53 protein-coding genes, 6 tRNA genes and 1 pseudogene (1 of these 60 only partly in view) are annotated in these 54297 nt (G+C 74.8%); 32 read left to right on the top strand and 28 right to left on the bottom strand.

Annotated elements, in window-relative coordinates:
• Positions 1 to 219, top strand: the 3' portion of a protein-coding gene (locus ACGFIZ_RS09125) for a GNAT family N-acetyltransferase (RefSeq protein WP_393417365.1). 918 nt of this gene lie to the left of the window's left edge; 219 of the gene's 1137 nt are visible here — the last part of the coding sequence; the start codon falls outside the window, past its left edge; it ends in the stop codon at positions 217 to 219.
• Positions 220 to 236: 17 nt separating this feature from the next.
• On the opposite strand, the gene ACGFIZ_RS09120 is transcribed toward ACGFIZ_RS09125, so the two are convergent.
• Both ACGFIZ_RS09120 and ACGFIZ_RS09115 read right to left on the bottom strand, forming a co-directional pair.
• Positions 237 to 1802 carry an aldehyde dehydrogenase family protein gene (locus tag ACGFIZ_RS09120; protein WP_393417363.1) on the bottom strand — a complete coding sequence of 522 codons (1566 nt, stop codon included), beginning with the start codon at positions 1800 to 1802 and terminating at the stop codon, positions 237 to 239.
• A 797-nt stretch (positions 1803 to 2599) separates the two neighbouring features.
• Positions 2600 to 3364, bottom strand: coding sequence for an LPXTG cell wall anchor domain-containing protein (locus tag ACGFIZ_RS09115; RefSeq protein ID WP_393417361.1), 765 nt, complete (start codon positions 3362 to 3364; stop codon positions 2600 to 2602).
• 438 nt (positions 3365 to 3802) lie between these two features.
• Between ACGFIZ_RS09115 and ACGFIZ_RS09110 the strand changes: the two genes are divergently transcribed.
• On the top strand, positions 3803 to 4390 hold the full coding sequence (locus tag ACGFIZ_RS09110; RefSeq protein ID WP_393417359.1) for a hypothetical protein: 588 nt from the start codon (positions 3803 to 3805) through the stop codon (positions 4388 to 4390).
• A 54-nt stretch (positions 4391 to 4444) separates the two neighbouring features.
• On the opposite strand, the gene ACGFIZ_RS09105 is transcribed toward ACGFIZ_RS09110, so the two are convergent.
• Complete coding sequence (locus ACGFIZ_RS09105) at positions 4445 to 4687, bottom strand: hypothetical protein (RefSeq protein WP_393417357.1); 243 nt, start codon at positions 4685 to 4687, stop codon at positions 4445 to 4447.
• Between the two features lie 17 nt (positions 4688 to 4704).
• On the bottom strand, positions 4705 to 5700 hold the full coding sequence (gene bioB, locus ACGFIZ_RS09100; protein ID WP_393417355.1) for a biotin synthase BioB: 996 nt from the start codon (positions 5698 to 5700) through the stop codon (positions 4705 to 4707).
• A 180-nt stretch (positions 5701 to 5880) separates the two neighbouring features.
• Between bioB and ACGFIZ_RS09095 the strand changes: the two genes are divergently transcribed.
• From ACGFIZ_RS09095 to ACGFIZ_RS09080, 4 genes are all read left to right on the top strand, one after another.
• The gene (locus ACGFIZ_RS09095; RefSeq protein ID WP_393417617.1) at positions 5881 to 7017 is read left to right on the top strand and encodes an 8-amino-7-oxononanoate synthase; all 1137 of its coding nucleotides are present in this window, start codon (positions 5881 to 5883) and stop codon (positions 7015 to 7017) included.
• 136 nt (positions 7018 to 7153) lie between these two features.
• On the top strand, positions 7154 to 7858 hold the full coding sequence (bioD, locus tag ACGFIZ_RS09090; RefSeq protein ID WP_393417615.1) for a dethiobiotin synthase: 705 nt from the start codon (positions 7154 to 7156) through the stop codon (positions 7856 to 7858).
• Between the two features lie 199 nt (positions 7859 to 8057).
• Positions 8058 to 8237, top strand: coding sequence for a hypothetical protein (locus tag ACGFIZ_RS09085; RefSeq protein WP_393417353.1), 180 nt, complete (start codon positions 8058 to 8060; stop codon positions 8235 to 8237).
• A complete protein-coding gene (locus ACGFIZ_RS09080; protein WP_393417351.1) occupies positions 8234 to 8965 on the top strand; it encodes a response regulator in 732 nt (243 codons plus the stop codon). The genes ACGFIZ_RS09085 and ACGFIZ_RS09080 overlap by 4 nt, the downstream gene beginning before the upstream one ends.
• Before the next feature lie 71 nt (positions 8966 to 9036).
• On the opposite strand, the gene ACGFIZ_RS09075 is transcribed toward ACGFIZ_RS09080, so the two are convergent.
• Together ACGFIZ_RS09075 and ACGFIZ_RS09070 are read right to left on the bottom strand one after the other, a co-directional pair.
• On the bottom strand, positions 9037 to 10215 hold the full coding sequence (locus ACGFIZ_RS09075) for a cytochrome P450 (protein WP_393417349.1): 1179 nt from the start codon (positions 10213 to 10215) through the stop codon (positions 9037 to 9039).
• Positions 10216 to 10224: 9 nt separating this feature from the next.
• Positions 10225 to 10893: a class I SAM-dependent methyltransferase gene (locus ACGFIZ_RS09070; RefSeq protein ID WP_393417347.1), complete on the bottom strand. Its 669-nt coding sequence runs from the start codon at positions 10891 to 10893 to the stop codon at positions 10225 to 10227.
• A gap of 208 nt (positions 10894 to 11101) precedes the next feature.
• Between ACGFIZ_RS09070 and ACGFIZ_RS09065 the strand changes: the two are divergent.
• A pseudogene (locus ACGFIZ_RS09065) lies at positions 11102 to 11560 on the top strand (fatty acid desaturase); the annotation flags it as partial.
• A 185-nt stretch (positions 11561 to 11745) separates the two neighbouring features.
• On the opposite strand, the gene ACGFIZ_RS09060 reads toward ACGFIZ_RS09065, so the two are convergent.
• Positions 11746 to 12348, bottom strand: coding sequence for a TetR/AcrR family transcriptional regulator (locus ACGFIZ_RS09060; protein WP_393417345.1), 603 nt, complete (start codon positions 12346 to 12348; stop codon positions 11746 to 11748).
• A 658-nt stretch (positions 12349 to 13006) separates the two neighbouring features.
• Here ACGFIZ_RS09060 and ACGFIZ_RS09055 point away from each other — a divergent pair.
• The 3 genes from ACGFIZ_RS09055 to ACGFIZ_RS09045 all read left to right on the top strand — a co-directional run bounded on the left by ACGFIZ_RS09055 (position 13007) and on the right by ACGFIZ_RS09045 (position 13272).
• Positions 13007 to 13079: transfer RNA gene (locus ACGFIZ_RS09055), tRNA-Gly, on the top strand.
• A 34-nt stretch (positions 13080 to 13113) separates the two neighbouring features.
• Positions 13114 to 13184, top strand: a tRNA-Cys gene (locus tag ACGFIZ_RS09050).
• 13 nt (positions 13185 to 13197) lie between these two features.
• Positions 13198 to 13272, top strand: a tRNA-Val gene (locus ACGFIZ_RS09045).
• A 154-nt stretch (positions 13273 to 13426) separates the two neighbouring features.
• Here the strand turns inward: ACGFIZ_RS09045 and ACGFIZ_RS09040 are convergent.
• Entirely contained in the window at positions 13427 to 13666 is a 240-nt protein-coding gene (locus tag ACGFIZ_RS09040) for a DUF6458 family protein (RefSeq protein ID WP_347671346.1), read from the bottom strand.
• A 172-nt stretch (positions 13667 to 13838) separates the two neighbouring features.
• On the opposite strand from ACGFIZ_RS09040, the gene ACGFIZ_RS09035 reads away from it, so the two are divergent.
• A complete protein-coding gene (locus tag ACGFIZ_RS09035; protein WP_393417342.1) occupies positions 13839 to 14000 on the top strand; it encodes a lasso RiPP family leader peptide-containing protein in 162 nt (53 codons plus the stop codon).
• Between the two features lie 17 nt (positions 14001 to 14017).
• Positions 14018 to 14485, top strand: a complete 468-nt coding sequence (locus tag ACGFIZ_RS09030) for an ATP-binding cassette domain-containing protein (RefSeq protein WP_393417340.1) — start codon at positions 14018 to 14020, stop codon at positions 14483 to 14485.
• Between the two features lie 204 nt (positions 14486 to 14689).
• On the opposite strand, the gene ACGFIZ_RS09025 is transcribed toward ACGFIZ_RS09030, so the two are convergent.
• Positions 14690 to 14938, bottom strand: a complete 249-nt coding sequence (locus ACGFIZ_RS09025; protein WP_393417338.1) for a hypothetical protein — start codon at positions 14936 to 14938, stop codon at positions 14690 to 14692.
• Here ACGFIZ_RS09025 and ACGFIZ_RS09020 point away from each other — a divergent pair.
• The 4 genes from ACGFIZ_RS09020 (at position 14909) to ACGFIZ_RS09005 (ending at position 18196) form a co-directional block, all read left to right on the top strand.
• Positions 14909 to 14981: transfer RNA gene (locus tag ACGFIZ_RS09020), tRNA-Gly, on the top strand. The genes ACGFIZ_RS09025 and ACGFIZ_RS09020 overlap by 30 nt on opposite strands.
• Positions 14982 to 15050: 69 nt before the next feature.
• Positions 15051 to 15125: transfer RNA gene (locus ACGFIZ_RS09015), tRNA-Val, on the top strand.
• A 71-nt stretch (positions 15126 to 15196) separates the two neighbouring features.
• The gene (gene recQ / locus ACGFIZ_RS09010; RefSeq protein WP_393417336.1) at positions 15197 to 17119 is read left to right on the top strand and encodes a DNA helicase RecQ; all 1923 of its coding nucleotides are present in this window, start codon (positions 15197 to 15199) and stop codon (positions 17117 to 17119) included.
• A 75-nt stretch (positions 17120 to 17194) separates the two neighbouring features.
• A complete protein-coding gene (locus tag ACGFIZ_RS09005; protein ID WP_393417334.1) occupies positions 17195 to 18196 on the top strand; it encodes a reductase in 1002 nt (333 codons plus the stop codon).
• 60 nt (positions 18197 to 18256) lie between these two features.
• On the opposite strand, the gene ACGFIZ_RS09000 is transcribed toward ACGFIZ_RS09005, so the two are convergent.
• Complete coding sequence (locus tag ACGFIZ_RS09000) at positions 18257 to 19231, bottom strand: Acg family FMN-binding oxidoreductase (RefSeq protein WP_393417332.1); 975 nt, start codon at positions 19229 to 19231, stop codon at positions 18257 to 18259.
• Positions 19232 to 19391: 160 nt separating this feature from the next.
• Between ACGFIZ_RS09000 and ACGFIZ_RS08995 the strand changes: the two genes are divergently transcribed.
• Positions 19392 to 20030 carry a response regulator transcription factor gene (locus ACGFIZ_RS08995; RefSeq protein ID WP_347670185.1) on the top strand — a complete coding sequence of 213 codons (639 nt, stop codon included), beginning with the start codon at positions 19392 to 19394 and terminating at the stop codon, positions 20028 to 20030.
• A gap of 12 nt (positions 20031 to 20042) precedes the next feature.
• Here ACGFIZ_RS08995 and ACGFIZ_RS08990 read toward each other — a convergent pair whose 3' ends face one another.
• From ACGFIZ_RS08990 to ACGFIZ_RS08980, 3 genes are all read right to left on the bottom strand, one after another.
• Positions 20043 to 20594 (bottom strand): RNA-guided endonuclease TnpB family protein, encoded by a 552-nt coding sequence (locus tag ACGFIZ_RS08990; RefSeq protein ID WP_393417330.1) that lies wholly within the window; start codon positions 20592 to 20594, stop codon positions 20043 to 20045.
• 502 nt (positions 20595 to 21096) lie between these two features.
• A complete protein-coding gene (locus tag ACGFIZ_RS08985) occupies positions 21097 to 22734 on the bottom strand; it encodes a GAF domain-containing sensor histidine kinase (RefSeq protein WP_393417613.1) in 1638 nt (545 codons plus the stop codon).
• Positions 22735 to 22888: 154 nt separating this feature from the next.
• A complete protein-coding gene (locus ACGFIZ_RS08980) occupies positions 22889 to 23899 on the bottom strand; it encodes an Acg family FMN-binding oxidoreductase (protein WP_393417328.1) in 1011 nt (336 codons plus the stop codon).
• Between the two features lie 309 nt (positions 23900 to 24208).
• Between ACGFIZ_RS08980 and ACGFIZ_RS08975 the strand changes: the two genes are divergently transcribed.
• A complete protein-coding gene (locus ACGFIZ_RS08975; RefSeq protein WP_393417326.1) occupies positions 24209 to 26527 on the top strand; it encodes a heavy metal translocating P-type ATPase in 2319 nt (772 codons plus the stop codon).
• On the opposite strand, the gene ACGFIZ_RS08970 is transcribed toward ACGFIZ_RS08975, so the two are convergent.
• The 3 genes from ACGFIZ_RS08970 to ACGFIZ_RS08960 form a co-directional block, all read right to left on the bottom strand.
• Positions 26509 to 27387, bottom strand: coding sequence for a universal stress protein (locus tag ACGFIZ_RS08970; protein WP_393417324.1), 879 nt, complete (start codon positions 27385 to 27387; stop codon positions 26509 to 26511). The two genes, ACGFIZ_RS08975 and ACGFIZ_RS08970, sit on opposite strands and share 19 nt — an antisense overlap.
• Positions 27384 to 29783, bottom strand: coding sequence for a phosphoketolase (locus tag ACGFIZ_RS08965; RefSeq protein WP_393417322.1), 2400 nt, complete (start codon positions 29781 to 29783; stop codon positions 27384 to 27386). Before ACGFIZ_RS08965 ends, ACGFIZ_RS08970 begins: the two co-directional genes overlap by 4 nt.
• Positions 29784 to 29907: 124 nt before the next feature.
• On the bottom strand, positions 29908 to 30762 hold the full coding sequence (locus ACGFIZ_RS08960) for a universal stress protein (protein WP_393417320.1): 855 nt from the start codon (positions 30760 to 30762) through the stop codon (positions 29908 to 29910).
• Positions 30763 to 31023: 261 nt separating this feature from the next.
• Between ACGFIZ_RS08960 and ACGFIZ_RS08955 the strand changes: the two genes are divergently transcribed.
• The 4 genes from ACGFIZ_RS08955 (at position 31024) to ACGFIZ_RS08940 (ending at position 35507) form a co-directional block, all read left to right on the top strand.
• A complete protein-coding gene (locus ACGFIZ_RS08955) occupies positions 31024 to 32022 on the top strand; it encodes a diacylglycerol/lipid kinase family protein (RefSeq protein ID WP_393417318.1) in 999 nt (332 codons plus the stop codon).
• Positions 32015 to 32992, top strand: a complete 978-nt coding sequence (locus ACGFIZ_RS08950) for a YihY/virulence factor BrkB family protein (protein ID WP_393417316.1) — start codon at positions 32015 to 32017, stop codon at positions 32990 to 32992. Before ACGFIZ_RS08955 ends, ACGFIZ_RS08950 begins: the two co-directional genes overlap by 8 nt.
• A gap of 80 nt (positions 32993 to 33072) precedes the next feature.
• Positions 33073 to 34563 carry a phosphatase PAP2 family protein gene (locus tag ACGFIZ_RS08945; protein WP_393417314.1) on the top strand — a complete coding sequence of 497 codons (1491 nt, stop codon included), beginning with the start codon at positions 33073 to 33075 and terminating at the stop codon, positions 34561 to 34563.
• A gap of 134 nt (positions 34564 to 34697) precedes the next feature.
• On the top strand, positions 34698 to 35507 hold the full coding sequence (locus tag ACGFIZ_RS08940) for an endonuclease/exonuclease/phosphatase family protein (RefSeq protein ID WP_393417312.1): 810 nt from the start codon (positions 34698 to 34700) through the stop codon (positions 35505 to 35507).
• A gap of 227 nt (positions 35508 to 35734) precedes the next feature.
• On the opposite strand, the gene ACGFIZ_RS08935 is transcribed toward ACGFIZ_RS08940, so the two are convergent.
• The 3 genes from ACGFIZ_RS08935 to ACGFIZ_RS08925 all read right to left on the bottom strand — a co-directional run bounded on the left by ACGFIZ_RS08935 (position 35735) and on the right by ACGFIZ_RS08925 (position 38289).
• On the bottom strand, positions 35735 to 36304 hold the full coding sequence (locus ACGFIZ_RS08935) for a hypothetical protein (RefSeq protein ID WP_393417310.1): 570 nt from the start codon (positions 36302 to 36304) through the stop codon (positions 35735 to 35737).
• Between the two features lie 171 nt (positions 36305 to 36475).
• On the bottom strand, positions 36476 to 37438 hold the full coding sequence (locus ACGFIZ_RS08930; protein WP_393417308.1) for a TIGR03557 family F420-dependent LLM class oxidoreductase: 963 nt from the start codon (positions 37436 to 37438) through the stop codon (positions 36476 to 36478).
• 140 nt (positions 37439 to 37578) lie between these two features.
• Positions 37579 to 38289: a VOC family protein gene (locus ACGFIZ_RS08925; RefSeq protein ID WP_393417306.1), complete on the bottom strand. Its 711-nt coding sequence runs from the start codon at positions 38287 to 38289 to the stop codon at positions 37579 to 37581.
• Positions 38290 to 38449: 160 nt separating this feature from the next.
• Between ACGFIZ_RS08925 and ACGFIZ_RS08920 the strand changes: the two genes are divergently transcribed.
• A complete protein-coding gene (locus tag ACGFIZ_RS08920) occupies positions 38450 to 39418 on the top strand; it encodes a sporulation protein (protein WP_393417304.1) in 969 nt (322 codons plus the stop codon).
• A gap of 78 nt (positions 39419 to 39496) precedes the next feature.
• Here the strand turns inward: ACGFIZ_RS08920 and ACGFIZ_RS08915 are convergent, their stop codons facing one another.
• Positions 39497 to 39874, bottom strand: a complete 378-nt coding sequence (locus tag ACGFIZ_RS08915) for a hypothetical protein (protein WP_393417302.1) — start codon at positions 39872 to 39874, stop codon at positions 39497 to 39499.
• 329 nt (positions 39875 to 40203) lie between these two features.
• Here ACGFIZ_RS08915 and ACGFIZ_RS08910 point away from each other — a divergent pair, with 329 nt between their 5' ends.
• A complete protein-coding gene (locus ACGFIZ_RS08910; RefSeq protein WP_393417300.1) occupies positions 40204 to 40611 on the top strand; it encodes a hypothetical protein in 408 nt (135 codons plus the stop codon).
• A gap of 45 nt (positions 40612 to 40656) precedes the next feature.
• On the opposite strand, the gene ACGFIZ_RS08905 is transcribed toward ACGFIZ_RS08910, so the two are convergent.
• Positions 40657 to 42876, bottom strand: coding sequence for a HelD family protein (locus tag ACGFIZ_RS08905; RefSeq protein ID WP_393417611.1), 2220 nt, complete (start codon positions 42874 to 42876; stop codon positions 40657 to 40659).
• Positions 42877 to 43101: 225 nt separating this feature from the next.
• Between ACGFIZ_RS08905 and ACGFIZ_RS08900 the strand changes: the two genes are divergently transcribed.
• Positions 43102 to 43728: an SGNH/GDSL hydrolase family protein gene (locus ACGFIZ_RS08900; RefSeq protein ID WP_393417298.1), complete on the top strand. Its 627-nt coding sequence runs from the start codon at positions 43102 to 43104 to the stop codon at positions 43726 to 43728.
• Between the two features lie 17 nt (positions 43729 to 43745).
• Here the strand turns inward: ACGFIZ_RS08900 and ACGFIZ_RS08895 are convergent, their stop codons facing one another.
• Positions 43746 to 45638, bottom strand: coding sequence for a tetratricopeptide repeat protein (locus tag ACGFIZ_RS08895; protein ID WP_393417296.1), 1893 nt, complete (start codon positions 45636 to 45638; stop codon positions 43746 to 43748).
• A 60-nt stretch (positions 45639 to 45698) separates the two neighbouring features.
• Complete coding sequence (locus ACGFIZ_RS08890) at positions 45699 to 46157, bottom strand: MarR family winged helix-turn-helix transcriptional regulator (protein WP_393417294.1); 459 nt, start codon at positions 46155 to 46157, stop codon at positions 45699 to 45701.
• 50 nt (positions 46158 to 46207) lie between these two features.
• Between ACGFIZ_RS08890 and ACGFIZ_RS08885 the strand changes: the two genes are divergently transcribed.
• On the top strand, positions 46208 to 46729 hold the full coding sequence (locus tag ACGFIZ_RS08885; protein WP_393417292.1) for a VOC family protein: 522 nt from the start codon (positions 46208 to 46210) through the stop codon (positions 46727 to 46729).
• 88 nt (positions 46730 to 46817) lie between these two features.
• Positions 46818 to 47732, top strand: coding sequence for a hypothetical protein (locus ACGFIZ_RS08880; protein ID WP_393417290.1), 915 nt, complete (start codon positions 46818 to 46820; stop codon positions 47730 to 47732).
• A gap of 112 nt (positions 47733 to 47844) precedes the next feature.
• Here the strand turns inward: ACGFIZ_RS08880 and ACGFIZ_RS08875 are convergent, their stop codons facing one another.
• Positions 47845 to 48024, bottom strand: a complete 180-nt coding sequence (locus tag ACGFIZ_RS08875; RefSeq protein WP_347670164.1) for a DUF4236 domain-containing protein — start codon at positions 48022 to 48024, stop codon at positions 47845 to 47847.
• A 345-nt stretch (positions 48025 to 48369) separates the two neighbouring features.
• On the opposite strand from ACGFIZ_RS08875, the gene ACGFIZ_RS08870 reads away from it, so the two are divergent.
• On the top strand, positions 48370 to 48900 hold the full coding sequence (locus ACGFIZ_RS08870; RefSeq protein ID WP_393417288.1) for a flavin reductase family protein: 531 nt from the start codon (positions 48370 to 48372) through the stop codon (positions 48898 to 48900).
• A gap of 46 nt (positions 48901 to 48946) precedes the next feature.
• Here the strand turns inward: ACGFIZ_RS08870 and ACGFIZ_RS08865 are convergent, their stop codons facing one another.
• Positions 48947 to 49402 (bottom strand): RrF2 family transcriptional regulator, encoded by a 456-nt coding sequence (locus ACGFIZ_RS08865; RefSeq protein WP_393417286.1) that lies wholly within the window; start codon positions 49400 to 49402, stop codon positions 48947 to 48949.
• A 4-nt stretch (positions 49403 to 49406) separates the two neighbouring features.
• A complete protein-coding gene (locus ACGFIZ_RS08860) occupies positions 49407 to 50390 on the bottom strand; it encodes a helix-turn-helix transcriptional regulator (RefSeq protein ID WP_393417284.1) in 984 nt (327 codons plus the stop codon).
• 287 nt (positions 50391 to 50677) lie between these two features.
• On the opposite strand from ACGFIZ_RS08860, the gene ACGFIZ_RS08855 reads away from it, so the two are divergent.
• Positions 50678 to 51454, top strand: a complete 777-nt coding sequence (locus ACGFIZ_RS08855) for an SDR family oxidoreductase (protein WP_393417282.1) — start codon at positions 50678 to 50680, stop codon at positions 51452 to 51454.
• A 75-nt stretch (positions 51455 to 51529) separates the two neighbouring features.
• Here ACGFIZ_RS08855 and ACGFIZ_RS08850 read toward each other — a convergent pair whose 3' ends face one another.
• Complete coding sequence (locus ACGFIZ_RS08850) at positions 51530 to 51961, bottom strand: SsgA family sporulation/cell division regulator (protein WP_007457244.1); 432 nt, start codon at positions 51959 to 51961, stop codon at positions 51530 to 51532.
• A 275-nt stretch (positions 51962 to 52236) separates the two neighbouring features.
• On the opposite strand from ACGFIZ_RS08850, the gene ACGFIZ_RS08845 reads away from it, so the two are divergent.
• Positions 52237 to 52812, top strand: a complete 576-nt coding sequence (locus tag ACGFIZ_RS08845; protein WP_393417280.1) for a TIGR02611 family protein — start codon at positions 52237 to 52239, stop codon at positions 52810 to 52812.
• Between the two features lie 50 nt (positions 52813 to 52862).
• A tRNA-Val gene (locus tag ACGFIZ_RS08840) sits at positions 52863 to 52937 on the top strand.
• A 324-nt stretch (positions 52938 to 53261) separates the two neighbouring features.
• On the opposite strand, the gene ACGFIZ_RS08835 is transcribed toward ACGFIZ_RS08840, so the two are convergent.
• A complete protein-coding gene (locus ACGFIZ_RS08835) occupies positions 53262 to 53618 on the bottom strand; it encodes a 5-carboxymethyl-2-hydroxymuconate Delta-isomerase (protein ID WP_393417278.1) in 357 nt (118 codons plus the stop codon).
• A 258-nt stretch (positions 53619 to 53876) separates the two neighbouring features.
• On the opposite strand from ACGFIZ_RS08835, the gene ACGFIZ_RS08830 reads away from it, so the two are divergent.
• Positions 53877 to 54242 carry a DUF6444 domain-containing protein gene (locus ACGFIZ_RS08830; protein WP_393417276.1) on the top strand — a complete coding sequence of 122 codons (366 nt, stop codon included), beginning with the start codon at positions 53877 to 53879 and terminating at the stop codon, positions 54240 to 54242.
• Positions 54243 to 54297: the final 55 nt, after the last annotated feature.

Genomic DNA, 54297 nt, shown 5'->3' with positions numbered 1-54297 from the left:
GTCCAGGCGGAGAACGGCCCGATGATGCGTACGCTGCGCCGGCTGGGCTGTGCCGCGACGGTGGAGCGGGACGGCTCCCTGGTGACCGTGACGATGCCCGTCACCCCGGATGCCGCCTTCGCCGCCGTGCCGTCTGTCCCTGCCGCGGTGTCGCCCGCCCCTGCCGCCGTGTCGCCCGCCTCCGCCGCCGTGTCGCCCGTCCGGCGCCGCCCCTGCTGAACGGCCACCCGTGGCCCTTACACCGCCGGGTAGCTGTTGTAGTCGGGGAAGTTGCCGTAGAGGCGGCCGTCGCCGCCCACCGTGACGGCCTGCACCAGCAGGTCGCCGCCGACGAAGGCGCCCTTCCAGGAGGCGCCCCGGCCGCCGAACGGCTCCTCCCGGTCGCCCCGGGAGCGGGGCTTGTTGATGCCGACCTTGAACGCCTGGAGATCGACGGCCAGCTTGCCGGCCAACTCCTCGTCGTCGCAGGCCAGCGAGGCGACCAGCGCGCCGTTGGAGGCGTTCATCTGGGCCAGCAGCTCGTCGGTGGTGTCCACCACGACGATGGTGTCGACGGGCCCGAACGGCTCGGCGTGCATGAGCCGGGACCGGCCGGGCGGGGCGAGCAGCACCGACGGCGCCACGTACGCCGAGGTGTCCTGGCCGTCGAGGAACGGCGCGCCGTCGAGCTTGCCCCGGTGCAGCGGCACCGCGCCGCCGCGTACCGCCTCCTCGACCTTGCGGCGCAGCTCGTCGGCCTTGGCCGCGCTGATCAGCGGGCCGAAGTCCAGCTCGGGCAGGGGGTCGCCGGCGGACCAGGTCTCGTCCACCGCAAGTGGATGGCCGAAGCGGATCGAGCGAACCACCGGCAGGTACATGTCGAGGAACTCGTCGACCAGGTCCCGCTGCACCACGAACCGCGGGTACGCGGTGCAGCGCTGCTTGCCGTACTCGAAGCCCTTCTTCAGGTGCCCGGCGAGCAGGTCCCACTGCGAGAAGTTCCAGATGCCCCAGGCGTTGAGGCCCTCCTGCTCGATGAAGTGCCGCTTGTCGGTGTCGAGCAGCGCGGCGGCCACCTTCCCGCCGTTGGACCGGCCGCCGACGAACGCCACCGCGCCGATCTCGGGGGCCCGGACCAGGACCTCGGACAGCTCCTCGCCGCCGCCGGAGACCAGGGTGGCGGGCAGCCCGGCGCGGCGCATCAGCGCGTGCGCGACGGTGAGGCAGACGGCCCCGCCCTGCGAGGGGGTCTTCGCGATGACGGCGTTGCCGGCGAGCAGCTGCACCAGCTCGGCGTGCACCAGCACGCTCATCGGGTAGTTCCAGCTCGCGATGTTGCTGACCGGCCCGGGCAGCGGTTCCCGGCCGTCGGCGAGCATCCGGTCGATCTCCCCGACGTACCAGCGGACGCCGTCGAGGGCCCGGTCCACGTCGGCGCAGGCCAGCCGCCACGGCTTGCCGATCTCCCAGACCAGCAGCAGGGCGAGCAGGTCGCGGTGCGCGGTGAGGGCGTCCAGGGCGTCGGTGACGCGGGCCTTCCGCTCGGCCAGCGGGGTCTGCGCCCACTCGCGGTGGGCCGCGGCGGCGTACGCGACGGCCGCGCGGGCGGCCTCGGCGTCCAGCCTGGGCAGGTTGACCAGGACGGTGTTGTCGACGGGGGTGCGCACCGGGCTGGGCGAGCCGACCGGGCGCCAGTCGCCCTCGACGAGGTTGCGCAGGGTGGTCACGCCGCCGGACTCGGGCCCGAATGCCTCGGGCGTGGCGGCCACGGCGCGGGCGAGGGTGTCGGCCCAGGCGGTGCCGTCGGCGAGTCGTAGTGCCATCGCGGATCTCCTCAGGATCGGCCGGGGAGCGGCGGCGTCGATGGCACCGCTGGTGTGGCGTACTGTCCCGCGGCGGCGCGGCGGGCGGCAACAGTACGTTCGTATGCCAGGACGCGAGGCCGCCTCCGGGGCGCCGTCGCGCGCCCATCGGACCGTGCTCAGAGAGGGCTGACCAGCGGATACGCCGACAATTAGATGATTATTGTCGATTATGTGATCCATGTCGGGGTGGCCAGACGTGCGCGCGGGTGATCCGCCCGGCCCGGCCGACGGACTCCGTCGACGACCTCAGGGGCGGTCGGCCGCGGGCCCGTTCGGACCGGGCGTCGAGGCCGATGTCGGTCACGCACTGGCGCGACCCGTTGACCTCGCTGGTCGACCCGTTGACGACGAGAGCCGACCCGCTGAAACCCCGTGTCGGCGCGCAGCATCGTGACCAGCGGCTTGGCGCCGATCAGGGACTGCTTGTCGTACAGCACGACCGGGCCCTTGACCGGGTGGTCGCCAGGCGCGACGTAGACCGGCCCGGTGGCTGCCGGTGCCCAACGCGGCGTTGATGGCGGCCTGGGCGCCGACCGTCGGGTCGATCTCATGGCAGCCGGCCCGGGATTCGTCTGCCCCGTCACCGTCCCCGGGGCTGGCCAGCAGACCTCGGTGGGCCGGGCCGTCGCCCGGCCAGCCGCGCCGGCCCCGTCGGCAGGTTCCGTCGTCGACCCGGGTCGACAGGGTCCGTCGTGGCCCCGACACGCAACCGGCCGCCGGGCGAGGCCCGGCGGCCGGATCGGGGTGTCGCCGGGTCAGCTCGTGAAGGTGATCCTGTCCCGACGGCGGCGCAGCAGCACCAGGGCGGCACCGCCGCCGATCAGTGCCACGCCGGTCAGCGCCATGCTGGTCGCGGCCACGCCGGTCACCGGCAGGCCGCCCCCGCTGCCGCCGCTCCCGTCGCCGGCGCCCACGCTGGACGACGGCGCCGGCGTGCCGCCGGGCGTCCCCGCGAACGGGTCGGCGGACGGCGACCCCGGCCCGCCGGGCTGTCGGGACTCCGTCGCGGGCTCGCCGGAGGCCGAGCAGGGCTTGAGCCAGAAGACCTTGTGCTTGGCGTCCGAGGACCGGCCGTCGACGAGGTCCACGTCGAGCTTGAGGTGGTAGCCCTGCTTGTCGTGCGCCTTGACGCCCGCCAGGTCGAGGTCGGCGGCGGAGAGCCGGATGACCTCGTCGTGGTCGTTCTCGGCGCCGGCCGCCGGGTCGGTGCTGATGATCTTGTTCTGGACCGACCAGACGACCTTCCTCGGCGTGCTGGGCGGCTGGCTGGTGAGGGTGATGTCCGCCTTCTGGTTCGTGTCGAAGTTGAAGAACTCCAACTCGAACTCGCAGGTGACGTGCGGCTGGTTGTCGACCTTGTCCGTGAACGGCTGGCCGTCGATCTTGACTGTGCCGTTGTCGCCCCTGGGGTTGTGCCCGTTGCCCGGGGCGAGTTGGGCGAGCGGCGCGCTCGCCCACGCCGGGGCGGCGAAGGCGAGGCAGGCCGTGGCGGCGGTCGCGGTCAGAGCCGCGCGCACCACGCGCCGACGTTGTGGCATGAGGAGTCCTCCGGAGAAAGAGATCGAGGAGACGAGACATGATCGCACGCGCTGCGCCCCTGTTTGAACCCTGGGCGACGGCTTGAGCTGGGCCGCCGCCGTGGCGAATCCCACCGCTGCGGGAGGAGAAACCCGCCACTCGGCGGCATGTCGGCGTAACGTTTTCGCCACCGCTGACGCTGGCGCGCCGAAAGAGTGCCTGACGTGCAGCATCTCGACGAGCAGAAACAGGCCAGGGCGTGGGCGCGGCGCCACCTCGTCGCGGCGGGCGCAGGCCCGCGCCCCCTTGTCGTGCCCGTAGCTGTTCGGTGACCATATGTGCAACAGGACGTCACTGTCGCCGCTGCGGCACCGGGGTGCGGCCTGGACGTCCGCCGCCCGCGCCGGTCGGCGCGTGAGCCGTGTCCAGGAGGGACGACCATGCTCGACAGGAAGCGGGTGCCGCGGCGGGCCGTACTGACGGTGGGCCTGGCGGTGGCCGCCACTGCGGCGACCGCCGCGTTCCCGGCCGACCCGGCCATGGCGTGGGTGCTCCACCCGGCCCAGGCTGGGTGGCACTTCTACAACAGGTGCTTCGCCATGGTGCGGCTCGATGGCGTCCGCAACAACGCCTGCCCCGCCGGCGGCGGTCACGTCGAACAGGGCTGGACGTTCCAGCTGCCCTACACCACCAGCAGCGTCCGGCACGCCGGCGAGACGGCCGACCAGCAGAGCGCCTGGGTGCAGTGCAGCGACTGCTCGGGCCTGTACTACCTCGACTTCCCCGGGGTGTGCCCCGCTGGCGGCTTCGTCGGCCACGGCTTCTCGGGCACCTTCTTGCAGTACCTGATGCCACACGACATCGTCCCGCAGCCGCCCAACACCCAGTCGCCCTGGCGGTTCTGCCGCCTGTGCAGCGCCATGTACTACCAGGGCTACTACCCCAACGAGGGGCGCTGTGCCGCCCGGCCCGGGCTGGGGCACGATGCCGCCGGTCACGTTTTCCAGGTCCCGGTCTACTCCTACTGACCTGCCCGCCCGGACGGGGCCGGAACGCGGGAAACCCCGCGCCCCGCGGTGCGCTCAGCCGCGGATCTCGCCGTGCTCGACGCAGACCGCCGACCAGCCGGCCGGCACGACCTGCACCTTCATCCGCCGCCGGCAGTGCGCGCAGAACCGGGGCGGCTCCAGCTCGCGCGCCGCCCGGCAGGCCGCGTGCGCGCCGGCGCCGGCCGGCTCGCCGCAGCGGTCGCACCAGAGCTGCGCCGCCGCGGGCTCGACAAGCTCGGTCACGTCGTCCTCACACCGGGTCGCGGGAGTGCTCATGGGCTCGCGAAAGCTGCTCACAGGCTCGTGGAGAGCGCCTTCACCGGCATCTTCAGGTCTTCCAGCAGCGCCAGGTCGGCCGTCGCCGGCCGCCCGAGGGTGGTCAGGTAGTTGCCGACGATGACGGCGTTGATGCCGCCGAGCAGCCCGTCCCGGGTGCCCAGGTCGCCGAGGGTGATCTCCCGGCCGCCCGCGTACCGGAGGATGGTCCGCGGCATGGCCAGCCGGAACGCGGCGATGGCCCGCAGCGCGTCCCTGCCCTCGACCACGGGGCGGTCGCCGAGCGGGGTGCCGGGGCGGGGATTGAGGAAGTTCAGCGGGACCTCGTGCGGGTCCAGCTCGGCGAGCTGCGCGGCGAACTCGGCCCGCTGCTCCACCGTCTCGCCGAGGCCGAGGATGCCGCCGCAGCAGACCTCCATGCCGGACTCGCGGACCATCCGCAGCGTCTCCCACCGCTCCTCCCAGGAGTGGGTGGTGACGACGTTGGGGAAGTGGGAGCGGCAGGTCTCCAGGTTGTGGTTGTACCGGTGCACACCCATGTCGACCAGCTCGTCGACCTGTTCCTGGGTGAGCATGCCCAGCGAGGCCGCGACCTGGATGTCCACCTCCGCCCGGATGGCGGCGACGCCCTCGCGCATCTGCTTCATCAGCCGGGCGTCCGGGCCGCGCACGGCGGCCACGATGCAGAACTCGGTCGCCCCGGTCGCCGCCGTCTGCTTCGCCGCCTCGACCAGGGAGGGGATGTCCAGCCACACCGAGCGGACCGGCGAGGCGAACAGGCCGGACTGGGAGCAGAAGTGGCAGTCCTCGGGGCAGCCGCCGGTCTTCAGCGAGACGATGCCCTCGACCTCGACCTCGGGGCCGCACCAGCGCATCCGCACCTCGTGGGCGAGCTGGAGGGCGGCGGGAAGGTGCTCGTCGGGCAGGTTCAGCACGGCGAGGACACCGGCCTGATCGAGGCCGACGCCGTTCTCCAGCACCTGGGTACGGGCCTGGTCGAGGATCTCTGGCATGGCTCGTACCCTACAAGCCCGCCCGGCGGCGGGAACGGCTCGCCCCCGGGCGGCAGGCCGCTGACCAGCGGCGTTCCCGGCGGCGGTTGCGGCTACGGCCGGGGTGGATCCGCCGGAACCCCGACGGGGCAGGTGGTAGCTTCGCCCCGCGGGGGCGGGGCCGACGACGAGGGGGTGGCGGTGGCGGACTGGCTGGCGGCGCTGCGCCGCCGCGCCGAGTTGCGGGCCAGGGCGGGGCTGACGCGGCGTCTGCGTCCCCGGGCCGCCGGTGCCGCGATGGTCGACCTGGCCGGCAACGACTACCTCGGTCTGGCCACCCACCCCGAGGTCACGGCCGCGGCCGCGCGGGCGCTGTCGGCGTACGGGCTGGGGGCGACCGGCTCCCGGCTGGTGCGCGGGTCCACCGACGCCCACCACGAGCTGGAGCACGCCCTCGCCGACTGGCTCGGCACCGACGGCGCGCTGGTGTTCTCCTCCGGCTACCTGGCCAACCTCGGCGCGGTCCGGGCGCTGGTCCAGCCCCGTACGCTGCTCGTCTCCGACGCGCACAACCACGCGTCCCTGATCGACGGTTGCCGGATCTCCGGCGCGCAGACCGTGGTCACCCCGCACGCCGACGTGGCCGCGGTGGCGGACGCGCTGGCCGCCGCCCCCGGCCGCCCGGCCGTGGTGGTCACCGAGTCCGTCTTCTCCGTCGACGGCGACCTCGCCCCGCTGGCGGAGCTGCACGCCGTGGCCCGCCGGCACGGCGCGCTGCTGCTGGTCGACGACGCGCACGCGCTCGGCGTCACCGGCCCGACCGGGGCCGGCGGGGTGGCCGCCGCCGGGCTGGCCGGCGAGCCGGACGTGGTGGTCACCGCCACGCTCTCGAAGGCGCTGGGCGGCGCGGGCGGCGTGGTCGCCGGGCCGGCCGAGTTCGTTCGGCACCTCGTGGAGACCGGGCGTACCTTCATCTTCGACACCGCCCTGCCGCCGGCGGTGGCCGCCGGGGTGCGGGCGGCCGTCGACCTGGCCCGCGCGGGCGACGGCCTGCGCGCCGAGCTGGCCGACCGGGCCGCCCTGGCGGTGCGCCGGCTGCGTGCCGCCGGGCTGACCGTCTCCGCGCCGGACGCCGCCGTGGTGTCGGTGACGGCTCCCGGCCCCGAGGCGGCGACCGCCTGGGCCGCCGACTGCGCCGACCGGGGGGTGGCAGTTGGCTGCTTCCGCCCACCGTCGACGCCGGACAGCCGGTCCCGGCTGCGGTTGACCCTCAGCGCCGGGGTGCCCCGGGCGGACTTCGCGCGGGCGCTCGACGTGATCGTGGCGTGCGCGCCGTGAGCCACCTGCGCCGCGGCGGGGCGGGCGGCGTATCGTGCCGCCCCGTGAGTGGGCTGTGGCACGGCGGCGCGGGGCGCGGGCGGGCGGCGCGCGGACGGCGGGAGGTGGCGTGGTGAGTGCGGCGTGGACCGGGCCGGTGTTGGTCACCGGCACCGACACCGAGATCGGCAAGACGGTGGTGACGGCGGCGGTGACGGCCGCCGCGCAGGCCGCCGGGCTGCGGGTCGCCGTGGTCAAGCCCGGCCAGACCGGTACGGCCACCGGCGACCCCGGCGACGTCGACACCGTCACCCGGTTGGCCGCGCCGCTCACCGGCCGCACCCTGGCCAGTTATCCCGATCCGCTCGCCCCGCTGGCCGCGGCCCGGGTGGCGCAGCTGGAGCCGTTGGAGCTCTACACGGCCGTCGACGCGATCCGCGAGGAGATCGACAAGCACGACCTGGTGCTGATCGAGGGGGCGGGCGGGCTGCTCGTACCGATGGGGCTGCGCCCCTCGGGCGAGCCCTGGACGGTGGCCGACCTGGCGGTGGCGCTGGACGCGCGGGCCGTGGTCGTGGCCCGGGCCGGGCTCGGCACCCTCAACCACACCGCCCTGACCCTGGAGGCCCTGGAGCGCCGCGCGGTGCCGGCGGGCGTGGTGATCGGCGCGTGGCCGGCCGAGCCCGAGCTGGTGCACTGGGCCAACCTGACCGAGCTGGTGCCCGACCTGCTCGGCGCGCTGCCGGCGGGGGCCGGGTCGATGGACCCCGGGGTGTTCCGCCGCTCCGCGCCGGGCTGGCTCACGCCCACCCTGTACGGGGTGCTCGACGACTGGCGGGCCTGGGCCGAGGACGCCGGCTGACCACCCGACTTTCGTCGGTGCCCGGCCCCGGCCGGCGTCGGTAGCCTGGCCGCCGTGCGGTGGGTGCGACGGTACGGCGACGGGCGGGGCGGGCTGCTCCGTGACGGGCTGCTCTGGGCGGTGCTGGCCGCCCCGATCGGGTTCGCCCGGCTCACGCCCCCGTGCGACCGGTACGCCCTGCCGCTCGGCGCGGCTGCCGTTGGGTGCTGCCCGGCAGGAGCTGACCGGGCTGCCGCGCCGCCAGGCGGAGCCACCGACGCCCGGGGGTGGGCCCGGCTGCGAGTACTACACCGGTGGCAACTTCCCGTTCGCGCAACCGACCTGGCGGCTCTGCCTCACCGACGGGCGACTGGTCAGCAAGGAGCGGATCGACAGATGACGAACCGGTGGGACGGCGTGCCGGCAGGCGATGCCGACGGCCGCGACCCGGCGGCGCGTGGCGCCCGGCCGGTGCGCGTGGTGCTGGCCGACGACGAGGCGATGATCCGGGCCGGGGTCCGGGCCATCCTCGGCGCCGACCCGGGCATCGAGGTGGTCGGCGAGGCCGGGGACGGGGCCTCGGCCGTCGAGCTGGTCCGGGCGTACCGGCCGGACGTGGCGCTGCTGGACATCCGGATGCCCCGGCTGGACGGGCTGGCCGCGGCCGCCGAGATCCGTCGGCTGGTGCCGGGGACGGCGACGGTCATGCTCACCACGTTCGGCGAGGACGACCACGTGGCCCGGGCGCTGGGGCACGGGGCGAGCGGCTTCCTGCTCAAGGCGGGTGACCCCCGGGAGCTGATCGCCGGCGTACGGGCGGTGGCCGACGGCGGGGCGTACCTGTCGCCGCGGATCGCCCGGCGGGTGATCGAGCTGAACGGCGCCCGGCTGGCCCGGCGCCCCGCGGCGCGGGAGCGCACGGCGGGGCTGACCGAGCGGGAGCGGGAGGTGCTCGCCCTGGTCGGGGCGGGGCTGTCCAACGCGGAGATCGCCCGCCGCCTGCACCTCGTCGAGGGCACCGTGAAGAGCTACCTCACCAGCATCTTCACCCGGCTGGAGGTGCGCAACCGGGTGCAGGCCGCCGTCCTCGCCCACGAGGCCGGCCTCGTCGATGACACCCTCGGGTGAGAGGGGAACGCTTCGCTACCTCAGGTGTCGACAAGGACCCCCTCCTCGTTCCTCAGGCGCGACGACGCTCCTCAGGCGCGACGACGCTCCTCAGGCGCGACAACGAAGGCGTCCGGCATGCGGAAGGTGAGGTTGTCGGGGCACCAGGGCGGCCGGACCACCCGCACCCCGTCGAGCAGCGGGGCGGCCTCGGCGACCACCACCGCCGCCTCCAGCCGGGCCAGTTGGGCGCCGACGCAGCGGTGCGCCCCCGCCCCGAACGCCAGGTGCCGGCGCGAGCCGCGTTGCCCGGGCGCGAACGCGGCGGGCTGCGGCACCACCGCGGGGTCCCGGCCGGCGCGGGCCAGCCAGAGCACGACGCTGGTGCCCGCCGGCACCGCCGTACCGCCCAGCGTGGTGTCGACGGCGGCGACCCGCCGCCAGGTGACGATCGGCGGCTCCAGCCGTAGTCCCTCCTCCACCACGTCGGCGACGGAGACGCTGCCGTCGCGCAGCCCGGCCCGCACCTCCGGCTCGCCGGCGAGCCGGTGCAGCAGCAGGGTGAGGAACTGCGAGGTGGTCTCCTGGCCGGCGACCAGCAGGAAGAACAGCGCGCCGACCACCACGTCGGGGGAGTGCCCGGCCGCCCGCAGCCGGGCGGCGAGGCCCCCGCCGGTGGCGGCGAACGCGCGCAGCACCCGGTGGAACCGCCCCACCTCGGCGGCCAGGGCCCGCTGGCGGTGCTCGTCCAGCGGCGCCCAGAACAGCTCCAGCGCCGCGCGGGCGAACTCCTTCACCGCGCCGACCGGCGCGTCTGGCAGTTCGACGAGCCGGGCCAGCACCAGCAGCGGCAGGTCGGCGGCGAGGCCGGCGTACAGGTCGACCGGTACGCCGGCGTCGAGCGCCGCGCGCAGCCGGGCGACCCGCTCGCGGACGAGGCCGGTCAGCCACGGCCGCTGGGCGGCGACCCGGTCGGGGTGCAGCGCGTCGGCGACGATGCCCCGGATCTCCGGGTGACTGGCGCCGGAGTTGTTGGCCAGGGTCGGCGGCAGGCGGAACCGGTGCCCGGCGAGTACCCGCAGGGCGGCCACCGGGATCGGGGTGACCGCGTCGAGGGCGTTGTCCGGCCGGAACGTGGCCGGGTCGGCGAGCACCTGTCGGACCAGCGCGTGCCGGGTCACCACCAGGTGCCCGACGCCGACGTGGTCGACGACGGTCGCCACGTCCGGCCACGGCCCGTCGGTGGCGTCCCCCCACCCCCGGAACAGCACGCCGACACGCTAACGGGCGGCCCCCGGCCGGGCCGGGTTCAGCTCCCACACCGTGGTGCGCTTCACGCGTACGCTCTCCAGCGCCTCCGGCACCGGCACGTCGTACCTGGCCAGCTCGCGGAACCGCTCGCGGGGCAGGAACGCCCGGCCCGGGTCGCCGACCAGGACCCGGGCGCCCGCGCGGGCGGCCCGGAGCAGGAAACGCAGCATGCGGCGGGCCATCGCCTCGCTGTAGAACACGTCCCCGGCGAGCACCACCTCGGCGTCGCCCGCGTCGCCGTCGAGGATGTCGCCGAGTTCGGCGTCGACGCGTACGTCGTTGGCGGCGGCGTTCAGCGCGACGGCGGCCACGGCGCGCTCGTCGACCTCGACGGCGCGGACCGCCGTGGCCCCGGCGCGGGCGGCGGCGACGGCGACCAGGCCGGAGCCGGAGGCGAGGTCGAGCACCCGGCGGCCGGCGGCGACGTCCGGGTGGTCGAGCACGTAGCGGGCGAGGCCCTGGCCGCCCGCCCACGCGAAGGCCCAGAACGGCGGCGGCTGGGAGCTGTGGAACTCGCCCTCGGTCAGCTCCCACAGGCCGATCGGCTCGTCGGCCTGGTGCAGCCGGACCTCGGGGACGAAGGGCACCGGGGCGAGCCGCGCGTGTAGCCGGACGAAGGCCGTGGAGAGATCGGACACCCGGTGATTCTCCCCGCCGGGCCGGCCGCGGCCACGTGGGCCCCGCCGGGTCGGCCGCGGCCACGTGGGCCCCGCCGGGCCGGCCGCGGCCACGTGGGCCCCGGAGCGAGCCGGATCGGCTTTACAAAACCTGCCTACTTGTAAAACCATGTGGCCCATGTCACAGTAGGGGCCGTACCGAGAGATCAGAGTTCGCCCATGTCTGCCGGTGCCGACGCGACCGTCTCCGCCGCCTGGCGTGACCCGCGCCGGGCGCTCTGGCCGCTCGCCCTGCTCGTGCCGACGCTGCCGTTCCACGGCCGGGGCAGCCTGCGTCGGCGTGGCGGTTGGAGGCGCGCCGGCTGCGGCTGCGGGGCGGCAGCCCCTGGACGTACCGCAACGACGTGCTCAACGCCTGGGCGATGACGGTGGCCCTGTTCGCCGTCCTGGTCGTCGCGTTCGGGCCGGCGGTGCTGCCCTTCCTGCTGCTGCAGGCGGTGGTGGGGTTCTCCTGCTGCAGGCGGTCAACTACGTGGAGCACTACGGCCTGGCCCGGCGGCGCACGCCGGCCGGCCGGTACGAGAGGGTCGACCGGCACAGCTGGAACAGCGACCGGAACGTGACGAACCTCTTCCTGTTCCAGCTCCAGCGGCACAGCGACCACCACGCCGACCCGCTGCGGCGGTACCAGGCGCTGCGCAGCTTCGACGTCTCCCCGCAGCTGCCCGCCGGGTACGCCACGATGGTCGTCGCGGCGCTGCTGCCCCCGCTGTGGCGCCAGATCATGGACCACCGGGTGCTGGCGCACTACGGCGGCGACCTGGAACGGGCCAACGTCCACCCCACCGGCCCGGGCCCGGCTGCGCCGGCGGTTCAGTCCAGCTGGGCCGGCTCCAGCCCCAGCTCGCGGGCGGTGACGAGACGGACCCACTCGACGAACTGCCGGCGGGAGATCACCCGCTCGTGCACCGCGAGCTGCACGGCCAGCCCGTCCATCACCGCGCTGATCCGCCAGGCGGCGCCGGCCGGGTCGGCGCACTCGAAGGTGCCCTCGCGCACCCCCTGCGCGATCACCGCGGCGAGGTCCTCCCGCCAGCGCAGGTCCAGCCGGCGGGAGAGCCGTTCCAGCTCCGGCGTGCGCAACGACTCGGACCAGCCGTCGATCCACATCGACCAGGAGGTGGGGCGGCCCGAGGGGGTGTAGAGCCTGAGCATCCGCCGGAGTTTGGCCAGGGGCGGCGCGGACGAGCGCACCACCATGTCGAGGCGCGCCAGGTCCTGCTCCACGGCGTACGCGAAAGCCTGCGCGAGCAGCCTGTCCTTCGTGGCGAAGTGGTAGAAGACCAGGGCCTGGCTCACCCCGGCGGCCTCGGCCACGTCCGCAGTGCGGGTGTTGGCCAGGCCCCGTTGGGAGATCACGTCACAGGCCGTGCGCAGCAGGGCATCCAGGCGGATCTCGGCGGCACGTCTCGTCACGCGGCTACCGTAACCTATCCGTTCGTTCACAAACAGTTACCGCTCCGGGTCAGGCGGGCGCGCCAGAGTCGGAAGTCCGACACTTTTCGGACTTGTATGGGACGTCCATTCCGGTATCCACCCAGGCTCCTAGGAAGTTCTGCGGGTCGTGCCGCCGCCGCGCCTCGATTCACCCGGGGCGAGGTGGAGGCGGCGCTGCGCGACCGTCCCGGATGTACCAGCGGTCGTGCCGCTGGCCGTGGCCGGCCGGGACGCGCCCGCCCGGCTGGGATGCCGGGGCGCCCGCCCGGCTGGGATGCCGGGGCGCCCGCCCGGCTGGGATGCCGGGGCGCGCCCGCCCGGCGTGCCGGCTCCGGGCGCAGTCAGGCTTGATCCCTGCGCGGGTGCCCCTCGCGATCGACTCCATGACGGCGACCTGGGGGCTGCATCCGCGCTTCAGTCTCCGAGATCTTGGCGCGAAATGGCCCCTGGAGGGGCCGATTTTGACCAAGGTCTCTGGCTGACCCCGCCACGTCGGCGACCTGGAGTGGATCATCCGAACCCGGGCGGGGCGCCGGGCGCGGAGGGTGGCCCGGCGACCCGCCGGAGGCCCCGATTTGGCAACCGTTCCCGGCCTCGGCTAAAGTTCTCATCCGTCACCGGGAAACGCCGGGGGCACGCGGACGTAGCGCAGCTGGTAGCGCATCACCTTGCCAAGGTGAGGGTCGCGGGTTCGAATCCCGTCGTCCGCTCGGAGATGCCGCCACGCATGTCGGGGGCAACCTCGGTGGAGTGGCCGAGAGGCGAGGCAACGGCCTGCAAAGCCGTGTACACGGGTTCAAATCCCGTCTCCACCTCGGCAGTTGACGAGGGCGATTGGCGCAGTGGGAGCGCGCTTCCTTGACACGGAAGAGGTCACTGGTTCAAACCCAGTATCGCCCACCACACAGAGACGGCCCGGCACCTGACAAGGTGCCGGGCCATCTCGCGTTCTCCGGGTGGGGTCCGGACCCCGCCAGGTGGGCGACATTGCGGGGTCGGTGGGTCCGGACCCCGCCAGGTGGGCGACATTGCGGGGTCGCGGTTCCGGCGGGGCCGGTCACAGCGGCGGGGTGACGTCCCGGCGTTCCTCGACCCGCCGGTACTCCACCGGCTCGCTGGTGGTGACCACCTCGCGGCGGCGTCCCCAGACCAGGGTGGTCATGATGAGGCCGAGCACGCCGGCCGCCATCAGGATCCAGCCGACGACGTCGAGGTTGACGCCGCCGATGCTGGCGTCGAGCGCGAAGGTGAGGATCGCGCCGACCGCGATCAGGAAGATACTCGTACCGATACCCACGACAGCCTCCTTCGGGGGTGCGCTGTGCTGTCGGGTGCCTCTGTACCCCAGGTGGCGGTCGGGGTAACCGGCGGCCTCGACGGGAGGCCGGCGGGCTGGCGGTTTCCGCACCTGGCGCGCCGGGCCTCGGGTATCGTGCCCATCACCATCTTAAGGGACATAGGAGATCAAAGTGAAGGAAAGCCGCGTTAGTCAGGAAACGCCGCAGAAGGCTCGGCGGGGCGGCGAGTACCGCGCACCACGCATCCAGCGTCTGGGGACCCTCGCCGAACTGACTCGTGGTGGCACGCTGCCCATCGGCGACGGGGTCGGTGGCAGCGGCGCCTCCGTCTGAGCGCGGCGCGTCGCCTCATGCTGCGCCTCCGTCACGCCTCCCGCTGGTTCGGACGGCACCCGGTGTTCACCGGGCTCGATCTCGACGTGCCGACGGGAACGCGACTGCTCGTGACGGGAGGCAACGGCTCCGGCAAGACGACCCTGCTGCGTTGCCTGTCGGGCGCCCTGTCCCTGACCAGCGGGCAGGCCACCGTCGGCGGGCACCCGGCCGGGTCGCTGGCCGCCCGCCGGTTGCTGGCCGCCTGCCTCAGCCCGGAGCAGGGCCTGTACAACAGGCTCTCGGGGCGCGACAACCTGCTGCTCGCCGCCCGGCGGCGGTGGGCGCCGCGGGGGCGGCCGGCTTGCCCGGTTGGGGCTCGGGCCCGGCGACCGGCGCTGTCAGCTCGGCGGGTTGCGCGAGCGCGACCGGGGCGGCCCGTCCGGACCGGACCGGATCGCGGGCGGAGGCGGGTGCCGTCGCCAGGGCGGACAGCACCAGGCTGAGGGCGACCGCGGGGGCGGCTGCCAGTCGGAGGCGGTGCGACAGGGTCGTGCGTGCTCCTTGCTGAGCACCTGCCGTGGGCGAGCGCGACGGCCCGGTGCTCGACGTCTACCCGAACGTGGAACGGCGCGCGGCGATGGCCCGACCAGTGGTTACGTCGCTGTCGTGCTGATCGGAGGCTCGCGGCCGGAAGCGCCGGTGGACCGTTATCCGAATACGACAAAAGCTCGGATAACATCTATTTCCTGCCATATTTCTATATCACGCCCGGATGGGCTCATGTCCATCTCCGGGGCGAAACCAGAAGCACCGACAAGCGCGAATATGTGCAGGTGGTGGCGTGCGGGAATGGATCGGCGGGTGATGGGGCCCGCGATCTTGGCATCGGGTAGACTCTCCCCGTCGCCGACGAACGCCGGCGACACGCGGACGTAGCGCAGCTGGTAGCGCATCACCTTGCCAAGGTGAGGGTCGCGGGTTCGAATCCCGTCGTCCGCTCGCGATCCGCCCCCGCTCGGGGGTCGACCGTCGCCGGGAGTCGCGGCCGTGCCGCCTCCGGCATCCCGCGGGCGATTGGCGCAGTGGGAGCGCGCTTCCTTGACACGGAAGAGGTCACTGGTTCAAACCCAGTATCGCCCACCATCGACGTCCCGATCGCCGGCTCGGCGGCCGTCGCGCCGGGCGGTGTCGGTGACGCCCCGTAGACTCCGCGGGTGACCTCCGGCACCGACACCCTTGCCTCCGGCACCGACACCCTTGCCTCCGGCACCGACACCCTTGCCTCCGGCACCGACACCCTTGCCTCCGGCACCGACACGATCGTCCAGACCCCGCTCGCCGTGCTGCGGCGGGTCTTCGGCTACGACGACTTCCGGGGCGAGCAGCGGGAGATCATCGACCACGTGGTCGGCGGCGGCGACGCCCTGGTCCTGATGCCGACCGGCGGCGGCAAGTCGCTGTGTTACCAGATCCCGGCGCTGGTGCGCGACGGCGTCGCCGTGGTCGTGTCGCCGCTGATCGCCCTGATGCAGGACCAGGTCGACGCCCTGACCGCCGTCGGGGTGCGGGCCGGCTTCCTCAACTCCACGCTCGACCCGGACGCCCGGCGGCGGGTCGAGGCGGCGTTCCTCGGCGGCGAGCTGGACCTGCTCTACCTGGCCCCCGAGGCGCTGGGCAGCCGGGCCACCGTCGGGCTGCTCGACCGGGGCCGGATCGCCCTGTTCGCCATCGACGAGGCGCACTGCGTGGCGCAGTGGGGCCACGACTTCCGCCCGGACTACCTGGCGCTGTCGATGCTGCACGAGCGCTGGCCGGCCGTGCCGCGGATCGCGCTGACCGCCACCGCGACCGCCGAGACCGCCCGGGAGATCGCGTCCCGGCTCGGCCTCACCGGGGCCCGGCACTTCGTCGCCAGCTTCGACCGGCCCAACATCCAGTACCGCATCGTGTCGAAGCGGGAGCCGCGCCGGCAGCTGCTCGACCTGATCCGCACCGAGCACCCGGGCGACGCCGGCATCGTCTACTGCCTGTCCCGGGCGTCCGTGGACCGCACGGCCGATTTCCTCGTCGCCAACGGCGTCCCCGCGCTGCCCTACCACGCCGGGCTGGACGCGGCCACCCGCGCCGCCCACCAGCAGCGGTTCCTGCGGGAGGACGGCCTCGTCATGGTCGCCACCATCGCGTTCGGGATGGGCATCGACAAGCCGGACGTGCGGTTCGTCGCCCACCTCGACCTGCCCCGCTCGGTCGAGGGCTACTACCAGGAGACCGGGCGCGCCGGCCGGGACGGCCTGCCGTCGACGGCGTGGCTGGCGTACGGGCTGCAGGACGTGGTGCAGCAGCGCAAGATGATCGACTCGAGTGAGGGGGACGCGGCGCACCGGCGGGTGCTCGCCGCCCACCTCGACGCCATGCTGGCCCTCTGCGAGACCGTGGAGTGCCGCCGGGTGCGCCTGCTGAGCTACTTCGGGCAGGCCAGCGAGCCCTGCGGCAACTGCGACACCTGCCTGGAGCCGCCGGAGTCGTGGGACGGCACGATCGCCGCGCAGAAGCTGCTGTCGACCGTGCTGCGGCTGCACCGGGAGCGCAACCAGAAGTTCGGCGCGGGGCAGTGCGTCGACATCCTGCTCGGCCGCCGTACGGAAAAGGTCGCCCAGCACCGCCACGACTCGCTGAGCGTGTTCGGGGTGGGCACCGAGCTGAGCGAGGCCGAGTGGCGGGGCGTGGTCCGGCAGTTGCTGGCCCAGGGCCTGCTCGCGGTCGAGGGCGACTACGGCACCCTGGTGCTGACCGAGACCAGCGGCGAGGTGCTGGGCCGCCGCCGGTCGGTGCCCATGCGCCGGGAGACGGCCCGGCCGGCGAGGGCGAAGGCGGCGAAGGCGGCGCGCCCGTCCGCCGGCGGCGCCGTGGAGCTGCCTCCGTCGGCCGAGCCGGTGTTCGAGCGGCTGCGCGCCTGGCGGGCCGCCACCGCCCGGGAGCAGGGGGTGCCCGCGTACGTGGTGTTCCACGACGCGACGCTGCGCCAGATCGCCGCCGACCCGCCGTCGTCGTTGGACGAGCTGTCCCGGATCAGCGGGGTGGGCGAGGCCAAGCTGGCCCGGTACGGCGAGCAGATCCTCGCGGCCCTGGCGGAGTGAGCTTCTGCCGTCGGCAGATCCGCTGCCCGTGAACACGGTCGTCCCCGGGGCGGCCGGGGCGGCACAGTGGGGCGCGTGAGACTCCTGGTGCTGGGCGGTACGGGCTTCGTGGGCGGGGCCACGGTCGGCGAGGCGGTGCGCCGCGGCTGGTCGGTGACGGTGTTCAACCGGGGGCTGCACGGCGGCCTGCCCGAGGGCGTACGGCGGCTGCGGGGCGACCGGACGGCGCCCGGCGGCCTCGCGGCGCTGGCCGGCGGCGAGTGGGACCTGGTGGTCGACACCTGGGACGGTGCGCCGCGCGCGGTGCGGGACGCGGCGCGGGCCCTGGCCGGCTCGGCCGGGTGGTACGGGTACGTCTCCAGCGGCTCGGTCTACGCCCCGCCGGTGCCCCTCGGGGTGAGCGAGGACGACCCCACCGTGGCGGCCGTCCCGGACGCCGACGACGGCGGGTACCCGGAGAACAAGGCCGGGGGAGAGCGGGCCGCGGCGGAGGCGTTCGGCGACCGGGCGCTGCTGGCCCGGGCCGGGTTGATCCTCGGGCCGGGGGAGGACATCGGGCGGCTGCCCTGGTGGCTGGCGCGGATCGCCCGGGGCGGCGACGTGCTGGCCCCCGGCCCGGCGGACCTGCCGGTGCAGTACGTCGACGCGCGGGACCTGGCGGCGTGGCTGCTGGACCGGGGCGCGGCGGGCACGGGCGGGACGTACAACGTGGTGTCCCGCAGCGGGCACGCGACGATGGGCGGGCTGCTCGACGCCTGCGTCGCGGCGACGGGGTCGGCCGCCCGGCTGCGCTGGACGGCGCCGCAGGCGCTCCTCGCCGCCGGGGTGACGCCGTGGAACGACCTGCCGGTCTGGATCCCCGTCGGGCACGAGTACCGCTGGCTGCAGGAGAAGGACGTGGAGCGGGCGTACGCGGCGGGGCTGGCCTGCCGGCCGGTGGCCGAGACGGTCGCGGACACCTGGCGCTGGCTGCGCGCGGTGGGCACGGTCCCGGCCCGCGCGGGCCGCCCGGCCCGGGCGGCGGTGGGCCTGGCCCCGGACCGGGAGGCGACGCTGCTGGCGGCGCTCGCCGGGTAGCGGGCGGCCGGTGGCGGCGGCGGGCGGTTCGCCGGCCGCGGGAGCCCGGCGGCGGGCGGCTCAGGGGCGGGCGACGGGCAGGTCGAGCACCTCGTCGACGCGGCGGCGCGGCGTCGGGAGGCCCGGCTGGCCGTACCCGATCCGCAGCACCATCTGCGGGGTGCCGAACCGGCCCAGGGACAGCCGCAGCGCCTCCCGCGCCCCCGGCACCTCGATCGGCTGGGAGAGCATCGAGGCGGCCAGCCCGGCGTCGGTGGCGGTGAGCAGCACCCGTTGCAGGGCCTGCCCGGCGACGACCTGGTCGGTCGTGGTGTTGCCGGCGGTGCCGAGGACCGCCACGAGGGGCTCCGGCTCGAAGTCCCGCCCGGGCGCGCGGTCGCGACCGCCGAAGGCGCGGGCCGGCAGCAGGTCCTGCGGCTCGCCCCGGGGGCCGCTCGCGGCGGCGGGCACCCCGTCGGGGGCGGGCGCGGCGCGTACCCACGCGGCCAGCTCGGCCCGGTAGCCGGCGTCGCGTTCGAGGACGCGGTGGGCGCTGCGGGCGATCTCGGCGAACGCGTTGACGGCGCTGACCCCGATCACCAGCTCCAGCCAGCCCTGCTCGGCGCGGGCCGCCTCGCCGATCCGCCACCGGGCCTCGGCGGGCACCGGGTCGGGCCAGAACGGCGCCCGGTTGCTGAACCGGCGCGGCACGGCCGCGTACAGGGTCTGCTCGGCCGGGGTGGGGCGGCGCGGCAGGTCCGGGGTCAGCCGGGCCAGCACGTCGGTCTCGGCCGGGTACGGGCGCAGCCGGACCTTCGCCGGGGTGCCCGCCACGGCGAGGGCGAGGCGCAGGTTGAACAGGGCGGCGCCGCAGGCGATGCGGGCGCCCCAGCCGCTCGGGTCGGTGGCCGGGAGCAGGCGTTCCCGGTCCAGCGACACCTCGATGCCGCCGTCGCGCAGCCGGAACCGCCACGGCTGGCTGTTGTGCAGCGACGGCGCCCGGACGGCGGCCGCGGCGGCGGCGGTCAACTGCCCGACGGTGAAGTGGGTTCCCATGGTGCTGCTCCCTTCGGTCCACCTCCACCGTGCGCGCCCGGGACCGCCGACGGGCAGGGCCGGACGGCCCCGCGAGCCGGGACCTGCCGCCCGTGGTGGGCGCCCCGGGTCGGGACCTTCGGCCCGTGCGGGAGCCGGTTGCGGAGGGTACAAACGAGGGATGATCCGGGTGTTCCTGCTCGACGACCACGAGGTCGTCCGTCGTGGCCTTGCCGACCTGCTCACCAGCGGCGGCGACATCGAGGTGGTGGGGGAGTCGGGCTCCGCCCAGGAGGCGACCCGCCGCATCCCCGCGCTGCGGCCCGACGTGGCGATCCTCGACGCCCGGCTGCCCGACGGCAACGGCATCGACGTGTGCCGGGACGTGCGGGCCACGGACTCGTCGATCCGGGGCCTGATCCTCACCTCGTACGAGGACGACGAGGCGCTGTTCGCGGCGATTATGGCCGGCGCGGCCGGGTACGTGCTCAAGCAGATCCGGGGCACGGACCTGGTCGACGCGGTGCGTCGGGTGGCCGCCGGGCAGTCCCTGCTCGACCCGGCGATCACCACCCGGGTGCTGGAGCGCATCCGCAGCGGCGTGGAGCAGCCCCGCGAGCTGAAGTCGCTCACCGAGCAGGAGCGGCGCATCCTGGAGTACGTCGCCGAGGGGCTGACCAACCGGGAGATCGCCGGGAGGATGTTCCTCGCGGAGAAGACGGTGAAGAACTACGTCTCCAGCGTGCTGGCGAAGTTGGGACTGGAGCGGCGCACCCAGGCGGCCGTGCTGGCCACCCGCCTGCTCGGCAAGCACCACTGAAGCCGTTACCTATCAGTGCGCTCTGGTGAGCATGTGATTGGTAGTCCTGCCTTGCGGTGGGACGGTCCCGGTCTGACCCGTTGTGGCGGTGCCGGGTTGACGTTTCACGGCCACCTGCCCCGCGAGCGGGGTCTTACGGTCGGCTCCACGTCCGCTTGGCGACTCCCGGCCACTCCGGGCGTCGACAGCCTCACCCGCGAGCGCGGCGAGGTTGCGTGCGGCGTTCAGATCCCGGTCCAGAACCAGGCCGCAGATGGCGCAGGTGTAGGTACGCTCGGCCAGGGCCAGCTTCGTTCTCACCGTGCCACAGCCCGAGCAGGTCTTCGAGGACGGAAACCAGCGGTCGGCCACGATCAGCCGACCCCCGTTCCATCCGGCCTTGTAGGCGAGTTGTCGGCGCAGTTCGGCGAACCCGGCGTCGGCGATGTGCCGGGCCAGACGCCGGTTGGCCAGCATCCCGGACACATTCAGGTCCTCGACCACGATCGTGCCGTGCTCACGGGCCAGCCGGGTGGTGAGCTCCGGCCTCGGCCGCCCGGCGGACACGGCCCGCCGCCGCCCCACGACGACAGTGCAGCGACTCCCGGACGTCGGTCACATCGCCCACGAGGTCACCATCGACCACAGCCGGGTCAACCACCAGCACGCGACACGGCGAGGAACTTCCCCGCGGTGACCGGCGACCACGCAAACCGACCCCGGTCACACCGGACACCAGCAGATCCGGCCCCGTCACCCACCCATTTACGCGGACGACATGACGGCTCAGATCGGCGCGCTGACCCCACCAGACACCGACACAGACGACAAACTACCCAACCCTGACAGCCGAAGCCAGCGAACCACCGACCATGTTGGACCACCCGACCCGACAAGCCGGCCGCATACCGACGCCGAACGGCGACACACGAAACGCCCTCCGATGCAGCCCATTCCCTCACGCCAACGGACAACCACAGCATGCCCAAGACCGCTAAAGCTGCCTCGCTTGCCACCTGGTGGCATCCCCCCACCGCACCGCGTGGCCCGGCCGTGCGTCCGGGTGGGCGGGCCGCCGGGCCGGCTGTCAGTCGCGCAGCGGGACCGTCCAGTGCAGTTGCGTGCCGCGCGGCGACGCGGCGCGCACCTCGAACTCGCCGCCGTGCCGCTCGGCGCGTTCGCGCAGGTTCACCAGGCCGCCCCGGGCGGCGTCGGGAGCGCAGCCCCGGCCGTCGTCGGTCACGGTGACCGCGACCCAGCCGGCCTCCACCCGTACGGCCACCGACACCCGGCTGGCCTCGGCGTGGCGTACGGCGTTGGACAGGGACTCCCGTAGCACGGCCGTGACGTCCGGGCGGATCGAATCCGGGACGGCGCTGTCGATCGGCCCCGTCAGCTCCAGCGTCGGCCGGAAGCCCAGCGACGCGGCGGCCACGTCCACCGCCTCGCGAATCTCGGTGCGCAGGGCCGCGCTCATCGGGGTGCGCAGCTCGAAGATGGTCCGGCGGATGTCGCGGATCGTGGCGTCGAGGTCGTCGACGGCGGCGTTGATCCGCTTGGCGACCTCGGGTCGGGTGGCCATCGGCGCCGCGCTCTGCAACTGCAGGCCGGTGGCGAAGAGCCGCTGGATCACCACGTCGTGCAGGTCCCGGGCGATGCGCTCGCGGTCCTCCAGGACCACCAGCAGCTCCCTTTCCTCCTGCCCCCGCACCCGCTCCAGGGCCAGCGCGGCCTGCCCGGCGAAACTGCCCAGCAGGGCGGCGTCGGAGTCGGTGACGTCCCCCCGGTCCGGCCGGTACCCGACCACGAGGACGCCGTGCAGGACGTCGGCGGCGGCCAGCGGGGAGACCACGGCCGGCCCGCCGCCCACCGGCGCCGGCCACGGCGCCGCCTCGGCCAGGTTCCCCACCAGCTCGTGGCGCCGCTCGGTGACCGCCCCCGCGAAGCGGGTCTCGTCCGCCGGCAGGACCGCGCCGACCAGCTCCCCGGCGCCGCCGGACCTCGCCCCGGCGCCGTCGACCACCTCGACCGTGAACTGCCCGGCGCCCTCGTCGTAGAGCAGCACCATCGCCAGCTCCGCCTCGGCGACCTCCCGGGCCCGCCGGGCCACCAGGCTCAGCGCGTCGGTGCGGCGCACCTCGCCGAGCAGCACGGTGGTGATCTCGGCGGTCGCGGCCAGCCAGCGTTCCCGGCGGTGGGCCAGCTCGTACAGCCGGGCGTTCTCGATCGCCACGCCGGCCGCGGCGGCCAGCGCGACGACGATCTCCTCGTCGTCGTCGGTGAACTCCGTGGCGCCCTGCTTCTCGGCCAGGTAGAGGTTGCCGAAGACCTGGTCGCGGATGCGCACCGGCACGCCCAGGAAGCTGTGCATCGGCGGGTGGTGCGGCGGGAAGCCGTACGACATCGGGTGCCGGGTGATGTCCGGCATGCGCAGCGGGCGGGGGTCGTCGATGAGCAGCCCGAGCACGCCCCGGCCGTGCGGCAGGTCGCCGATCCTGGCGTGCAGCTCGTCGTCGATGCCGTGGACGATGAAGTCGTGCAGCAGCCGGTCGGGGCCGATCACCCCGAGCGCGCCGTACCGGGCGTTGACCAGCTCGCAGGCCGACCGGACGATCCGCTGCAGGGTGCTGCGCAGGTCCAGGTCGGTGCCGATGCCGACCACCGCGTCGAGCAGGGCGCGCAGCCGCTCCCGGCTGGCGACGACGTCACCGACCCGGTCCAGCATCTCCTGCAGCAGCTCGTCCAGGCGGACCCGGGACAGCGGGCTCAGCCCGAGCGAGGGGGCTACGGGCTCGGGGATCGGCGCGCTGTTGGCCACCGGCCGATGCTACCGCCGGTCACCCGCCGGGCGGCACCGCCGACCGCCCGGAGCCGGCCCGTCACGAGCCGGCGCCCCGCACCGCGGAGGTGTCGACGACCTGCTCGGTGGGCAGCCGCGGGGTGTGCGGCGGGCCGGCCGACTCCGGGTTCGCGACCCCGATCCGCAGCGCCAGGTACGGATGCCCCAGGCCGGCCAGGAGCTGCCGGACCGTCTGCCGGATACCCTCCACCTCCACCACGCCGCTCAGCGGCACCATCGACACGCCCAGCCGGGTGGCGGTCAGCCACGCCGCCGAGAGCGCCTCGCCGGCCCGCAGCCAGCTGTCCGGCTCGTCCTCGTCGCCGAAGAGCAGCCCGTACACGGCCGCGCGGTCGTGGCCGGGGCCGACCGGCAGGGCGCCGGCGCGCCCGAAGTCCCGGGCCGGGACGGTGGTCTGCGGGGCGTGGGCGGGCAGCACCTCCGGCGGCAGGCCGGTGCCGGTGCCGGCGCGGCTGGTCCAGTACGCCAGCTCCTCCTGCACCTGCGCGTCCGCCGCCTCCACCGCCGCGGCCTGCCCGGCGGCCGAGGCCAACGCCAGCACCTGGTCGGGGCTGAGGATCTGCAGCCGGGCGCCCTCCGCGGCGGCCGCCCCGGTGATCTCGTCGACCGCGGTGGCCGGCACCGGCTCGTCGCTGACCGGCCGCCGGTCGGTGCGCCGGACCCGCATGCACTGCACCAGACGCATCGCGTCCGGGTCGCCGCCGGAGTGCTTCCCGCCGGTGAGGCGGGCCAGCAGCTCCGGCTCGGCCGGGTCGGGCAGCCGCTCGACCACGGGCGTCCAGCCCTCGGCCGCCAGCGCCGTGCGGGCGTGGTGCAGGGCCGCGCCGCAGCTCAGCGTCAGCAGCCGGCCCTCCGGGTCGGTTACGGCCAGCTTCGGGTCCCGCATTAGCCGCAGCTCCAGGGCGTCGGGCAGGACCCGCCAGCGCCACGGCTGCGTGTTGTGCACCGACGGGGCGCTGGCGGCCGTGGCGGCGGCCTCCGCGAGCGCGGTGGTCAGCGGGCGGTCCGTAGCCGGCGTCTCGTGGCTCATCGTCACGACCTTTCGTCGTCTCTGCCCATCGTGCCCCACCCCGGGGGTCGCGAGGGCGGGGTTGCCGCTCCATCCTGTGCCGCCGGGCTGTCGGTCGCACGGTGCGCAGGTCCCGACGTGCCCGGGCCCTTCGGCCCGTGGCCGTTTCCCGATCGGCCCCGGCCGTTTCCGTCGGCCGTGCCCGGGGCCTGCGGCGATGACGTTCCGTGTCCGGGGTCTGCGGCAAGGACTTCCCGCGGTCGTGGTCGTGGCCGGGCCGGTTTCGCCGGTCGCCCCGCCGGCCCTCGCCGACGGTGGAAGGATCCGCGCGTGGGGACGCAGCCGGAGTGCCTGCCGGAGCGGCCGGTGCGGCGGCGCTGGGCGCGCGGACGGGAGTGGGGGCCGCTGACCGCGCTGACCGTGCTGGTGCTGGCCGGGGCGGGGCTGTGGCTCGCCGGGCGGCGAACCGCGGCGGACGCCGTCTGGGCGGTGGGCACCCTGGCCGCGCTGGTCCCGGCCGCCTGGTCGGTGCTGCGCCGGCTGTGGCGCCGCCAGTTCGGGGTGGACGTGATCGCCGTCCTGGCGCTGGCCGGGGCGCTGGCCGTCGGCGAGTACCTGGCCGGCGCCGTGGTCGCGGTGATGGCGAGCACCGGCCGGTCGCTGGAGGCGTACGCCCAGCGGCGCGCGACCCGCGACCTGCGCGCCCTGCTGGAACGGGCCCCGCGCTCGGCGCGGCGGCGCCGCGCGGACGGCGGCATCGAGACGGTGCCGCTGGACCGGGTCGCGGCGGGTGAGCGGCTGCTGGTCGGCCCCGGCGACGTGGTGCCGGTCGACGGCACCCTCGAAGCGGCGGCAACCCTGGACGAGTCGGCGGTCACTGGCGAGTCCCGGCTCGTCCAGCGCGCGGCCGGGGAGCCGGTGGCCAGCGGCGTGGTCAACGCCGGGGCCGGCTTCGGGCTGCGCGCGGCGCGGAACGCGGCGGAGAGCACGTACGCGGGCATCGTCCGGCTCGCCGAGGAGGCGACCGCGCGCAAGGCGCCGATGGTCCGGCTGGCCGACCGGTACGCCGCCGCGTTCGTCCCGTTCACCCTGGCGCTGGCCGGCCTCGCCTGGGCGCTGTCCGGCCAGTTCGTGCGGGCGGTGGCGGTGCTGGTGGTGGCCACCCCCTGCCCGCTGCTGCTGGCCACCCCGATCGCGGTCGTCTCCGGGCTGTCCCGGGTGGCCCGGCGCGGGGTGCTGGTCCGCGACGGCGGCTCCCTGGAACTGCTCGGCCGGGCCCGCACCCTGCTGGTCGACAAGACCGGCACGCTCACCGCCGGCCGGCCGCGCGCCGCCGAGACCGTCGTCGCCCCCGGTGGGGACCGGGACGAGGTGCTGCGGCTGGCCGCGTCGGTGGAGCAGTTGTCCCCGCACGTGCTGGCCGCCGCCCTCGTCGGGCAGGCCCGGGAGCGGGGCCTGGCGCTGGGCGAGCCGACCGACGTGACCGAGGAGCCGGGGCGCGGCGTCACCGGCCGGGTCGGCGGGCGGCTGGTCCGGGTCGGCCAGTTCGCCGGGGAACTGCCGGAGTGGGCGGAGCGGGCACGGGACCGCGCCGAGCTGGCCGGCCGGTCGGTGGTGTGGGTCGCCGACGAGCGGGGCCCGCTCGGGGCGATCCTGCTGGAGGACCCGGTACGCCCCGACGCCCGCCGCACCGTCCGGCGGCTGCGCGAGGCCGGGCTGACCCGGCTGGTGATGGTCACCGGCGACCGGCCGGCCACCGCGGAGCAGGTCGCCCGGGCCGTCGGCGTGGACGACCTGCTGGCCCGGTGCGCGCCGGCGGAGAAGGTGGCGCGGGTCCGCGACGAGTCCCGCCGGGCGGTCACCGTGATGGTCGGCGACGGGGTGAACGACGCCCCGGCGCTGGCCGAGGCGCACGTCGGGGTGGCGATGGGCGCCACGGGGGCGACCGCGTCCGCCGACGTCGCCGACGCGGTGCTCACCGTCGACCGCCTCGACCGGCTCGCCGACGCCGTGGAGATCGCCCGGTACGCCCGCCGGATCGCCGCCCAGAGCGCCGTGGCCGGGATGGGGCTGGCCGTGGTGGCGATGGGCTTCGCCGCGGTCGGGAAGCTGCCCCCGGTGGCCGGCGCCTTCCTGCAGGAGGGCATCGACGTGGTGGTGATCGTCAACGCGCTGCGGGCGTTGCGGGGCGGGCTGCGCCGCCGGCAGGTCCCGCCGGCCACCCGCGAGCTGCTGGAGCGGTACGCGGGCGAACACGGCGGTGTCCGGGACGTGCTGGCCGGCCTGCGGGACACCGCCGACCTGATCGCCACCCGCCGCGACTCGCCGGACTGCCTGCCCGCCCTGCACGAGACCCACCGGCGGCTCGCCGAGCGGGTGCTGCCGCACGAGGCGGCCGAGGAACGGCACCTCTACCCGGCGCTGGCCGGGCCGCTGGGCAGCGCCGACGCCACCTCGACGATGAGCCGGGGGCATGTGGAGATCCGCCGGCTGGTCGACCGGATCGGCGCGCACCTCGCCCAGGCCGGCTCCGGGCCGCTGCGCCCGGACCAGGTCCCCGACCTGCTCGCCGCCCTGTACGGCCTGGACGCCGTGCTGCGCCTGCACCTGGCCCAGGAAGAGGAGGACTACTACTCGCTGCGCGAGTGAGGGAGCTCGCGGACCACCGCCACCGGGCAGCGGGCGTGCTGGATGAGCTGCTGGCCGACCGAGCCGAGCAGCATGCCGCGCAGCCCGCCCCGGCCCCGGCTGCCGACCACCACCAGCTGGGCGTCGCGGCTCGCGTCCATCAGGACGGCCGCCGGGCGGCCCGGCACCGCCTCGGCGGCGACCTCCACGTGCGGGAACGCCTCCCGCCACCGGCCCAGCGGCCCGTCGAGGGCCGCCCGTTCGGCCGCCGTCGCCGCGTCCGAGTCGGCGCCGCCCTCGGCCGCCGGCTCCCAGGCCCGCAGCACCCGCAGGGGCACCCCGTACCCCGCGGCCCGATCCACGGCGAAGCCGAGGGCCAGCAGGGAGGCGTCCGAGCCGTCGACGCCGACCACGACCGGCCCGGACCGGGCCGTGGCGGTGCCGTCGTCGCGGACCACCACCACGGGGCAGTGGGCGTGCGCGGCCACCGTCACCGCGGTCGAGCCGACGAGCAGGCCGGCGAAGCCGCCGTGGCCCCGGCTGCCGAGCACCAGCAGGGCGGCCTCGACCGAGCGTTCCTGGAGCACCAGCGCCGGCGGGCCGTCGTACACCTCACCCCGCACGGTCACGCCGGGGCGGCGGGCGGCGGCGTCGGCGGCGGCGCGCCGGACCAGCTCCTCGACCTGCCGCCGGGCGTTCTCGTCCGGCCAGATCCCCGGGGCCACCCCCGGCCCGACCCACCCGGCGACCGTCAGCCACTCGAACACGTACGCCAGGCGGATCGGCCGGCCGCCGCGCTCCGCCTCGTCGAGGGCCCAGTCCAGGGCGACCGCGGCGTCGGGGCTGGCGTCGTAGCCGACGAGGATCTCGTCGCTGTTCATCGACTCCTCAGCTCGGGCTCGGTCTCGCGGATCCAGCGCCACTCCGCGACCCGGGGGTCGTCCTCGCCGAAGCGGCGGGTGTGATCCCGGCAGGCCGCCCGGGCGTCGACCATCTCCTGCCGCAGGTGGGCGGCGCGGGGGGACAGCCCGGGCACCCGGTCGATCACGTCGATGACCAGGTGGAAGCGGTCCAGGTCGTTGAGCATCACCATGTCGAACGGCGTGGTGGTGGTGCCCTCCTCCCGGTACCCGCGCACGTGCAGGTTCGGGTGGTTCGTGCGGCGGTAGCTCAGCCGGTGGATCAGCCAGGGATAGCCGTGGTACGCGAAGATGACCGGCCGGTCGCGGGTGAAGATGGTGTCGAACTCGCGGTCCGGCAGGCCGTGGGGGTGCTCCGACGGCGGCTGCAACCGCATCAGGTCGACCACGTTGACCACCCGCACCTTCAGCTCCGGCAGGTGCCGGCGCAGCAGGTCGGCGGCGGCGAGGGTCTCCAGCGTCGGCACGTCCCCGGCGCAGGCGAGCACGACGTCGGGCTCGCTGCCGTCGTCGGTGCTGGCCCAGTCCCAGATGCCCAGGCCGCGGCGGCAGTGCTGGATCGCCTCGTCCATGGGCAGCCAGTTCGGCGCGGGCTGCTTGCCGGCCACCACCACGTTGATGTAGTGCCGGCTGCGCAGGCAGTGGTCCATGGTGGCGAGCAGGGTGTTGCCGTCCGGTGGCAGGTAGACCCGGACCACCTCGGCCTTCTTGTTCACCACGTGGTCGATGAAGCCCGGGTCCTGGTGGGAGAAGCCGTTGTGGTCCTGCCGCCAGACGTGGCTGGACAGCAGGTAGTTCAGCGAGGCCAGCGGCTGCCGCCAGGGGATGCCCCGGGTAACCTTCAGCCACTTCGCGTGCTGGTTGACCATCGAGTCGACGATGTGGATGAACGCCTCGTAGCTGGTGAAGATGCCATGCCGGCCGGTCAGCAGGTAGCCCTCCAGCCAGCCCTGGCACAGGTGCTCGGAGAGCACCTCCATCACCCGGCCGTCGGGCGAGAGGTGGTCGTCGCCGGGCACGGTGCCGGCGACGAACGCCCGGTCGGTGACCTCGAAGGCGGCGCCGAGGCGGTTGGAGGCGACCTCGTCGGGGCCGAAGAGGCGGAACGTCTGCGGGTTCGCGGCGATCACGTCCCGTACCCAGGGGCCGAGCACGCCGGTGGCGCCCGCCGCGGGTTCGCCCGGCTGTGGGACGTCGACGGCGTACCCGTGGAAGTCGGGCAGGTCCAGGTCGCGCAGCACCCGGCCGCCGTTGGCCACCGGGTTCGCGCTCATCCGCAGGTCGCCCTTCGGAGGCAGCGCGGCCAACTCGGCGACCGGCGCGCCGGTGGCGTCGAACAGCTCCTCCGGGCGGTAGCCACGCAGCCAGCGCTCCAGCTCGGCCAGGTGCTCCGGGTTGTCGCGTACGCCGTCGACCGGCACCTGGTGGGCGCGCCACGTACCCTCCACCGGCCTGCCGTCGATCTCGCGCGGGCCGGTCCAGCCCTTCGGCGTACGCAGGATGATCATCGGCCAGCGGGGGCGCTCGACGGCGCCGCCGGAGCGGGCCCGGCGCTGGATGTCGGCGATCTCGTCGAGCACCGTGTCGAGGGTGGCGGCCAGCGACTGGTGCACGGTCGCCGGGTCGTCGCCCTCGACGAGGTACGGCCGGTGGCCGTAGCCGCGCATGAGGCCGAGCAGGTCGTCGGTGGGGATCCGGGACAGCACCGTCGGGCCGGCGATCTTGTAGCCGTTGAGGTGCAGGATCGGCAGCACCGCCCCGTCGCGGGCCGGGTTGAGGAAGACGTTGGACAGCCAGCTCCCCGCCAGCGGCCCGGTCTCCGCCTCGCCGTCGCCGATCACGCAGGCGACGAGCAGGTCCGGGTTGTCGAACGCGGCGCCGTACGCGTGGCTCAGCGCGTACCCCAGTTCGCCGCCCTCGTGGATCGAGCCCGGCACCTCCGGCGCGACGTGGCTGGGGATGCCGCCGGGGAAGGAGAACTGGCGGAACAGCCGGCCCATGCCCGTCTCGTCCCGGCTCACCGAGTGGTACAGCTCGCTGTACGTGCCCTCCAGCCAGGTGTTCGCCACCACGGCCGGGCCGCCGTGCCCGGGACCGGTGACGAAGATGGTCGACTGCCCGCGGCGGGCGATGACCCGGTTGAGGTGCGCGTAGAGCAGGTTCAGCCCGGGGCCGGTGCCCCAGTGGCCGAGCAGCCGGGGCTTGACGTGCTCGGGCCGCAGCGGCTCCCGCAGCAGCGGGTTGTCCAGCAGGTAGATCTGCCCGACGGTCAGGTAGTTGGCCGCCCGCCAGTACGCGTCCAGCCGGCGCAGCTCGTCCTCGGTCAGGGGACCGTGCAGGTCTACAGCGGTGTCCATGCTGTCTGAGCCTCTCGCAGGTCGGGGAAGGTCGCATCCGGTGGCGCGTTGCTGCCGGGCACGTCCAGTCTCGCCGCCGCGCCGCGGGGCGGGCAGGGCCATTGGTCCCGGGCGCGTCGGGGCGTCACGACCCGTCCACGGCGGCGGTGGTGGCCAGTCCACGGACGACGATGACCGGGGCGGGGGAGTGGTAGAGCAGCGACTGGCTGACGTCGCCGAGCATCCCGCGCAAGGGGTCCTCGCCCCGGGACGCGACGATCGCGAGCTGCGCCGCGCGGGACTGGTCCACCAGGACCCGGTCCGGCTCACCGGCGACCGTGCGGCACTCGGCGCGCACCGCCGGGTGCCGGCGCCCGCAGCGGCCCACCGCCTCTTCCAGCTCGGCGCGCGCCTCGGCGTCGGCGTCGCGGCTGGCGGCCCCGGCGGGGGCCGGCTCGGTGACCCGGACGGCGAGCAGCGGGGCGGACCGGCGGGCGGCGCAGTCGAACGCGAACTCCAGGGCGACGCGGGAGCTGGCCGAGCCGTCGACGCCGACCAGCACCGGGCCCTTCGGCGGCGACTCGGGGCGGACCACCAGCACCGGGCAGCCGGCCTGGGCGGCGAGCTGCACGGCGGGCGCGTCGGCCGGGACGCAGTCGGTGCAGCGCATCCCGCCCGCGCCGATCGCGACGAGGAACGCGGTCTCGGAGCGGCGGACCAGCGCCGCCACCGCCGCGCCCTCGACGAGCTCGCTGCCCACCGGCACCGCCGGCTCGACCTCGCCGGCGACCGCGGCGGCCCGCTGCAGCAGGTGCTCCGCCTCCACGTGCGGGGCGGCGCCGGGGGACGGCTGCGGCGCCGCCGCCCAGTTGAAGGCGTGCAGCAGGCGTAGCGGCCGGCCGTGGTCGGCGGCCTCGCGGGCGGCCAGCCGGACGACCTGCAGGGCCTGCTCCGACGGGCCGACCGCGGCCACCACCGGCGCGTCGGCGGGTGCCGTCATGCGGCCTCACCTCCCGGCGCCGTGCACGGCCCGACCATGCTTCATCGCCGAGCGTAGTCGGATCGGTGCGGCGGCGGGGCGGGATGGCGCCACGCCGGCCGTCGACTTCGGTCGACCCGGCGGCGTCGCGGCGGGCCGCCGTGGCGGCTGTGCCCGGCCCGCCGCTGCCCGGCGGAGGCGACCGCCAAACCTGTTTCCGGTGCGCGCAACCTCACCCTTCGTCGAGTCGCCGGCCGGTCGCCCGTGCTGCACACTGACGCCGTGGACGGTGTGCGGCACGGTCGATCGGGCGGCGGCGGGCCGCGCTCGGCGGTGGTGGTGAACCCGGTGAAGGTGGCCGACCTCGCCGAGCTGCGGGAGACCGTGGACGCCGCCCTCGCCGCCGCCGGCTGGCCCGAGCCGCTGTGGTTCGAGACCACCCCGGAGGACCCGGGGCGGGGCCAGACCCGCGCGGCGGTCGAGGCCGGCGTCGAGGTCGTCTTCGCCTGCGGCGGCGACGGCACCGTGATGGCCTGCGTCGGCGGGCTCGTGGGCACCGACGTGGCGCTCGCCGTGCTGCCGCAGGGCACCGGCAACCTGTTGGCCGCCAACCTCGGCCTCTCCCACGACCTGGCCGCCGGGCTTGAGGTGGCCGTGGAGCGGGGCCGCCGGCAGCTCGACGTCGGCGCCGTCGAGGACCACTACTTCACCGTCATGGCCGGCATGGGCTTCGACGCGCAGATGCTCGCCGACACCTCCGAGGCCACCAAGGCGCGGATCGGCTGGCCCGCGTACGTGATGGGGGCCGCGCGGCACCTGCGGGACCGGCCGATGCGGGTGAGCATCCGCCTCGACGACCGGCCGCCGTTGCGCCGCCGGGCCCGCTCGGTGCTGGTCGCCAACGTCGGCCGGCTCCAGGGCGGGGTCACCCTGCTCACCGACGCCGAGCCGGACGACGGGTGGCTCGACGTCGCCGTGCTCACCCCGCGTACGCTGCGGCACTGGCTGGCCATGGCGTGGGCGCTGGTGCGCCGCCGCGGCAGCGTGCCCCGGATGGAGGTCTTCCGCTGCCGGCGGGTGCGGGTCACCAGCAACCGGCCCCAGCCGCGGGAGCTCGACGGCGACCTGATCGAGCCGGGCCGGCAGCTCCGGGCCGAGATCCGCCCCCGCGCGCTCTGGCTGTGCGTGCCGCAGCCGGAGGAGGCACGCGACCTCACCGTCGACGCGGACGCCGCCGGGGAGCGGGGCGAGGTACTCGTCGAGGAGGCCCGCCGTGAGTAGCACCAGGATGGTCCCCGAGACGCGGCTGATGTCCGACGAGGAGCTGTCCGCGGACGACGCCTGGCGCACCCTGCGCCGGAAGGGCGGCTGGTGCCTGCTGCGGGACGCCTTCATCCGGTTCCGCTACGGCGACGGGTTCAGCCACGCCCGGGCGTTCGCGTTCCAGCTCTGCCTCGCCGTCGTGCCGTTCCTGATCGCGTTCACCGGCCTGATCACCGACCTCGGCGCGGACGAGGGCGGCCGGGTGGTCGCCGACACCGTGCTCGCCCTCACGCCCGGCCAGAGCGAGCAGGTGGTGCAGGAGCTGCTCGTCGACAGCGAGCGCACCGAGCACGCCGGCGAGCTGGCGCTGACCCTGGGCCTGCTGACCGGCCTGGTCGCGCTGACCATGACGATGGCCCAGATCGAGCGGGGCGCGAACCGCATCTACGGGGTGGAGCGCGACCGTGCGGCGCTGTGGAAGTACCTGCGCGCCACCGTGCTCGCGCTGACCGCCGGCGTACCGGCGCTGGCCGGGTTCCTGATCCTGGTCGGCGGCGGCGCCATGGGCGACTCGGTACGGCGGCACTACGCGTGGGGCGGGACCGCCCAGGGCCTGTGGGACGTCGTCCGCTGGCCGCTGAGCCTCGGGCTGACCGTCCTCGCCGTGGCGCTGCTGTTCCGGCACGCCCCGCGGCGCCGGCAGCCCGGCCTGTCCTGGCTGCTGTTCGGCGCCGGCATCGCGACCGTGCTGTGGTGGCTGGCCAGCGTGCTGCTCGCCGGGTACGTGCGGTTCAGCGACGGCTTCGGGCAGACGTACGGCGCGCTGACCGGGATGATGGCGCTGCTGCTGTGGGCCAACCTCACCGGGATGGCGCTCTTCGGTGGGCTGGCGTTCGCCGCCCAGCTGGAGGCGATGCGGATCGGCGTGCCCGAGCCGGCCGAGCCGGACCTGTGGCAGCCCGAGGCGGAGCGCGCCGAGAGCCACTGACCCGCCCCCGGACGCCCGGCGTGTAGGCGAGAACCCGATCGGGTAAAGCGCCTCGCCAGGGGAGACAAGGGAGGTGCGGGGTGACCGCGGTCAAGGAGGTGGCGCGTCGCCCACTCGGCCACTTCGCCGAGCGGAGCGTCGCCGGGCTGCTGGCCGTCGCCGGCGCCGGAGCCGGGTTCGGCCTGCTGCTGATGCTCGTCCGGTTCCACTGGAGCCCGCTCTACCACGCCGACCGCGAGGCCGCCGCGTGGTTCAACGCCCTCGTCGCGCCGCACCACGCCCTGGTCACCGTCCTGCAGGCGGTCACCGACCTGGGCGGCCGGCCCGTGCTGATCTGGCTGGTCAGCGTCGCCGTCGTCGGGCTGCTGATCCGGCGGCAGGCCCGGCTCGCGGTCTACCTCATCGTCGCCGGGGCCGGCGGGCTGATCCTCGACCCGTCGCTGAAGACCCTCGTCGGCCGGCTCCGCCCGGTCGTGGACGTGCCGGTCGCGAGCGCCCCCGGCAACAGCTTCCCCAGCGGGCACGCCCTCGGCTCGTTCGTCGCGTACGGGGCCCTGCTGCTGGTGTTCCTGCCGGCCATGGCGCCCCGCTGGCGCCGGCCGGCGATCGCCCTGGTCGCGGTGCTGGTGGCGGTGGTCGGGCTGACCCGGATCGCGCTGGGCGTGCACTTCGTCTCCGACGTGCTCGGCGGCTGGCTGCTCGGCGCGGCGTGGCTGGGCGTCACCGCGTACGCCTTCCGGCTGTGGCGGCGCGAGCGCGGCCGGCCGGTGCCCCCGCTGACCGAGGGCCTGGAGCCGGAGGCGGGGCACGAGATCGCCCCGGCCCCGGCCGAGGAGCACGTCCTGGAGCACCCGCGCTCCGCCGTCGCCGAGCTGCTGGTCGGCTGGGTCCTCGTCTTCGGCGCCCTGTACGCCTTCGGCGTCTACGTCAGCCGGTACGCCGAGGGCACCGTGTTCGACGTCCTGGACACCGCCGTCCCCCGCTGGTTCGCCGAACGGCACACCGCCACGCTCACCGAGCTGAGCTGGTGGTGGAGCAAGTTCGGCGACACCCACGCCATCCTGCTCGTCTCGCTCGTCTTCTGCCCGCTCGTGCTCGCGGTGTGGCGACGCTGGCGGCCGGTGCTGTTCGTGGTGCTGGCGATGTTCGGCGAGCTGACCCTCTTCCTCGCCTCCGCCCGCGCGGTCGACCGGCCCCGCCCGCCGGTGGAGAACCTGGACGGGCACATGCCCACCTCGTCCTTCCCGTCCGGCCACATCGCCGCCACCATCTGCCTCTGGAGCGCGATCGCGCTGCTGGTGTTTCCGCGTACGGACCGCTGGTGGCGCTGGCTGTTCGTGGCGCTGGCCGTGATCATGCCGGTCGGCGTGGCCACCTCCCGGATGTACCGGGGCATGCACCACCCGACCGACTTCATGGGCGCGATCCTGCTCGGCGCCCTGTGGCTCGGGCTGCTGTACTGGATCCTCCGACCGAACGCCGACGTGCGCGCGGGCAACCGGCCGGCGATCGAGGCCGAGCAGGTGGCCGAGCTGGACGACGAGCTGGCCAAGGCCGCCCGGCCGGACTGACCGGCCGCCGTGCGCAGTCTTTCGACCCGCGAGCCCGCCGCCGTGCGCCGCCTCCCGACCCGCGAGCCCGCCGCCGTGCGCCGCCTCCCGACCCGCGAGCCCGCCGTGCCGCGGCCGACGAACCGGAGCCTGCCGTGCTGCGGGTGATGACCTGGAACATCAGGACCGGCGGCCGGGATCGGGCGGGGCCCGGCCGGCTGGACCTGGTGGCCCGGGTCCTCGCCGCGCACCGGCCGGACCTGCTCGCCGCGCAGGAGCTGCGCGGCTTCGACGCGGGAACCGTGCTGGCCGGCTTCGCCGCCGAGCTGGGCATGCGCCCGTACCTGGCCCGGTCCTGGTTCGGCCAGCCGGTCGCCGTGCTCGTCCGCCCGCCGCTGCGGGTGCTCGCGGCGGGACCGGTGCGCCGTCCGTTCCACCACGCCGCCCAGCGGGTGACGGTGGCCACCGACGCGGGGCCGCTCACCGTGATCGCCGCCCACCTGGACCCGTACTGTGGGCTGCGCCGCCGGGTCGAGGCGGGCTGGCTGGCCGCCGCCGTACGCCGGTCGCCGGGCCCGCTGGCGCTGCTGGCCGGCGACCTGAACACCCTCGACCCGGGCACCGACCACACCGCGCGGATCGCCCGGCTGCCGCCCGCGTACCGGCGTCGCCACCTGCGCCGGGACGGCCGTACGCCCGACACCCGCGCGGTGGCCCGACTCGCCGCCGCCGGCCTGGTCGACCTGTACGCGTCCGCCCCCGGCGACCCGCCCGACGAGGGGCTGACCGCGCCCACCCGGCACGGCGGCGGCGCGGAGTTCTCCGGCATGCGCCTGGACTACCTGTTCGCCACCCCGGCGCTGGCCCGGCTGGCCCGCTCCCGCGCCGTGCTTCGGGGCGGCGAGACCGAGTGGGCCTCCGACCACTATCCGGTGCTCGCCGAGTTCGACCTGCGCCCGGCCTGACCGCAGCCGGCCGCGGTGCTGTCGGCGCCTCCCGCTACCGTCGGCCCGTGAGCGGTACTCCTGCGCGGCAACCCGAGCCGTCCCCGTTGGTCGCCGCGGTCGCCCGGGGCGTCGCCCTGGTCGTGGTGCTGCCCGTACGGCTGCTCTGGGAGCTGCTGGTGGTGGCCGCCCGGTGGCTGGGCCGCCGGGTGCTCGGCCCGCTCGGCCGGGCCCTGCGCGACTGGGTGCTACGCCCGCTCGCCTGGTTCCTGCGCCGGGTGCTGTGGGTCCCGCTGGCCTGGGCGGCGGTGCACCTGCTGTGGCGCCCACTGGTGTGGCTGGCCGTGCACCTGCTGTGGCGGCCACTGGCCTGGGCGGCCGTGCACCTGCTGTGGCGCCCACTGGTCTGGGTGGCCGTGCAGCTGTTCTGGCGGCCGCTGGGCTGGCTGGTCCGGGCGGTGGTGTGGCCGGCGCTGCGCCGGCTCGGGCGCGCGGTCGCGTGGGCGCTGCGCGCCCTCGGCGTCCCGCTCGCCTGGCTGGTCCAGCACCTGCTGGTGCGCCCGGCGCGCTGGCTGTGGCGGGTGGTCGCCCCGCTGCTGGCCGCCGTCGGGCGTGGCCTGTGGTGGCTCGTCCGGCTGGTGGCCGGCGCCCTCGCGTACGCCTGGCGGCTCGCCGGCCGCGTCCTCGGGTTCGCGTGCCGCGTCGTGCTGCGCCGGCTCTGGCGCGGCGCGGTCGCCCTCCTCGTCGGGGCGGCCCGAGGGTTGTGGCGGTATGCCGTGGCCCCGCTCGGCCGCGCGCTGCGCTGGGCGTGGCGGCACACGGTCGTGCCGGCGGGCAGGGCGGTCGGCTGGGCGTGGCCGCCCGCGGCCCCCGCGGCCCACCCACCCCACCCGCGATCTTGCAGTTTCTGCCCCGGCGAACGGGGTGAAACGCCCATATCGGGGGCCGAAAGTGCAAGATCGCGGGGGCGAGGGGGCGGGGCGGGCGGGTCAGAGGGCGCGGAGGCGGGGGAGGAGCTCCTCCTGGGCCCAGTCGAGGAACATCGGCTGGCCGTCCCCGCCGACCTGGAGGAGCGCCACGTGGGTGAAGCCGGCGTCGACGAACTTCTTGAACGCCTCGACGTGCCGGTCGACGTCCGGGCCGCAGGGAACGCCCTGGGCCGCGTCCTCCTCGCGAACGAACTGGGTGGCGGCGGCGAACGAGTCCGGCCCCGGCAGGTCGGCGTTGACCTTCCAGCCCAGTCCGAACCAGCGGAACTGCTCGTGCACGATCTTGCGGCACTCCGCCTCGTCCGGACCGTAGCAGATGGCGACCTGCCCGTACCGGGGCCGGCCGGCGCCGCCCGCGTCCTCGTACAGCTGCACGAGGTGCGGGTCCGGCTCGGTGGCGATGACGCCGTCGGCGTACTCGGCGGCGAGGGCCGCCGACTGCGGGCCGGAGGCGGCGACGGCCATCGGCACGGGCCGGTCCGGCCGGTCCCAGACGTACGCGTCCGGCACGTCGAAGTGGTTGCCGGAGAAGGTGAGCGTCTCGCCGGCCAGCAGCGGCCGGATGATCTGCAACGCCTCCTCGAACATCTCGTGCCGCTGCTCCACGTGCGGCCAGCCGCCGATGACGTGCTCGTTCAGGTTCTCCCCGGCGCCGAGCCCCAGGGTGAACCGGCCGTCGGAGAGGACCCCGACGGTGCTGGCCTTCTGCGCCACCACGGCCGGGTGGTAACGGCGGATCGGGCAGGTCACGAACGACATGAGCCCGGCCCGGCCGGTGGCGTGGGCGACGGCGCCGAGCACCGACCAGGCGTACGGGGAGTGGCCCTGCGAGTCCAGCCAGGGGCTGTAGTGGTCGGAGACGACCAGGTGGTCGAAGCCGGCCGCCTCGGCGCGTACCGCGTGGTCGACCAGCTGCTTCGGGCCGGCCTGCTCGCACAACAGGGTGTAGCCGACGTTGACCATCGCGGCATCTCCTTCCTCCCGATCCTCCCCGGATACCCCGGTCGGAGCCGGTCAATCCCGCCCGTCCGCTTTTCGGTGCTCGGCCACTCCCGGGTGCGACCGGCGGGTCGCCGCCGCCCGGTCCGGCTCAGTCGTCCTCCTCAGTCCCAGCAGAGGCAGAACGGTTTGCCGGCCGGGTCGGCGTAGACCCGCCAGTTCTCGCCGCCGGCGGGCAGCCGGGTCGCGCCGAGCCCGAGCGCGGCCGGCTCGACGGCGTCCACGTCGTCGACCGTGACGTCGAGGTGGAACTGCTGCGGTGCCGCCGGATCCGGCCACCGCGGCGGGCGGTAGTCGGCGACCTGCTGGAACAGCAGCGGCTGGGCGCCGTCCTCACCGATCATGGCCGCGCCCTCGCCCTCGTAGGTGACCGGCTTGCCGAGGAGCTCGGCATAGAACGCGCTCAGCACCTTCGCGTCCGGGCAGTCGAGCATGACGCCGGCCAGCGTGGTGGCCGGGTTGCCCGCGTTGCGGCACAGGTCGAACGGGTGACCGGCCGGGTCGGCCAGGGTGTGCCACGTCTCGTTGCGCCGCAGCAGCGTGGCGCCGAGGCCGAGGGCGCGGTCGGTGCCCGCCTCCAGATCGGGCACGCGCAGGTCGAGGTGCGCCTGCTGCGGACGGTCCGGGTCCGGCCAGCGCGGCGGCACGTGGTCGGGGGCGAGCTGGAAGCCGACGCGCCAGCCGTCCGGCGTGCCCATGGTGACCCACTCGTCGTCGGCGTAGCGCTCGGTCCAGCCGGCAAGGTCGGCATAGAACGCGCTCAGGGTTTTGATGTCAGGTGCGTCGAGCACCACGGTGCGTAACGTTCCGATCATGTGACCATCCTTTACCAGGGGTCCGACAGGACGTCGCCGGCGCGGGCAGTGAGGAAACGCGCCGGCACCCTCACAGGCACTTCACAGCCGCCCTGGTTAGGGTGACCGTGAACGGCGGCGTTCCAGGGTGGAGCGCGCGTCCCCGTCAGCGGGAGTGACGATGGTCTTCAAGAAGATGTTGAGCGCGTTCGGCGTGGGCGGTCCCAGCGTGGACACCGTGCTGGCCAACCCGAACACCCGGCCCGGCCTCACCCTCGACGGCCAGGTCAACCTGGTCGGCGGGGACAGCCCGGCCGCCATCGAGCAGATCGCCGTCAGCCTGGTCACGCGGGTCGAGATCGAGGGCGGCGACCACGAGTACGCGGGCATCATGGAGTTCCACCGGATGCCGGTCAGCGGCGCCTTCGAGCTGGCCGCGAAGCAGCAGCTGTCGATCCCGTTCCAGCTGCCGGTGCCGTGGGAGACCCCGATCACCGACGTGTACGGCCAGCGCCTGCACGGCATGACGATGGGGCTGCGGACCGAGGTGGCGGTGGCCCGGGCGGTCGACAAGAGCGACCTCGACCAGGTGGCGGTGCACCCGCTGCCGGTGCACGAGCGCATCCTGGACGCCTTCGCCCGGCTCGGCTTCCGGTTCAAGGGCGCCGACCTGGAACGGGGCCACATCTACGGCGTGCAGCAGACGCTGCCGTTCTACCAGGAGATCGAGTACTTCGCGGCGCCGCAGTACGCGGCGCAGGGCGTCAACCAGGTGGAGCTGACCCTCGTCACCAGCCAGAGCGGCATCGACGTGGTGCTGGAGTGCGACAAGCGGGGCGGCTTCCTCACCCCCGGCCACGACGTGTTCGGCCGGTACCAGGTGGCGCACGCCGACGCCGACCGGGTCGACTGGGTGCAGGTCGTCGACGGCTGGCTGCGGGAGACCACCGGGCGCTACGGCCAGCTGCGCGCCCAGAGCTTCGGCGGCCACGGCCACGGGCACGGGCATGGCCACGGCCGTGGCCCGGGGATGGGCGGGATCGTCGCCGGCGCCGCGCTGGGCGCGGTGGGCGGCATGGTCGCCGGGGAGATGATCGAGGACGCCGTCGAGGGCGACTTCGCGGAGGACTGGGGCTTCGGCGACGAGTAACGGCCGACGGCGTACGACGGCGGCCTCCGGGAGTGCTCCCGGAGGCCGCCGTTCCGCTCGGGGCGGATCGTCACCCGGTCAGTGCCGGGCCTTGCGCTCGGTGGCGCTGCGGTAGTTGCTCCCCGCCTTGGCCAGGCCCCGGCTGGCCATGTACCCGATCGTCAGCAGGGTGATGAAAAACCATGCCTGCGGTGCGCGGAAGATGTCCACGCCGACCGAGTTCTTGCCGACCAGGTACGAGGCGATCAGCACGGCGGCGACCGAGGCGGCGTAGACCCAGAACTCGGTGGTCTTCAGTGCCTGCTTCGTCTCCGTACCAGGTGCCTGCATCGCCTCCCGGTGCCCGTCGTACGTCGCCGGCATCGGCCGGGTGGGTGCCTCCTGGATCGGGCGGTTCGGCGCCTCCTGCGCGGTCGGCCGGTTCATGGGCCTGGTGGATGCGGCCTGCGTGCTCATCTGGTCCTCCTCAGGATTTGATGAGTCTTACCTCGTCCCCGCCCCGCTACCGCGTGTCGGCCACGGCACGGTTCGCGTTCCCGGCGGGGGCACCCCCCGTCTACCCGGGGGGCCGACGGGGTAACGCCCGCCGGCCCCGGAAGTCGGCCGTCGGCGCAGGTCCCGCCGCTTCGACGCGGCCACGGATCACCTCCGGGCCGTACCGGCACCGGATGCTCCGCGTGTCCGGTCGTCGCCTCTGCCGTGCGGAGGGTTCCGCCGGCCCGGGTTTGCGGGGCCGGACCTCGGGCACGCAGGAAGATCCGGACAGAACCTGCGAGGTGATGGACGTGCGTGAGGACGACACGATGCGGGAGTCCGCCCGCAAGGCCGAGGACCGGATCGCCGGCGGCATGTACGGCGAGGGGGCGCTCGACGAGGTCACCGTCCCGCAGACCGACGAGCTGCGAATCATCCAGGAGGAGGACCCGTACGACCCGGCGCACCAACCGGTGGACCAGGGGACGCTGCGCGACGGCGGACCCACCCGCGGGCAGGGCGCGGTCACCACGACCGGCGGCACGGCCGGCCCGGCGAGCACCCGGCGGCTGGCCCGGCAGCCGGAGCGGCACCGGGGCACGGTCGCGCCGACGACCACCGGGGACGCCACCACCGGCGGGTTGAGCACCCCGGCGGGCGGCTCCACGAGCGACAAGTCGAGCACCGGCAGCCAGGTCGGCAACTTCACCGACGAGTGACCCAGCGGTGGCGGGTGGACGGTCCGGCCGTCCACCCGCCCGACCTCAGCCGGCCCGCAGCACCCCGAGGCGCTGGGTGGCGCGGGTGAGGGCGACGTACAGGTCGCTGTGCCCGCGCGGCGACTCGGCCACGATCCGCTCCGGGTCGGCCACCAGGACGGAGTCGAACTCCAGCCCCTTGGCCTGCCCGACGGTGAGCACCACCACCCGGCTCTCCAGCTCGGGGTGCTCGCCGATCGCCGCCTCGGGCAGCGCCGCCACGACGGCGGCGCCCAACTCGTCGACCCGCCCCGCCGGCACGATCACCCCGAGCCGGCCGTCGGTCAGCGCGGCGGCCTCGGCCACCGCGGCGTCGGTCAGCTCGGCGGCCAGCCGGTCGGCCGGGGCCGTACGCTCCCAGGGCGGCACGCCGCTCTCCCGTACCGAGCGCGGCGGGCGCAGGTGCGGGTCGATCTCGGCCAGCACCCCGGCGGCGACCGCCATGATCTCGGCGGGGGTGCGGTAGCTGACGGTCAGCTCCGCCAACCGCCAGCGCTGCGCCACGTACGGCTCCAGCGCGTCCGCCCAGGAGGCGGTGCCCGCCAGCGCCCCGGTCTGCGCCACGTCCCCGACGATCGTCATCGACCGGCTCGGGCACCGGCGCATCAGCAGCCGCCAGGCCATCGGCGACAGCTCCTGCGCCTCGTCGACGATGACGTGCCCGAACGCCCAGCGCCGGTCGGCGGCGGCCCGCTGGGCGGTGGTGAGCCGGTCGCCCTCCTCCTGGCGTTCCAGCAGCCGGTCGGCGTCCAGCAGGTCGGTGACGCCGAGGATCTCGCCGCCGTCCGCCTCGTCCTCCACGTCGATGGAACGCGAGCCGCGGGCGATCTCCAGCACGCCCTCGGCGTACTCGCGCTGCAGGGCCCGGATGCGTGCGCGGCGCGCCTCGGCGGCCCGCTCGTCCTCGCCGAGCAGTTCGGCGGCCTCGTCCAGCAGCGGCACGTCGGCGGGGGTCCAGCCGCCGCCCGGCTCCCGGTGCAGCAGGGCCCGCTCGGCGTCGGTGAGCCCGGGCGCGGCGGCGGCGACGCGGTCCGGGTCGGCGTACAGGTCGGCAAGCAGGCGCTGCGGGGTGAGCACCGGCCAGAGCTGGTCCAGGGCGGCGCGGACCTCGGGCTCCTCGCGCAGCTCCCGGCGGATCTCCGCGACGTCGGCCTCGTCGAGCAGGTTCTCCCCGCCCAGCGGGTCGGCGCCGATCCGCTCGGCGACCTGGTCGGCCAGCGCGTGCACGATCTCGATGTCGAACAGGGCGCGGGCCAGGTTGTGCGGCCGGCCCGTGCGGCGGACGCGATCGCGGGCGGCCCGCACGGTCTCCGGGTCCAGCCGCAGCACCTCGCGCTCGACCTCGATCTCCAGCGGCTCGTCGGGCACCCACTGCCGGTCCCGCGCGGCCGCCGCCAGCACCTCGACCATCTCCGCCCGCCCCTTGAGCGCGGCGGCCTCCGCGGGCTCCGCGCGCCGGGCATTCACCCCGGGGAAGAGATCGCCCTGGGTACGCAGCAGCACGCCGGTCTCGGCCAGCGCCGGGAGCACCTGCGAGATGTAGCGCAGGAACGTCTCGTTCGGGCCGACCAGCAGCACGCCCCGGCTCGACAGCTCCCGCCGGTGGGTATAGAGCAGGTACGCCGCGCGGTGCAGCGCGACGGCGGTCTTCCCGGTGCCCGGGCCGCCCTGGACCACCAGCACCCCGGGCAGGTCGGCGCGGATGATCCGGTCCTGCTCGGCCTGGATGGTCTCGACGATGTCGCGCATCCGGCCGGTCCGGCCGGCGTTGAGCGCGGCGAGCAGGGACGCCTCGCCGGTCAGCTCCTCGTGCGCGGTGGGGGAGGCGGTGGCGAGGTCGAGCACCTCGTCGTTGACCGCGGTCACCTTCCGCTGCCGGGTACGCAGGTGCCGGCGCCGCCGTACGCCCTGCGGGTTGGCGGCGGTGGCCAGGTAGAAGGCCCGGGCGGCCGGGGCCCGCCAGTCCATGAGCAGCGGGTCGTAGTCGCCGCCGGTGTCGAAGATCCCGATCCGGCCGATGTAGCGGCGCGCCCCGTCGTCGGTGTCCAGCCGGCCGAAGCAGAGCCCGTTCTCCACCGCCGAGTACTGCTCGACCTGTTCGGCGTACATCCGGACGGCGCTGTCGCGCTGGGACCGCGCCTGCTGGGTGCCGCCGGTGGCGCGCAGTTCCGTGGTGAGCCGCTGGGCGGCCTGCTCCCGCATCCCGTCGAGCCGGTCGTAGAGCATGGAGACGTACTCCTGCTCGTGGCCGATCTCGTCGTCGTGCCGCAGCTCGCCGGGACCGTCCGAGTGCCTTGACAAGCCGTCTCCCTAGTGATTAGAATTGCATCCGGAACGGCATTTCTGCGCCGTTCCTTTTTTGTGTCTGAATTGCACAAGATACCGTGCGGCGACCTCTCCCACCAAGCGATCCGGGCCGGTCGCGCCGCCGGGTCGGAACGGGGTCGCGCGATGCTGCTGGGTACCGGTCAACGGGTCGTCTTCATCGGGGACAGCATCACCGACTGCGGCCGGCGCGACGTCGCCGCCCCGTACGGCGACGGCTACCTGAGCCTCGTCCGCGCGTTCGTCACCGCCCGCCACCCCGGCCTGGAGCTGACCTGGGTCAACCGGGGGATCAGCGGGGACACGGTCCGGGACCTGGCGGCCCGCTGGGAGTCCGACGCGGTCGGCGAGCGCCCGGACTGGCTCAGCGTGATGATCGGCATCAACGACATCTGGCGGGCGTTCAGCCCCGGCCGGGAGGCCGAGGCGGTGCCGATCGACGAGTACGAGCGCACGCTGCGCGTCCTGCTGCGCCGGGCCGTGGACGCGACCGGCTGCCGGCTGCTGCTCGCCGACCCGTTCCTCGTCGAGCCGGACGTCGACGAGCCGCAGCGCGCGCAGACCGACCGGTACGCGGCCGTGGTCGCCGCTCTCGCCAAGGACTTCGAGGCCGTGCACGTGCCCACCCAGGCGGCCTTCGACCGGGTGCTGGCGCACACCCCGCCCGGCCACTGGGCGCCCGACCGGGTCCACCCGGGCCTGCCCGGCCACGCGGTCATCGCCGACGCCTTCCTGACGGCCCTCACCGCCTGACCCCCACCCGGACGGGGTCACCGGCGGCGGGTGCAGACCTGACGGGTCTGGCCGACCTGGTCCACCGACCAGACCACGGCGACGGTGAAGCAGTAGTCGTCGTCGCGGTCCAGCCCGTGGACCAAATAGCTGGTGCTGCCCGGCGGCAGGGTCTCGAAGGCACGCGGCTGCTGCCCGGACGGGCTGCCCGCGATCACCACCGGTCCGCTCGCGCCGGCCGGGTACGTCCAGCTCAGCGCGATGTTGTCCCGGTTGTCCCGCAGCGTGATCCCGCCCGGCGGGGTGCCGGGCGAGGCGGTGGCCTGCGGGCTGCCCGACGGGCCGGCGCCCGCCGTCGAGCCCGACCGGGCGGGCCCCGGCGGGGCGGTCGCCGACGGCGAGGGCCCGGGGCGCGGGCTGTCGACCCGGGAGACCCCGGCGACCACCGCTGCCGTGCCGAGCACCACCACGGTCACGCCGCCGACCAGCACGAGCGGGGCGAGCCGGCGCGGTGGCGGCGTGGGCGGGCGGGGGACCAGCACCGGGAGCAGCCGCGACGGCTCCGGCGGGGCCGCGGGCGGGCGCACGGCCCGGACCCCGGCGGGCTCCGCACCGCCCTCGGCCGGGCCCGCTCCGGGCCGCTCGCCGTCGGCAGGCTGCCCGCCCCCGCCGGCCAGTCCGACCACCGCCGGCGGCACCGCACCCTCCGGGGGCCAGCCGGACCGCGGCACCCAGCGGCCCTCGTCCGCCGCGTCCGGGCCATCGGGTACGGCGTGCCGGCGCAGCCACGCGTCCTCGTCCTCGACGCGCGCCGGGCCGTCCGGCGCGGCGTGCCGCCGCAGCCACGCGTTCTCGTCCTGTTCCGGAGCCGGGTCCTCGGCCGCCGGCGCGGCGTGCCGTGGCCACTCGTCGTCCTCGACCCGTGCCGGGTCGTCGGACGCCGGACCTGCGTGCCGCCGCCAGGTGTCCTCGTCGTCCTGCCCGGCTGCCGGGTCGTCCGGTGCGGCGTGCGGCGGCCACCCGTCGTCCTCGGCCGGCGTGGCGTGCCGGGCCGGCGCCTCCGGGGGCAGGCGGGGCGTGGGAACCCCGGGCGGGTGCGGGTCGTCGTCCGCCGGCCACGTCGGCTGGTACGCCGGCGGCCCCTCGGCGGGCGGGGGCATCCGCGCGGCCGGCACCACGGGCGGCTCCCGATCCGGCGGTACGGCCGGCGCCTCCGGCTCGGTCGCCCCGGGCTGGGCGCAGACGTGGGCGGGGTTGGCCGCCGTCCGGGCCAGGGCCGCGACCTGCACCGCGAGCGGGTCGTCCGCGGCGAGGTGCTGGCGGCACAGCTCCCGGGCCAGGGCGAGGTTGTCGTGCGCCTCGGCGAACTCGCCGCAGTCGCGCTGCATCGATCCGAGCCGGGCCAGCATCTTGATCCCGCTGGGGTGCCCGTCGCCGTACACCTCGCGGTGCAGCTCCCACGCGTCCTGCAGGCGATCCCGGGCCACCGCGCACTGCCCCCGGGCGTACTCCACGGTGGCCAGGTCGGCGTGGGCGGCCAGCACCCGCGGCGACTCCGGCCCGTCCGACGCGGTCAGCTCGATGATGACGTCGGCATACAGCCGGGCGGCGCGGGCGTAGCTGCCGACCCGGTGCAGCACCGCCGCGAGCGTCGCCGCCGCGGTCACCGTACGCGGGTCGGACCGGCCGTGCAGGCGGGTCGTCGCCGCGTACGCGAAGGCGGCCCAGCCCCGCGCGGAGTGCGGCTCGCCGAGCGCGACCAGGACCCGGGCCTGGAGCCCGGCGGCCTCGGCCAGCTCGGGCGTGGCGCGGTCGGGACGGGAGTCGGCGTCGCTCAGCGCGTCGGAGAGCAGCTGCTGCGCGCCGGCGAGGTCGCCGGCGGACACCAGGTGGTTCGCCTGGACGGTCAGTTCACCGAAGCCGGAGGGCACGCCCCATCGTGGCCGGCCCGCGACGGTATGTACAAGACCCGGACGCCCGCGATTCGGTCGTCAACCGGTCAGGTGGTCCACCATGGTCTCGCTGATCCGGCGCAGCTGGTCGACCTGGGCCGGGCTGAGCGCGTCGAACAGGTGCCGGCGTACCGCCTCGACGTGGCCGGGCGCGGCGGCGGCGAGCGCGGCGAAACCGGCGTCGGTCAGCACGGCCACCTGCCCGCGCCGGTCGGTCGGGCAGGCCTCCCGCCGGACCCACCCGCACGCCTCCAGTCGGGCGGTGGCGTGCGACAACCGGCTGCGCGAGGAGCCGGTCGCGTCGGCCAGCTCGCTCATCCGCAGCCGCCGGCCGGGCGCCTCGGACAGCCGTACCAGGATCTCGTAGTACGCGTGGGGCATCCCCGCGTCGCGCTGCAGCTCGCGGTCGAGGGTCTCCATGAGCGCGCGGGTGGCGGTCAGGTACGCGCGCCAGGTGCGCTGCTCGTCGGCGTTCAGCCAGCGGGTCATGGCCACCATCATAGGGCTTGTAGTTGAGAGTTCAACCAAACCGCGCTAGCGTGGACGCCATGGGAATCCACCGCCTCAACCACGCCGTCCTCTACGTCGCCGACCTGGCCCGCAGCGTCGCCTTCTACCGCGACGTGCTCGGCTTCCGCCCCGTGCCGATGACCCCGGACGGGTTCCGGGGCGCCGCTTTCCTCCAGGCTCCCGGCTCCACCAACGACCACGACCTCGGCCTGTTCGAGATCGGCCGGGGCGCCGGGCGCTCCACCGCCGGCCGCGCCACGGTGGGCCTCTACCACCTGGCCTGGGAGGTCGACACGCTCGACGAGCTGGCCGCCACCGCCGAGCGGCTGGCCGCCGCCAGCGCCCTGGTCGGCAGCTCCGACCACGGCACCACCAAGAGTCTCTACGGGCAGGACCCGGACGGGCTGGAGTTCGAGATCGTCTGGCTGGTCCCGGCCGACCGGCTCGACGACGCCGCGCTGGCCGCCCGCAGGCGCATCGGCCGGCTCGACCTGGACCGGGAGCGGCAGCGCTACGGCGGCCAGACCCGCGGCGGCGTCGGAATCTCCGTACCGGCCTGACCGTCGCAGAGCGGTGGCCGGGACCGCGTCGCCGGGCGATCCGGGGAGCGGCGTCCCCGGGCGCGCGCCCGTGCGGTAGAACGTCAGGATGCCCACCGACGCCGTCCTCCGCGAACTGCTCCTCCGGCAGCTCGACGCCTGGTTGCCCGCCGCGCGGCAGCGCGCCCGCCGGGCCACCCTCGCCCTGGCGTACGCCGGGACCGACGACGGCGGCGCGGACGCCGCGCTGCGGGCGGTCGCGGCGCACGGCGACCGGCTGCGCGGGTTCCGGCTGACGATCCTGGTGCTCGCCCAGGGCACCGAGGACCTGCCGGCCCGGCTCGGCGCGGTCGAGGCGGCCCTTCCCGCCGAGGTGGCCGTGCACGTGATGCCGGGCGATCCGGCGCGGCTGCCGGTGGCGCTCAAGGCCGCCGGGGCGGCCGCCGCGCCCCTGCTCACCGTGGCCCACGGGGCGGCCCCGACGCCGGCCCTGCTCGCCGCCGCCCGCACCGGCCGCCCGGCCGACCTGCTGCTGGTCGGCGAGCCGGACGCGCCCCTGCGGCCGTGGCTGTCGGCGGCGGGCTTCCCGCTGGTCGCCGAGGCCGACCTGGCGGTGGGCCCCCTGGCGGCGGCCGGCGGGTCCGTGCGGCGGATCGCGTTCGCGACCGGGTCGGACCGGAGCCTGACGGCGTTCAAGGACGCCCTCTGGGCGGCCGGCGGGGCCGGCGGGGTCCGCTACCTCGACCCGGCCGAGCCGGGCGGGCCGGCCCTGGAGGCCTCGGCCGAGCCGGACCCGGACCCGCTGGGTCGGAAGCTGCTCGCCGAGCTGGGCCGGACCGGCCCCCGTACGCTGACCGAGCTGCGCCGGCACGCCCTCACCGACACCCTCTACCGGGCGGAGGACGCGACCCGGGCCGTGACCGCCCTGCTCGCCGCCGGCGCGGTGACCCGGGACCCGGAGCACGGTCGGCTCGGCGGGGACGTGCTGATCACCGCCCGCCCGGGCGCCGGACCAGCTGCTTGACCACGATCGACCCGCCGGTGGCGAGCACCCCGATGCTGAAGACCATCTGGAGGCTGACGACCACCCGGGCCACCTGCCCGTGGGCGTTGGCGCCCCGCCCGGCTCCGGGACGTCACGCCCGGGACTTGTCCTGCTTCCAGGACAGCGGGCCCGGCAGGTCGACGCGGTGCGCCCGGGTCCGCGAGTTCCAGGACCATCTACCGATCCGCAGACTCCACGAGGAGAACCCGTTCTCGGTGAAGTTCAGGACGAGCGGGCCGAACTTCTGACGCTTGCGGAACATCAGGCCCATCGCGGGGGCCTCCCTTCGTCACCTTTTCCCTGTCGTGTCGGGATCTGAGATGCCCGTAACGGCGATTCGTGAAACCGGGGCGCATTCGCACTGGACCGGGCCGTCCCTCGACCCGCAGAATCCTAGTTATCAGGTAGGTTTTCTCGGGTGCTCGGCGCCGGTGGACGCGGGTCACGGCATGCGGACGGCGGTCAGCCGACCGGATTGGGGCGACGAACGGTCGTATGGGTCGCCCGCAGCCGTAACGGTGAGCCGCACCCGGGGCGCTGAACCTGACAGCGGCTGTCGCCCGGCGTCAGCCATCCGCCGGCATGCCGGCGGCCCGCGCGAAGGAGAGGAAGACGCATGTTGGCGGTCGAGCTGCGCCCCGTCGACCGGGAGCTGTTCCGTGCCCTGCTGAGCAAGCGGACGGCCACAGCCACGGTGGTGACCGCGCCAGGGCTGGCCGCCCACCGGGGTCGGCCCCCGCTGCCCCCGACGGCGTGCACCGCCACCTCGCTGACGGCGGTGTCGCTGGAGCCGCCGCTGGTGTCGTTCTGCCTCGCCGGTCAGCCGTCGAGCCGGCTGGTGATCGAACGCGCCGAGCACCTCGCGGTGCACCTGATCCCCACCGGGCAGTGGGAGGCGACCGCGACCTCCGCCGGCGACCTCGCCCCGCTCGCCACCGACCCCGGCTGGCAGCCCGGCCCGTTCGGCGTCCCGCTGCTCGACGGGGCGCTCGCCGTGCTGCTCTGCCGGGCGGTGCACCAGGTGCCGGCGGGTGACCATACGCTGGTCGTCGCGGAGCCTCTCGCGCTGGGCGCGGGGGAGGGGCGCGACCCGCTGACCCGGGACCCGGCCTACACCACCACCACCACCGGCCGGCCGGATCGCTGACCGCCCGTACGCCCGAACCCGCCGGACCCGCCCCGCGCGGGGCCGGTCAGCGGGGCTCCCAGGCGTCCGGAGGAGCGATCAGGCGGCGGACGTGGCCGGGCAGTCGCCCGCTGGCCAGCTCCGCGAGGCTGACCTCGTCGACCACCTGCCGCACCGCCGCCCGCACGGCCACCCAGAGCCGCGGCAGGTTCTCCGCCGCCCCCTCGTAGCTGGTCTCCTCCGGGCGCAGCCCGCGCACCCCGGCGAGCGGGCCGTCCACCGCGCGCAGGACCGCCCCGATGGTGATCTCCCGCGGCGGACGGGCCAGCGTGTAGCCGCCCTCGGCGCCCCGCTGCGCCCGCACGATCCCGGCCCGGCGCAGGTCGGCCAGGACGGCCTCCAGGAACTTGCGCGGCATGTCCTGCTCGGTGGCGATGATCTGGGTGGACAGCAGGGAGGGGTACGCGGTGGCGAGGCTCAGGGCCGCCCGTACCGCGTACTCGCCGCGCGCGGAGATCTGCACGCCCTCATTCTGCCTGGCGGGGGCGGCCGGGCGGATCGGCGGGCCGCCGGGGCCGTACCGTCCACGCGGACGACCCCGCCCCCGGCCCGGCGCCGGCCCCCGGCGCCCGGAACGCGCCGGGACTCATCCCGACCTCCCGGCTGAAGAACCGGCCGAAGTTCGTCGGCTCCGGAAAACCGAGCCGGCGGCCGATCTGGGCGATCGGCTCGTCGGTCGCCGCGAGCAGCCGCCGTGCCTCGAGGGCCACCCGCTCGTCGATCACCTGCTTCGCGCTGCGCCCGTTCGCCGCCAGGCAGGCCCGGGTCAGGGTACGCACGGAGCAGCCCAGCCGGGCCGCGTAGTCCTCGACCCGGCGGGTGTGCCGGTAGCCGCGCTCGACCTCCTGGCACAGCCGGCCGAAGATGTCACTCCCGGCCCGCCGTCCCGCCCCGGACCCCTCGGTCGGGTCCGGCAGCAGCGCCAGCCGCAGCAGCAGCACGGCGAGCTGGTGGCGCAGCAGGGCGCGGGCGGCGGGCGCGTCGGGGTGCCGCCGGCAGTCCACCACCAGCTGCGTCACCTCGTTGATCACCGCGTCCTCGTCCTCGCCGGCCAGCTGCTGGTACGCCGGCAGGCCGTCCGCGTCCACCCCGAGGTCGCGCAGCGCGCCGGCCCGCCAGCGGACCACCACGGCGTCCAACTGCCGGGTGTCGCAACGCAGCACCTGGCCGGGGCGGACCCGCAGCAGCGTGCCGGGTCGGCAGGGCAGCGGCCGGAAGTCCAACTCGGCGGTGCCGTGGCCGCCGGTGACGAGGACGAGCAGGTCCGCGTCGAGCAGGACCGGCCGCCGCCAACCGGCCGCCCCGGCGAGGTCGCGCAGGGCCAAAGTGTCGAGGTCGGCGGACCGGCACGCCAGGTCGGCGTCCGCCGGCGGTGTCGCGCGGCTCGGCCGACCGGCGGGGGGCATCAGGTCGATACGGGTTGCTGGCGAGAGCTGACCGGTGGAGACCATCGTCTGCGACGGTAGCTCGGGTCCGGCCCACTCGCATTTCGGGCGGAGCGGTCGCCGGCGCCGGTCCCGCCGCCGGCCCTCGGCGAACAGCCTGCGGCAAACGGGACGCGGCGTTTCCGGCGGAGCGGACCGCCGAGGCGGCATCGGCAGCCGGCTCCCGGGGCGGCGGCTGCCCGGGCGCGGCTTGTGGGGCGGTTGCCGCCCCGGCTACGTTACCGATCGGTAGCGTCCGGGCCCGGGTGGACCACCGGCGGCGGCCCGGCGCAGGAGGCGGCGAGGGGATGGGCATGACGGATCTGTTCTCGGTCGAAGGCAAGACGGTCCTGGTCACGGGCGGCTCGCGGGGCATCGGGCTGATGATCGCCCGGGGCTTCGTGCGGGCCGGCGCGCGCGTGATCATCTCGTCACGGAAGGCGGACGTCTGCGCGAAGGTGGCCGACGAGTTGTCGGCCGAGGGGCAGTGCGAGGCCGTCCCCGCCGACCTGGGCACCGACGCCGGCGCCGAGGGCCTGGCCGCCGCGGTGCGCGAGCGACTCGACCGGCTCGACGTGCTGGTCAACAACGCGGGAGCCACCTGGGGCGCGCCGCTGGAGGCGTACCCGGAGAGCGCCTTCGACAAGCTGTGGGCGGTCAACGTCAAGGCCGTCTTCCGGCTCACCACCGCCCTGCTGCCGGCGCTGCGCGCGGCGGCCAGTGCCGACGACCCCGCCCGGGTGATCAACATCGGCTCGATCGACGGCATCCGCGTGCCGTGGATGGAGGTGTACGCATACTCGGCCACCAAGGCAGCCGTGCACATGCTCACCCGCGGCCTCGCCCACCAACTCGCCGGCGAACGGATCACGGTGAACGCCATCGCCCCCGGGCCGTTCGAGAGCAGGATGATGGCCTTCGCCCTGGACGACCCCGCGTCCCGGGCGGCGGTCGAGCAGCAGGTGCCGCTCGGCCGGATCGGGCGCCCCGAGGACATGGCGGGCACGGCGATCTACCTGTCGTCCCGCGCCGGGGCGTACCTGACCGGGGTGGTGATCCCGGTTGACGGCGGCATCACCACGCACGGCTGAGCGCGTACCGGAAACGTGCGGGGCCGGGGCCCACGCGGACTCGGCAGCTCCGCGCGGCCCCCGGCCCGTGCCGTGTCAGCGCCCGGCCAGCAGCCGGTTCACCGCCGTGTCGACGTCCAGGTGCTCGGCCTCCCGGCCGCGCGGGACGACGACGTAGGTCCGCCGCAGGAAGCGCACCAGGACGCTGCGCGGCACCTCGAACAGGGCGTTGCCGTCCGGGGACGACAGCGCCAGCGCGACAAAGTCGCCGCGCGGAGTGGCCCAGGGCCACACCCGGACGTCGCCGATGCCGGCCGGCTCGTCCAGGCCGGTGACCAGCAGTTCGCGCGCGAACGACCAGCTCACCGCCTCCCCGCCGGCTGACTCGGCGTGGAACAGGACGTGGACCGCATACGGGTCAGCAGGGTCGTAACGCAGACTGGCACGCACCGGCAAGGCGGTGGCGTCAGGTGCGACGAGCCTTAGCGACGTCTCGACCTCTACGGTCGTCGGTCGGATGACACTCATGGACGTTCTCCCCCCGGCACCGCTGCGGAACGCGCGTGTCCCGCTTTTCCCATACTCAGCCGCTACTCCTGGCTACGCTCCGCCATACGCTGACTTCACCCAGTGGTGGGAAGGTGGTCGGAAACGCCGATAGAATGTGAAAATTCTTGTACGATATCCGGTTCTGCCCAGTGCTTGATCCCGCCCGGCATCGGGGTCGTTCAGACGTCGACTTACTCCGGTAACGTCCAGTGGTCCAATGGAGTGACGGGCCCGGGGGACACTGGGGGGTGCAAATGGTTACGAACCGATCCTCAGTGGATCCGGCGGCTCGGCCCGGGCGCCCGAAAGTCGGGCCCCGAGCAGCCGAAAGGCGGGGGTACGCGGTGCCGATTGATCAGTACGACCGGCCCGGTCGGGGCGGGCCGGACGACCGTGCGCCCCGGGGCGGCGTGGCCGTCGCCGAGCGGCGCCGCGGGCGCTGGCGGCGGCGACTCGGCACCACCCTCGACCTGATCCGCGCCAACCCCACCGGCCGGATCGCCCTCAAGATCTTCATCTCCGTCCTCGGGGCGATCATCGTCACCGTCGGTATCGCCCTCATCCCGCTGCCCGGCCCCGGCTGGCTGCTGGTGATCGCCGGCCTCGGCGTGTGGGCGGTCGAGTTCCACTGGGCCCGTCGGCTGCTCAACTTCACCCGCCGGCACGTGCAACGCTGGACCCGGTGGGCCACCAGCCAGTCCCTGCCGGTGCGGCTCGTGCTCGGCTCCGTGGGCCTGGTCTTCGTCGCGGTGGTGCTCTGGCTCTCGCTCAAGTACAGCCTCGGCATCGACCTCCTGGCCCGGCTGCTGCACTACCTCGCAACGCACTGACCCCGGATTCGCGGTCCGGTCCCTCGATCAGGTAGAGTCATCGGCGCTGAGGGCGATTAGCTCAGCGGGAGAGCGCTTCGTTCACACCGAAGAGGTCACTGGTTCGATCCCAGTATCGCCCACCATCGATAAGCGCAGGTAGCAAGCCCGTTGCCGGAATTGCCGGTAACGGGCTTCTCCGCTTGCGCCCCTTACATTGGGAGCAGTTTGGGAGCAGCCCTGCGGGTGCCGGAAACTTCATCCGTGCTGGTCAAGCGGTTGTTCTCGTAGTCGTGTAGGAGTCCGCCGAGTCGATCGTGTCGGTGGGCGTTCAGGCGTGCCAGCGCGGCGGGATCGGTGATCGGTTCGGGCAGTGGACGCAGAGGCCGGGCGTTCGTGATGCCCGGATGGAGCCGATCGGCCGTGAACACGCTGGAATCCGACCGCGAATCTCCGCAACGCGATCAAGTTCAGGGGAGAGCGAGCTGGTGATAGCTGTGCAGCTCTCGAATCTCGGTAGTGACCTGGACGGAGAAGGCGCTGGGAATCGTGAGGTGCGTCTCGAGCAGGCCCAATACCAGCTCGCCCAATTGGGTCTTTAGCTCTTCGGAGCGGCCCGGCAGGATATCGACGATCGCATGAATCATGTGGTGGTTGGGGTTTCCGTCGCCGACAATGGTCTCGTCGAGGATGAGGAACCGGGTCTTGAACCCCCGCAGGGCACTGCTGATCAGGTCGGAGGCCGCAGCGTGGACGGCCAAGGCGAATCCTCTCCTGTCGAATCCTGCGGCGAGCGCCGCCGGGTATTGAACCGTGACCTGTGGCACGCTTGCCCCTTTCCATGACCGGACAACCGGCGATCGTTCTGCCAAACCCTGCCGCGGCCTGGGCTCTCGGACGGATTGCAGTTACTACGAAGAGTAGGAGGCGGTCGCCAGACGTGATGTACATGGCCACGATAGCGCGGGGCAACCACGGTGACTTCCTTCCTCGGTTCACAAGATCAAACCTTGTTTGGAGGTAACTGTTCAGGTGGCGTGTCGAGGGCTTGATCGTCTGCGGGGTTTCGGGCAGGGTGTCCGGTTGTGGAGGTTGCTGGCCGGCCGAGCTATGACGAGCTTGCGGCGTTGGTGGTGCAGCAGCAGCGGCAGATCGAGTTGTTGCAGGCGCGGGTGGCTGAGCTTGAGCGGCGGTTGGGGCTGAACTCGCGGAATTCGTTGAAGCCGCCGTCGTCGGATGGTCTCGCGAAGCCGCCGCCGCGTTCGTCTCGGCGGTCGTCTGGGGTCGGGCCGGGCAAGCAGCCGGGTGCGTCGGGTGCGGCGTTGTCGCTGGTGGACGATCCGGACGAGGTGGTGGAGCATCGTCCGGGGGTCGGGGCCTGTAGGGAGATCTGTGTAACGGATGTCAATGAAAGTCCGTTATGGCCAGTAGAAGCTGGTCGGCACAGATAGGAACAGGTTGATGGCTATCTCCATGGTGGGGCAGTACGACACACCCGTCGGGGTT

The sequence above is a fragment of the Micromonospora sp. NPDC048830 genome, from assembly GCF_043198215.1.
Classification (GTDB): domain Bacteria; phylum Actinomycetota; class Actinomycetes; order Mycobacteriales; family Micromonosporaceae; genus Micromonospora.
This window is presented reverse-complemented; position numbering and strand designations above follow the sequence as displayed.

What these genes read in the sequence shown, in the direction of transcription:
- ACGFIZ_RS09080 (WP_393417351.1), top strand. Translation starts at nt 8,234, where the DNA reads ATGACGAACCGGTGGGACGGCGTGCCGGCAGGCGATGCCGACGGCCGC.
- ACGFIZ_RS08890 (WP_393417294.1), bottom strand. Translation starts at nt 46,157, where the DNA reads ATGGTGGCCATGACCCGCTGGCTGAACGCCGACGAGCAGCGCACCTGG.
- ACGFIZ_RS09030 (WP_393417340.1), top strand. Translation starts at nt 14,018, where the DNA reads ATGCTGCGCCTCCGTCACGCCTCCCGCTGGTTCGGACGGCACCCGGTG.
- ACGFIZ_RS08850 (WP_007457244.1), bottom strand. Translation starts at nt 51,961, where the DNA reads ATGAGTGTCATCCGACCGACGACCGTAGAGGTCGAGACGTCGCTAAGG.
- ACGFIZ_RS08855 (WP_393417282.1), top strand. Translation starts at nt 50,678, where the DNA reads ATGACGGATCTGTTCTCGGTCGAAGGCAAGACGGTCCTGGTCACGGGC.
- ACGFIZ_RS09120 (WP_393417363.1), bottom strand. Translation starts at nt 1,802, where the DNA reads ATGGCACTACGACTCGCCGACGGCACCGCCTGGGCCGACACCCTCGCC.
- ACGFIZ_RS08915 (WP_393417302.1), bottom strand. Translation starts at nt 39,874, where the DNA reads ATGAGCACGCAGGCCGCATCCACCAGGCCCATGAACCGGCCGACCGCG.
- ACGFIZ_RS08920 (WP_393417304.1), top strand. Translation starts at nt 38,450, where the DNA reads ATGGTCTTCAAGAAGATGTTGAGCGCGTTCGGCGTGGGCGGTCCCAGC.
- ACGFIZ_RS09000 (WP_393417332.1), bottom strand. Translation starts at nt 19,231, where the DNA reads ATGGGAACCCACTTCACCGTCGGGCAGTTGACCGCCGCCGCCGCGGCC.
- ACGFIZ_RS08995 (WP_347670185.1), top strand. Translation starts at nt 19,392, where the DNA reads ATGATCCGGGTGTTCCTGCTCGACGACCACGAGGTCGTCCGTCGTGGC.
- ACGFIZ_RS08965 (WP_393417322.1), bottom strand. Translation starts at nt 29,783, where the DNA reads ATGGACACCGCTGTAGACCTGCACGGTCCCCTGACCGAGGACGAGCTG.
- ACGFIZ_RS08870 (WP_393417288.1), top strand. Translation starts at nt 48,370, where the DNA reads ATGTTGGCGGTCGAGCTGCGCCCCGTCGACCGGGAGCTGTTCCGTGCC.
- ACGFIZ_RS08985 (WP_393417613.1), bottom strand. Translation starts at nt 22,734, where the DNA reads ATGCTGGACCGGGTCGGTGACGTCGTCGCCAGCCGGGAGCGGCTGCGC.
- ACGFIZ_RS08960 (WP_393417320.1), bottom strand. Translation starts at nt 30,762, where the DNA reads ATGACGGCACCCGCCGACGCGCCGGTGGTGGCCGCGGTCGGCCCGTCG.
- ACGFIZ_RS09105 (WP_393417357.1), bottom strand. Translation starts at nt 4,687, where the DNA reads ATGAGCACTCCCGCGACCCGGTGTGAGGACGACGTGACCGAGCTTGTC.
- ACGFIZ_RS08885 (WP_393417292.1), top strand. Translation starts at nt 46,208, where the DNA reads ATGGGAATCCACCGCCTCAACCACGCCGTCCTCTACGTCGCCGACCTG.
- ACGFIZ_RS09110 (WP_393417359.1), top strand. Translation starts at nt 3,803, where the DNA reads ATGCTCGACAGGAAGCGGGTGCCGCGGCGGGCCGTACTGACGGTGGGC.
- ACGFIZ_RS08875 (WP_347670164.1), bottom strand. Translation starts at nt 48,024, where the DNA reads ATGGGCCTGATGTTCCGCAAGCGTCAGAAGTTCGGCCCGCTCGTCCTG.
- ACGFIZ_RS08905 (WP_393417611.1), bottom strand. Translation starts at nt 42,876, where the DNA reads ATGCTCTACGACCGGCTCGACGGGATGCGGGAGCAGGCCGCCCAGCGG.
- ACGFIZ_RS08900 (WP_393417298.1), top strand. Translation starts at nt 43,102, where the DNA reads ATGCTGCTGGGTACCGGTCAACGGGTCGTCTTCATCGGGGACAGCATC.
- ACGFIZ_RS08845 (WP_393417280.1), top strand. Translation starts at nt 52,237, where the DNA reads ATGGTTACGAACCGATCCTCAGTGGATCCGGCGGCTCGGCCCGGGCGC.
- ACGFIZ_RS08925 (WP_393417306.1), bottom strand. Translation starts at nt 38,289, where the DNA reads ATGATCGGAACGTTACGCACCGTGGTGCTCGACGCACCTGACATCAAA.
- ACGFIZ_RS08880 (WP_393417290.1), top strand. Translation starts at nt 46,818, where the DNA reads ATGCCCACCGACGCCGTCCTCCGCGAACTGCTCCTCCGGCAGCTCGAC.
- ACGFIZ_RS08930 (WP_393417308.1), bottom strand. Translation starts at nt 37,438, where the DNA reads ATGGTCAACGTCGGCTACACCCTGTTGTGCGAGCAGGCCGGCCCGAAG.
- bioB (WP_393417355.1), bottom strand. Translation starts at nt 5,700, where the DNA reads ATGCCAGAGATCCTCGACCAGGCCCGTACCCAGGTGCTGGAGAACGGC.
- ACGFIZ_RS08980 (WP_393417328.1), bottom strand. Translation starts at nt 23,899, where the DNA reads ATGAGCCACGAGACGCCGGCTACGGACCGCCCGCTGACCACCGCGCTC.
- ACGFIZ_RS08970 (WP_393417324.1), bottom strand. Translation starts at nt 27,387, where the DNA reads ATGAACAGCGACGAGATCCTCGTCGGCTACGACGCCAGCCCCGACGCC.
- ACGFIZ_RS08860 (WP_393417284.1), bottom strand. Translation starts at nt 50,390, where the DNA reads ATGGTCTCCACCGGTCAGCTCTCGCCAGCAACCCGTATCGACCTGATG.